We start from the raw sequence: 57,671 nt of genomic DNA on the forward strand, positions 1-57,671 counted from the left end.
AGGAAAAGGATGTAGACATCTTCGTTGGTGGAGTAAAAGAGCGTCCGATCGCATACAAGTTGGGAGTGGGATTCTGCGACCACAATCACGAACGAAAAGAAGCCCTTGAGGGCTTCGTGGGAATGTTGAATTTTGCCAAAGAAGTCTATTCGACGGTAACCAGCCCAGTCTGGCGATTTACCCCAAGACAACAGGCGCTTTCATCAAAACCGCAGGAAATGGATGTGCTCAATGAAAGAAAAGCGATTGAAAACTAAAAAAGAACCTTATGTAGCGACTACGGATAGTTGCAAGCTGTGTGCGCCGCTTGGGGCTTGCCTGGCGTTCAAGGGCGTGGAAGGCTCGGTTCCGTTTCTTCACGGATCACAAGGATGCGCAACTTACATGAGACGCTACGTTATCAGCCATTTTAGGGAACCCGTAGATATCGCTTCATCATCTCTGGGCGAGAAGCACGCAATTTACGGAGGCGGGCCTAATCTTAAGCAGGGTCTCAAAAACGTCATGTCCAAGTATCATTGTGGTCTTATTGGAGTAGCGACAACTTGTCTAACCGAGACAATCGGTGATGATACGTCGAGGCTGGTAAAGGAGTTTCAGGACGAATTCTCGGAAGAAACGCTGAAACATGGACGGCCTTCGATCGTAAACGTTTCCACACCGAGTTACTCAGGTTCCCACATCGACGGGTTCCAGTCAGCGGTGAGAGCCATTGTAGACCAATTGGCGTCTAATCTCCCATCCTGTGGAAACACCGTGAATTTGTTTCCTGGTTTCGTTTCTCCGGCGGACACTCGTTACCTGAAAGAAATTGTTCATGATTTTGGGCTTAATCCGGTCATACTGCCTGATATTTCCGAGACGCTTGACGCCCCGGCAGCGGTGGAATACGAAAAAATCCCGTCTGGCGGAACGCCAATCGCAAGCATTAAAGCGATGGGAACAGCTTCATTTTCCGTCGAATTCGGTCGGTGTTTAACCGATTCGATTTCGGCTGCCAAGGTTTTGGCCGACAGATTCAAGGTTCCTTCCAAGAAATTGGGGACCCCTATCGGGCTTAGAGAAACTGATATTTTCATGAATACTCTGGAAGAAATTTCCTGCAGAAAAACCCCTGTGAAATATGAATTGGAAAGAGGTCGATTGATAGACTCTTATGTGGATGGCCACAAATATATTTCAGGGAAACGGGCCGTTATTTATGGCGATCCCGACATGGTCGTAGGGTTGGCGTCCTTTCTGACGGAGATTGGCATTAAACCTGTGCTTTGCGCTACTGGCGCTAAAAGCCAACATTTTCACACTGCAATTAAGGCCGTAACAGAAGGCATTCTGGATGAAACACCTGAAGTTTCAGACAATATTGATTTTTTCGATATAGAGGAAACAGCCGAAAAATTCAGGCCTGATGTGCTTCTAGGCTCCAGCAAGGGCTATAAGCTTGCCCGAAAATGGAACATACCCCTCGTGCGGCTGGGGTTTCCAATTCATGACCGCTTCGGAGCCCAAAGAATTTGTCAGCTAGGCTATAAAGGGACTCAAGACCTTTTTGATATGATAGTCAATGCAGTGATACAGGCGACGCAGGACCGGTCTCCCATTGGTTATACTTACATCTGACCGGGGTTCAATTATACAAGCGGCGCCGAGTAAGGAGTTACCCATGAACCAGCTAATTAACACGAAATTGCATCCATGTTTCAACGTTGAGGCTAAACATACTTACGCCCGGGTCCACTTACCAATAGCGCCGGACTGCAACATCAAGTGCAATTACTGTAATCGAAAGAATGATTGCATAAATGAAAGCAGGCCCGGAGTGTCCAGCGCAATTTTAACCCCGCAACAGGCGGTTGATTATCTTGAGAAAATTGTGGTTGAGGTCCCAAACATCAGCGTTGTTGGTATAGCCGGCCCGGGAGACCCTTTTGCAAAACCTGAGTTGACAATCAAGACATTGGATCTCGTGCGTGAAAAATTTCCGCATCTACTGCTATGTCTGGCAAGCAATGGTTTAAACGTATTGCCGCATGTCCAGGAACTCAAACGACTGAATTTGTCACATATGAGCATTACAATAAACGCTGTGGATCCCGACATCGGGGCAAAGATTTACAGTTGGATAAGAGACGGTAAAGTTATTTATAGAGGCCGCAAGGCGGCTGAAATCCTCCTGGAACGGCAACTTGCCACAGTTAAGGCGCTCAAGGAAGCGGGCATAATCGTAAAAGTGAATACTGTAACCATTCCTGGTATCAACGACCATCATGTGATCGAGGTTTCAAAGAAGATGGCTGAACTGGGAGTTGATATTCAGAATTGTATGGTAATTTTCCCCAACGAGGGGACACCTTTTGAGAATATTAAAGAACCGTCTCCTGAAGAAATAGGCGCTATACGCAAGCAAGCGGAAGAACATCTTCCACAGATGCGGCATTGCACCAGGTGCAGAGCGGACGCAGTCGGGCTTCTTGGAAAAGACCTGAGCCCCGAGAGAACCAACGAACTCATGAAACAGGCTTCAACCAGTGGCGCTGCGCTTGAAAGACGTCCTTATGTAGCGGTAGCGTCTCTCGAAGGCATGCTGGTCAATCAGCACCTCGGCGAAGCCTATAAGTTTCAGATCTGGGGCAAACAAAATGATGATTTTGTGCTGATTGAGGAAAGAGAAGCTCCCGAACCCGGCGGAGGGACGGAACGATGGAATCAGATGGTCGGAACTTTCAGGGATTGCAGGGCCGTGCTAGTGAGTGGAATTGGAGAAAGCCCGAGGAAGGTTCTTGAAGAAAACGGCATCGTTCCTGTTGAAATGAACGGATTTATAGCCGAAGGGTTGGAAACGATTTTTGAAGGAGGCAATGTATCCAGGCTGAAATCCAGGCAATTGGGCAATAGGCAGGGCTGCGGATGCTCGGGAAACGGAATGGGCTGTGGATGATGAAAATAAGGCTCACATATTTTCCAGTTGGACTTTCTCCACTTCGTTCCAAGAAACGAGGCATTGAGCAAGTCGCTATATTCTTAGTCCAACTGAGACTAGTGGATTTCTCATCCTATATATTGGGACACAAAACGGAGATATCCTTGTGAGCCTCCTCGCCCGTTCCACTTTTCAACCGACGTGCGTATCTTTCGAAGACACCACAGCATGTCATCGAGTTTTGTAAATTGATCGAGTTCCATTATCGGGTCATCAGATAACTTTCTCCGGCCCATCCGCCATTCGCAGAATATCTTTACACGGTCAAGCAATTCTGCTTCATCTTTGTCTAAAGAGATTGCTTTTGGAGTATGGCCGCGTGACTCAGGCCGATATAAACCTATCAGAGCGTCAAGAGACCTCTAAACAGAATAATCAACTAGTGATGGTCGTTCACGGTAAACATAGACGATTGCAAATTCGATATTTTGGAGCAGATCTATATGTGCGTCAAAAAGCCCCATGCGTATAATCTCCTTTTGTTTCCGGCTGTGTGTCTTAATCGAAAAATCTGAACCTGTCTGACTCTGGTTGTCAATCGGTTTTTGCTTGAACTAACAAGTGACTTCGGATGTCTATTATGCTAGGATTTTCTCATGGGAAAGAACAAAACAACGTCACAAGCCATTGAAATTGAAGAGGCCCCGCCGGTGGAATTCGCTACCGAGGAAGCGAGCGAAGACTATCTTGACTACTGCGCTGCATCTGAGTCGATAGCCGAAGCCTTGGTGAGCGGTGAGATACGCCCTTTTGATGAGTTCGCCAAAGAACTCGGAATCTAATTCCTGACTTGTCTTACGCTCTTCATATTTTAGGCCACGCCGAACGCGATATAAAGAGGATATTCAAGGTATCTCCCGCTACTGCCACCCTCATTATTACCGATATTAGAAAGCATTCCATGAACCCTCGTCCCTCGGGACATAAGGTCGTGGTAGGCCAGAAAAATGTCTTTCATATTCATACCGCAAAGAGATATCGGGTCATTTACAGTATATTTGACCAGCTTCCGGCAATAATAGTCATCACGGTAAGATTAAAGGGCAAAGACACGTACAAGCATATCCCAGTACATGACATCGCTACCCAGATCGAAGCGATCGAAAACAAGCTTAAAAGCGCTTCTTGCGAAGTTACACATAAACCGACATCTCAGTAATTCTCTGCCGGAACTTCGCTGTTTCGCGATGTCATAACCGCATTTGGGGCATCTCATGGGATCATCTCCATTACAACCCGCCCTGTCCGTTCATTTTTGCTCCCCGTAAAAACCACGCCAGGGAATTGATTTACTCAGTCTGTAATTCCTGTTGACGCCCGATTAGGCGCTCAATGACTTCCCGTTTGTTCATGGGTTCAGGATCTTGCTTGAGCTTTTCAGTTTTAAGCATACTCACGCCCTAGTTCCGAACTCTTCACAGTCTTGTCAGTTCTTACTGCGCTTTACGCATCCAATAATCCATGTCCATCTCGCGGAACATGGTCTCGGCCTTCTTCAGGGCACTGGGTAAGTACCGTTGAATTTTTGCCAGCTTTTCATCAAAGGACAGATCTTTTTGAGAATGGCTGATTTCCGATGGGACTAAACTGTGGCCGCAGTCTCCGCAAAATTTGAACTGTGGAGGATTGGAAGCGGAGCAGCTCGGGCAGGCCAGTGTCAGTTCGGCGCCACATTCCCCACAGAATTTCATACCCGCAGGATTTTTGAATTGGCATTTCCGACATTTCATGGCTTCCCTCACCAGATTGTCAAGAAAGAGCGCGTGCCGGAATCCTGAATGTGTGAGGATACGCAACGTGAGGGAATGAGAGATGATTATGCGTATACGGAAACCATACTACTCTAACTTTAGGAGGCTATGGAACGTCTGTCAATCGGTTTCTTGCGCAAGTTCGCTTGTAGCTTTGTTACTTTTTGTATATTTGTAGTTCCGTTTAGAGAGTTCTCCGAGGACACGAACTGTCACGGGTTGGATCGCTGTTTATCAGTAACTTTTATTGTCGCTTTACCCTTTTTGGGGTTAACTTCTATGACCATGGCATGGCCGGATTTTATTTTTACATTTGGAATGGCCCTATGGGAATCCGCTATACCCTTAATTTTGGGAAGCACAACTGTATAGATCCCTGGGGCCAAAGCCAAATCAACGTCGGGGGTAACACTCACGATGGCCTTGTCAGTCCTAATTTCTATTTTTTCGAGCGTTGATACTCGGAGGGCCTTTTTATAACGAGCCAAGACGTTTTGCAACTGGGCAGGTGTATCGACTGACATAAAAAACCCGCCTGACTTTTTGGCAAGTAATGCGTAGGTAGGATGTCTCTTAACAGGCGCGCCTATCGCCAGAACATCAATCGTAACTTTGGCTCCTGGACTCTGACGACCCAATACTTTCTTGGATTCTTTCGCAGGGCATTTTGCCTGGCCGCAAGTTATCAGTAACAACCGTGGAACGTGATTACCTACCCCAACAAAGTCTTTTTTCAGTGAGCTTAACACTGCTCCGCAAGGGTTGGTGATCTTCCCGGAGGTGAGGCTGTTAGCTTTTTCTTTTAAGCCCTTGAAAGGATATTCGGACCAGTCATATATTGTTTGAACCGGACAGAGGCCTTTTTGCTTTGCGGAATCTCCTTTACACACGAAATCTTTCATAGCGATTTTCGAACCGGGTGTTATGGCTTCCATGACGGTTTGTATCGATTCCCCGGCCATCTTTACCCTGGCGGGTTTCCAGATTTTTGATTCTTTACTCATGATTTCCGAATTGTCTACGATTATCATGAGGGACCATTTTGTATGAACCCCAGCATAGTCATGAATTTTGACCCGTATGGATCCCGGAAGCTGAAATTCTTCAGAAAGCTTGGGTTTAACCACCTTTTCCTGATTTGACAGATCCGCAACGTTAGCCTTGGATGAAGTTTCCGGCGACATATCTTTTTGGGGAATCCCCTGATCGCCTTCTTTTTTACCAGGCTGAACTGATGGCGTCTCGGAAGATGAACCGGAACTGGGGGATGAAGAGATGTTTCCTTCTGTTGGGGGCGGAGAAACGGAACCGGTTGAGGCAGACTGTTGGCCGGTTGGAGCGATGGAAGTTTCTGATTTAGTCGCGTCGTGTTCCGAAAGAACAGGAGCAGTAGGGTTGATCTTTTGAGTCGGCGAGGCCTCCTGCGAAGTTAGCGCCAATTTGTCAGATTTCTCAGGATTGATTTGAGCTGTCGGTGAAAGAGGAGCCACTGCGGAGACTGCCGGCTCCTTTTGAGAAGTCCCTTCCTGGTTGGCTGCGCCATCGGCGGTCCGCCGGGCTGTCTGATTTGAAACCAGGCCCGTCGATAATTTGCGAACTGTCGAGATTAACTCATTTCGATAAACCGAGACGATAGCTGTAGTAAAAATCACCAAAACCAGAAGTAACGTCAAAGTGAGTCTGGTAATCCCTCGACTAGAATTGTCCGATTTAATCAATTGATCGGAAGCGCCTCTTGAATCCTCTGATCTATTGTCGGTCGCGCCCATTTTCAACTCCTTTGAAGGTAGTCCGGGGTGGACAATAAGCCGAATCCTGTTTCCGGTGACCCGGATGACGATCATTCATCTAGGATGACGGTTACCCGCCACCTCCAGCGACCAACCCGGAAGCTTCGGGCGGGCCACCCTCAATCGCTTCCCTATTTGGTCTTGCTCCGGATGGGGTTTGCCTGGCTTCCTGTGTTACCACAAGAACCGGTAAGCTCTTACCTCACCGTTTCACCCTTACCTTCTTTTCAGAAGGCGGTTTGCTTTCTGTTGCGCTTTCCTCAAGGTTACCCTCACCGGGTGTTACCCGGCATCCTGCCCTGTGGAGTTCGGACTTTCCTCCCGCGCTGTTTGCGCCGGCGATCGTCTTGTTCACCCCGGACCATTTGGTTTATATAGCGGGAGTCTTCAAAAAGCAAGATGTGTTAATTTCAATAAAATCCTTGAAATACTAATGATTATAATATATAATTAAATCGATTTGTTATATATGCGCCGGAGCCCTTTAATGATTCGTTTTTGCGTTATCATTTTAATATGCTTTTTTCTTAACGCGCAGTGGTTATTTGCCTCGATACACGTAGACAATGTCGACTTGTTGAACCATGCTTTGAAAGGGACTAACTTTCACCCTTTGAATTTTCTCGCTCCTGCAAATGATTTGAAATTCACTACAACAACAGGCCAAAAGACTGATTTGAAACAGTTCCGAGGCAAACTGATTATTTTGACATTTTGGACGGTTAATACGGCAAAGTGGCCCGAAGAAGCCCTAGCTCTGGAGAAACTTCATTCAAAGTATTCGGAGCGGGGGATCGAAGTGATAGGGCTGAACTTAGTAGATTCGATCGATGCGATCAGGGCCTTTCTTAGAGCTAACCATCTGGATATCCAGGTCGGATTTAACGAACACTCTACATTGTCCGTTAGCCGAAGAAACTTTGCCGGCAACGAGTCTACAGCTTTTGTGACGGATCGAAACTCTGTGGCTATTTATGAAATTCCAGCCTACCCGACTACCTACATTATCGACAGGAACGGTAGAATCTTGGGGTTTTTCGTTGGCAGAGTGGATTGGGATTCAGTCCAATTGCAAAGAGTTCTTGAGGCTGTACTTGAGCCTACCAGAATTGAACTGGCGCTCCAGGAAGACTCGCCATTTCAATCAGACGCAGGACAGGGGATTACTTTACCGCCCCCATCGGCGGTCATGGGAGGACCAACAAAAAAAGGGCCTACGCAAGCCCCTTTAGGGCCTCAGGCTCCTATACCTGATTCTGAAGAAACCCCCAAAGAGAATATTAAGTCCTTACCTTTTCAACCATCCGTTGAAACGCGTCCAAAGAGGAGCCCCAGTCCCAAGAGAATAACAGATCAGGGGAAAACTCCAGCTCGCAGGAGCCCCAGTTCATCTCCTGCCGCGATATCTCATGAATCATCCGTCCCTCCCTCCGCGCGTCCAGCGCCATCCACGTCCAGTGGAAAACCCGGTCTGAAACACGTTCCCGTGAGTCCCAGAAACGTCCCCAGGAACATCGGCCACTTACCACCTGCAAAGCCTTACTATCCATCGGGTAACTCTGCAATTCCTGTCCAACCGGACAACGCAGGGAGGGTTACGGCAACGATTCCTGGCGTTGGAACTAAGGCGCCTCCTTCAACGGCCGGTTATCCGGTAAAAGGGACTTCTGAGTTGCCTGCTGCTCTGCCTTTGCCCAACCGCAACCAGATTGGGGTATCGATACTCGATTCATTTGGCTCCGCAGAAAAAACGGCTCCTCAATCGCAACAAACAACTTCCGAACGCACAGACTCGGAAACCCCGCCTTCAAATATTCTCCAACAAATAGGTCAGGATGTCATGTCGTTGGGTGAAGGGATTCGCGGGACATTTTCCAAGCTTCTTGGATCACGATAACTTAGCCAAAAATCGGAATCATCACCTCCCACCCCTTTCCACAGACAACAATTATTGTTAAATATAGTAAGTGAGTTTCTTTCAGGAGGAAAAATACAGTGGGAACACGTTTATGATCATTAGGCCGTCAATTTGACCAAGATTTCACGAATAGAGGCTATAGGGCATTGTGGCTCTGTTTTAGCGCGATTTACGCCTTTTTTATTAACTCTGTTGCTTTCATGCTGCGCATCTACAAGCAATCTGATTCCAGAATCTGACCTGCATTCCCTTCTGAAAATTGTTGAAAAGAAAGCATACGTCGTTGGGCAATTCCAGGCGGATTTCCATAAAGTCAGAAAATCCAATTTGTTTGAGCACGAAACTCGAATGAAAGGGCGGTTAATTTTCCAAAAACCTGGACGGTTTCAACTGCGCCTGACTGGTGATGTCAATCTTGACATTCTCTCCGATGGAGATTTTGTAGCCCTGATCCATGACAATAGCGACATTGAATTCTACAAGACCCAAGGAGAGCGAAATTTGTCCCGGTTGGCAGACCCCATGATGTTGATTGTGAATGCCCTTGGAAACGGCGAAACATCGCAATTTGCCGAGATGAAGCAACAAAGACTCAATAACGCCACGCTGCTTGAAATTGATCCAGGCAATCTCAGCGAATTTGAATCTATACAGAAGGTCAACGTGAAGTTTTCAGAACAAGGAACTATTGAGTCGATAGAAATATTCTTTCGAAACGGAAACGTTGAAAAAACTATTTTTGACTCATGGTCACTTCTCACAAAAGATGATCCAGAAATAATCAAGATGAATCAAAGGATAAAAAAGCTCTCAGCACTTAATGAGTCGGTCTCTGATGGAGCCATTTATAAACTGGGAACAGGGGAACCGCTGTTCGCTGACTCGTCGAGTAGAAGCGAAGCGAACGATTACTCGACTTCATCGCTTTCATCCAAACTAGATCCACACAACAACCCTTCGGAATAATTGAATAAGGTTAATTGCGCCTTGGGAGATGAGGTCCGGCGGGCTTCAAATGTTTTTTTGTGACAAAGGCATAAGCAGTCAACGGGGAAACCAGCGCCAAGACCAAAAAACAAAGCGCTGCGCTAACGATCACAAGCGGAATCATCGCGAATAGGAACCATATAGTTCTTATTTGCTCGGCCCTTTCTCTCCATGAACCTGACATGCGCCGCCAGCTTCTCATCGAACGCTGTAAATATCAAGCGGGATGTGGAATCCGTTATTGGTCTCCAGTATTCCTGACATTTTCCCGTCAGAGACAACTTTGCCTACGAATTTGTGACCATCGTGATGCGCCGCCTGAATATTGTTGCCATGAATCGTTCCATTAAAATGCCAAGTGGTCTTATTTCCGAAAGGATCGTAAAGATAAGCCACTCCTGATACGCTCTGCCCTTTTTGTTCAGCCACGGCTTTTACCTGATGGCCCATTATGGAAGCCTCCCACCTGCCGGTTATGTTTGCGGCATTGGCCTCATGCCCCACGAATGAAATCAATAAGAGAAAGAACATAGCTAAGGATTTTCTGTTCATTAAACAAACCTCTAAATGTAAGCGCCTTGTCAAACCTTTTAATCGTTCAAAAAAATTGTCTCACGGCACATCAAGTCTTATTCTGCCTGTTAGAGTCCTGATAGCCTGGCGGGCCAACCTTCGGGCTCCGCCGGGATCCCCTAGAATCAGACACACAAATCCTCCGGTCTCGAACCTTGCAATCATGAGCGCCAAATTCAATTTCTGAAGCCTGCCGGTTTTTTCGATCTCAATATCAGCGTGACTCATAAATTCCAGACTTTGGAGGTCATTCTCCTCTATGGCAAAGAGCGCCATTTCTGCCAGACTGACCAGAAAATGTCTATCCGGTTGAGACATCCCTTCTTGATAGAAGACCTCCACTTGGCCATCTGGTTCCATTCCAATCACAATTTGTGGATTCAGTTCAAACAGGTTATTTTCTGGACGCGGGTCTACAAGCAGTTTCATAGACAAGCCTGTTCAAGGAATTAATGATTCAGGGGGTTTCACTGTGTGATCAAAATTTATTGGTTTGTTTCGACGTCGTCCTGCGGAAAGCTTCGGCCAGGATTATTGAAGTAGCGTTTGACACGTTCAGCGATCCGATTGGTCCAGTCATGGGAATCCTGATCATGATATCGCAATTTTCTTTAACCAGTCTCCTCAGTCCTGAGCCTTCCGCTCCCATCACAAATACCGCCTTATCGGACATTTTCGTTTCAAATAGACTTTCTCCTGACAAGGCGTCCGCTCCGTAAACCCAGCAACCGGATTTCTTAAGGGCTTCAAGACTTCTGTTAAGGTTCGTAACCATACAGATATTCATGTGGGCGGCTGCGCCGGCAGACGCTTTCTCAACCGAAGCAGTTACGGGGACCGCCCTATCCCTCGACAAAACAACAAGGTCAACTTTAAAACAGCAGGCGCTCCTCAAAATATTTCCCAGATTATTGGGATCCTGGACTTGATCCAGGACGAGTACAGCGCAATCCTGATTTTGACTTAAAACAGATAATTGAGTTTCAAAATCAGAGTAAGGAAACGGCTCAACTCGGGCCGCGACACCCTGATTTTTCGACTCAGCGGGGGTGAGCGAATTCAATTCAGCCCCCGACATAACCCTGACATTGACCCTTAGTTTGTCAAGCTCGGATCCGAGACGTTTCTCTCCATCGGACCCCTTTACAAGGAAAACTTCATAAATTTTCCTTCGGCCTGCCCTGATGGTTTCAATCACCGGATGGGTTCCATAAATGAGAGTTCGGCCGGTATTGGTTCGGCGTTGGTTGCTCAATCGTTCTTTATTTCCACTTTGAGTTCACTTTCAGTCTTGACCGCGTGCGCCGGCGGTAGTGATCCGCCTACCTTACCTGCCGCTATTTCACGCAAAGACATGACCACTTCTCGGTTGTCCCTTGTACGAACAAGAAGCGGCGCTCCTCTTTTTAATTCCTTGGTCCTTTTGGACGCCAGGACTACAAGGGCAAACCTGTTTTCAACTCTATCGAGACAATCTTCAACGGTTACTCGAGCCATTACATTGCACCTTCTCTATTGTTTATACGGTCATTCGATATTCTGGGTTTGTTCCCGAATTTTTTCTACTTCCGATTTTATGAGGACTACATACGTGGAGATATCTGTCGACGCAGATTTTGCGCCTAACGTGTTAACTTCTCTGTGAAGCTCCTGTAATAGAAAATCCAGTTTTCTGCCTAGGGGTGACCCTTCTTTTCCAAAGTTGAGGAATTGTTCCACATGGCTTTTCAATCTGGTCAACTCTTCACTAACATCCGACCTCTCCGCTATCAGCGCCAATTCCTGAAGCATCCTGTCATTATCAATTTCTAAGCCGCCTGTCAGCTCTTTAACTTTCTTTTCCAGGCGGTTTCTAGCTTCTGAAGAAACGTGTTCAACCAACGGACTTATATGGTCTATCGTTGCGCTAATAGACATCAATCTTGCTTCTATATCTTTCCAGAGTGTAGCGCCCTCGGTCTTTCTCATTTCGTCCAACTTGATCAGAGCAGACTGAACACTGTTTTCTACGAGACCCCATTCCTGTTCAAAACCTTCAAGGTTGTCTGCGGATGATATGATTTCTTTTAGCGTAAGCATGTCTGAAACTGTAACATCGCCTGCCAGACCAAGACTATCCTTTAATTCAAGCAGGCATTTGTGATAACGATCCGCAAGGTCGTGATCAACCGATAGATCTATAAGTGCGCCCTTTGCTCCGGAACGAGTGACCGTGATCTCAAATTTACCTCTGTTGGTATTGTCTGAAATGATTTTACGAATCTGTGGTTCAAAACAGGTATATGTCTTGGGGAGCCTCACGAACATGTCAAGGAACCTGTGGTTAACGGCCCTAATTTCCGTCACTACTTCTACATCCCCTACCGTGTGAGCGCCACGACCAAAACCTGTCATGCTTTTAATCGGTTTTTTGTTCAACGCTGTTTCTCCAGCTTAATCTTATAATTTTCTCTGATCCGGTTAAGGATATCCAAAAGAACGGAATCGGAGTAATCGGGGTATGTCCACTCCAAGGGGCGATAGCTTGCTCTGCGAAAAATTAGTGTCAAGTCGCCAAATATTCCTTTGTTCAGGTAAATCCTATGAGCATTGTTTTTGCCGGTCGCCAGGACAAAATTGCCGAGAGTAAGTAAACCAGGATCCAAATTGAACTGTCTTCGACCCTCACGGCTATACTTTCTTTCAATCTCGTTCGTCAACAGTTTGATTTCAGACAATCGCTCAGGATCTACGAGCTTTTCTATCGTAATTATCCATCTTCTGATGCCGGAGCCCATCTCTTTATCATAATATTTTGTAAAATCAAATTTGAGAGGACCATAAACATCCCTTATCGGCCCGAAATGTTTTTCAAGATCACCCCGCAACGCATCAACCGGGCTGTCATTGGCGCTCAAAAGGCTTATGACCAGTTGAACGAAATCAGGAACTAATGGGACACTCAAATTTACCGCCTATCGATCTCTCCTGATTAAAAAGTGCGTTGATCAGTCAGACTTTCCTTATCTTCTCTTCTTCTTCCTCCGATGTCTTGCATTCTATGCAATGGGTCGTAACCGGCCTGGCTTCGAGTCTCTTGAAATCGATAGGTTCTCCACAGACTTCGCAAAAGCCAAAGCTTTCATCCTCGATTTTTGTCAAAGCCTTCTTGATTTTATTGATCAGTTTCCTCTCCCGATCCCTTATCCTAAGTTCAAAGTTTCGGTCAGATTCAAGTGACGCCCTATCAGTTGGATCAGGAAAACCAGTTTTCCCGTCTCCTTCAGTCATGTCATCGACTGTACGGCCTGCTCCACGCACCAATTCGTCAAGCTGTCTTTGAAGAATGCCTCCGAAATATTCGAGGTCCTCTTTTTTCAATTTCATCACGGCCTCCATCGGTGTTTCCTGACTTGAGAAATTCAAGAAAACACGCTCTATCTTTTCCGGCGCTGTTCAACAAACCGGAGAAACAATTTTACCCTAGAACTATAACCCCACAGCATTGGCATTTAAAGGGGTCTTATGACGCAAAACGAACCTGTCCCTTCCCAAGCAAGTCATGTAAATGAATTATGCCCAGCCATCTACCTTCAAAATCGGTAACGGTCAGAGCGGTGATCAACTTGCGTTCCATTATTTCCAAAGCTTCGGCTCCTGTTCTGTCGGCCCGAATACTTAGTGGATTTTCGGTCATAATGTGTCGGGCTTCTTTGTCGAACAGGTTGGTTCCGTTGGCTAGGGCCCTTCTCAAATCACCGTCGGTTATTATGCCCAGCGTAGAATCTCCTCGAGTAACCATTGTCAACCCTAGGTTCTTGCTGTTTATTGATTCGACTATTTCACCAATTTTCGCCTCAGGAGAAACTTGAGGCACAGAAGCGCTGTCGAGTTTCAAGTCCTTCACCTTTGAATTCAACCTTTCACCCAGACTTCCGGCTGGATGACTCCTGAGAAAATCCTCTCTGTTAAACCCTCGCCTTACCATCAAAGCGACAGCCAAAGCGTCACCTAGGGCCAAGGAGGCTGTAGTCGACGCTGTGGGAGCCATATTGAGAGGACAAGCTTCACGTTCAACTCTACAATCCAGAGTCGCCTGCGCCATACGAGCCAGCGTGGACGACGTATTACCTGTCATTGCCACTATCCTTGTGCCCCACTTTTTGACAGTAGCGGCTAGTGAGGTAATTTCTGTAGTCTCCCCACTATTGGATATAGCTATCAAAGCGTCGTCACGACCGACTATGCCGACATCTCCATGTAAACCCTCCAGTGGATGTACGAAAATTGCCGGGGAGCCAGTGCTGGTAAATGTTGCAGCTATCTTTCTCCCTATAATGCCGGATTTGCCCACACCAGTAACTATAATGCGTCCTCTCAGAGAATACAAAAGGTCCACAACTGTTTCAAAGCTCTCGTCCAGCCTTGAAATCACGGATTTGATCCCTTCAATTTCAATTTCAAGGGCTTGCCTGGCAATGTCCAAAGTTGACTTGGTCATGTTAAATGTTTCTGACAAGGGCTTCAGACACCTCCTCTACGACCTGCCGAACCAACTCTTGATCCTTTCCTTCTACCATAACCCGGCACAGGGACTGAGTCCCCGAATATCTAACGAGAATCCGACCTGAGTCGCCGAGCCGTTGGCGGCATTTGTTCATAACTTCGCGCACTGCAGGGATTTCTTCGAAATTGACACGACTGGTAACTTGCAAATTCTTCAGGATTTGTGGATATTTTTTGATCCATGCAGTCAATTGCGACAGCGACTTAGAGGATCGTTTCATGATTGAAGCTACCTGCAGCGCCGATAGTATTCCATCTCCCGTAGTTGAATGATCAAAAAAAACCAGATGACCAGACTGTTCACCTCCGAAATTGTACCCTTCTTTGAGCATCCGCTCGACGACGTATCTATCTCCCACAGGAGTCCTTACTAGCTTTATACCGCGCTCTTTCATGGCGATTTCCAACCCGATGTTACTCATCACCGTGGCCACAAGAGTGTTTCCCTTCAAAGAGCCACGTTCGGACATGTCTGCGGCTACCATACCCATAATCTGATCGCCATCTACAACATTTCCTCTTTCGTCTGCAAAAATCGCTCGATCGCCGTCACCGTCAAGCGCCACCCCAATGTTTGCTTTATGCTTTAGTAATTCACGAGTCATTCGTTCCGGGTACAGGGAACCGCAATCAAAGTTAATATTTTTTCCATCAGGCTCAGTTGAAATAGAAACGACTTCAGCTCCTAACTCACCAAGGACTGCCGGAGCAGCGCTGAATGCAGCTCCGTTGGCGCAATCCACAACAATTTTTAGGCCTCTTAGGTCTGATCCTTTGGGAAGGCTACTTTTCAAGAAGACCAAATAGCGTCCTAAAGCATCCTGCAATCTATGAACTTTTCCCAATCGATGAGAGATGTCGGTGTTTGGTTTAATCTCATCTGAGACAAGCAGTTTCTCTATCGCCGATTCCTGGGGGTCATCAAGCTTGAGGCCTCTATTGTTAAAGAATTTGATTCCATTATCCTCAAATGGGTTGTGCGACGCCGAAATAACAGCGCCCGCGTCACACATCATGTCGGTCGTAAGAAACGCCACAGCCGGCGTAGGTATGTCACCAACTAATATCGTGTCCATTCCCATGGAACAAATACCTGCGGCAAGCGCCATTTCAAGCATGGACCCGGACAAACGGGTATCTTTTCCTATCAAAATCCTTTGAGTATTTGCGCTGCTGGTTTCCGAAACGATTTTGGCTAAGGCTTTCCCCAGCTTGAGAACTGTTTCAGCGGTGATAGGCTCTTCGTTGGCCACTCCCCGGACTCCATCGGTTCCAAAAAATTGTCTGTTCATGGCCACTGATCGCTTTCAGGGAATTTGTTCTCGTTGCAAGCGGCGTGATTTGCGAGAGTATTGGTCGAAGCTATTAAAAGCTGCGCAATTAAATTTTTGGACTTATTATTTTTAGTTTGGTTGTGAGAAAAAATCATAACATTTGATTATAAGAATTATCGTGCCTTTTTTCAACATTTTAATCATTTCAACAACACAAATATTGATTAGAATACTACATGTAATAATCTCTGTTATGTTATAAACTTCTCATGGCAAGAAAACTGAAAAAACTAGTGGCGTTAGTGGGACGTCCAAACGTGGGGAAATCAACCCTGTTCAACAGGCTGGTGGGTTCAAAGAAAGCGATTGTCCATGATACTCCCGGGCTCACCCGTGATAGAAACTACTCGGATGTTACTATTGACGGAAAATCTTTCGTCATAGTGGACACGGGAGGGTTTGAACCAAGCACTGATGACGAGGTCTTGGCTCAAATGAGAACCCAAACCATGATAGCCGTAGAACAAGCGGATATTATAGTGTTTTTGGGGGATGGCCAAGCCGGGCTCACTCCTTCGGATAACGAAATTGTTAGGATACTACAAAGGACTGACAAGAAGGTCTTTTACGTAGTAAATAAAATTGATTCTGAAAAATTCGAATCATTTTCGGTGGATTTTTACCGACTTGGGGTAGATCCTTTATATACTTTGAGCGCAACAACAAAGTACGGTCTCGGTGATTTTGTTGAGGCGCTGATGAAGGAAATAGAGTCCGAAACCCCTGATCCTGTGAGAGATACTCTCGAAGAAACGGTTATCCCCAGAGTGGCTGTCGTTGGTAGGCCCAATGTCGGCAAATCCACCCTGATCAATTTACTTCTCGGCGAAGAACGCCTAGTCGCGAACCCTACTCCAGGCACAACCCGTGATTCAATTGACACAACCGTAAGAAGGGAGGGTCGGGAATACCTTTTTATAGACACTGCCGGTATCAGGCGAAAAGCGAGAATTTTTGACAGCGTTGAAACGTTCAGCGTTACAAAAGCCTTCAGAAGTATTGATCGGGCGGACGTCGCTCTGGTTATGTTAGACGCCCATGAACTTGTGACGGATCAGGACGCTCGCATCGCTGGCTACGCTCATGAAAAGGGAAATTGCGTTATACTGGCAATCAACAAGTGGGACACAATTCAGAAAGACTCAAAAACTTTTGACCATTGCGTCAGTGAAGTAAAACGATGTCTCAAATTTCTTGATTTTGCGCCTGTAGTCTCGATTTCCGCTTTGGAAGGAACCCGTTGCGTCAAGATTTTTGATCTTATAGATGATCTATTCAACAAATATCGAAAAAGGGTTTCTACTGGAACATTGAACAAGTTCCTTGAGGCCGTATTGCTTGAGCATCCTCCCGGAATGAGGGCCAAGTATCGCAGAAATAAAATTTATTATGTCACACAGAGTCGTGTAGCTCCTCCTACGTTCACCTTTTTCTGTAATTACCCAGAGGCCATACATTTTTCCTATCGAAGGTATCTGGAAAATCGCCTAAGGGAATATTTCGATTTTGGAGGATCGCCTCTTAAACTGATATTTAAGAAGCGAACGGGAAAGACTCGTGTTTGAATTAAACTGTAACAATGCTTGAATCCAAATACCATCTCAGCAAGTAACATTGAACATGAAGCTTAAAGAAATCCGGATAGTTCGTTTCGGCGAAATAATGGACATGGTCAAGTCCTATTACCCGGACGCGGACCTTGATCTTATACGTGCGGCTTATGTTTATTCGGCTAGAGTGCATCAGGGTCAAACCAGAATGTCCGGCGAACCGTATTTGACCCACCCTGTGGCTGTCGCCGCTATTCTCGCGCAAATGAGGCTTGATGAAGCCTCAGTCGCGACTGGTTTGCTTCATGACACTGTCGAAGACACGTTAAGTACTTTTGAAGATATCGAAAGGTACTTCGGCACGGAAATAGCGACCCTCGTGGATGGGGTCACCAAAATCAGCAAGATTGCCTTCCAGTCCAAAGAGGAACGCCAAGCTGAGAATTTCAGGAAGATGATTCTTGCCATGAGCCGCGATATTCGCGTGCTTTTGGTGAAACTTGCTGATCGCGTGCACAATATGCGCACACTTTCCCATATGCCTCGCGAGGCGCAGACAAGAATTTCGCGTGAGACTATGGAGATTTACGCTCCCCTGGCTGCGCGTCTCGGCATTTACTGGATGAGGACCACGCTTGAGGAGCTTGCGTTTAGATATATCGAGCCTGACAGATATGAATTCATTCAGAGACGGCTGGAAGAATCAGTCAGGGAAAGAGAAGTGTACGTCAATCAGGTTCTACAGGTAATCACAGAAAAGCTGGAAAAGGAAAATATTAAAGCTGTTACCAAAGGTAGAAATAAAGACGTTTACAGCATCCATAAAAAAATGATTTCCCAGAAACTGGAGTTTGACCAGTTGCATGATCTCACGGCGTTCCGAATAATTCTTGATTCGGTTAGTGAGTGTTACACAGTGCTCGGGTTGATACATGCCGTTTGGAGACCGGTTTCCGGTCGTTTCAAGGATTATTTAGCCATGCCCAAAAGCAACGGTTATCAATCGCTTCATACAACCGTCATAGGACCCCATGGACATAGAATTGAGATCCAGATACGAACTCATGAAATGGATCTGATAGCCGAAGAGGGTATAGCAGCGCATTGGTCTTATAAAGAAGGTAAATCTGTCTCACCGGAAGACGCCAGGGTAGTCAACTGGCTCAGACAGATGATGGAGTGGCAACAGGATCTTGATGACCCCAGAGAATTCCTTGAGAATGTTAGAGTCGATTTGTATCCCGATGAAGTCTATGTCTTCACTCCCAAAGGAGATGTTAAGGAATTTCCGCGAGGCTCCACTCCACTGGATTTCGCCTATTCAATACACTCAGAAGTCGGGAACAGTTGCATAGGAGCCAGGGTCAACGGCAAAATGGTGTCTCTGAAATATGAGCTTGTTACCGGAGACACCGTTGAAATAATCACATCAGCCCACCAAAAACCCAGCAAAGATTGGCTCAAGCACGTAAAGACCGGCAGAGCAAGAACCAAGATTCGCCATTACCTTATGACCCAGGAGCGAGAGAAGGATATTGAAAGTGGGAGAGAATCCGTCGAAAAGGAGCTTCGTAGGTGGAAAATCGACCTAAGCCGTGTAGAAAAAGATGGTCAAATCCTTAAAATCGCTCAAGAGTTCAATTTCAAGACAGAACTCGAACTATACGTAGCCATCGGGCATGGACGCCAATCAGCCAAGATTATTGTCACGAGGTTGGTTCCGCTAAGCGAACGAGAACAGCAAAAAGCTGTATCCATCGAGGAAAAGCTCAAGACACCCAAGCGCCCAAAAGGAAAGAGCGGGGTGAAAGTTCAGGGGCTGTCAGATATGCTGGTTCATTTCGCGAAATGCTGCAATCCTCTACCTGGAGATCCGATACAGGGTTTTATTACAAGAGGTCGGGGCGTGACGATTCACAAGATGGACTGCGGCAATCTGCCTGATGACGACCCCCAAAGGATCGTTGAAGCAAATTGGGATGATGAACAATCACTTGAACGAACAGTCAGAATTGGAATAGTTTCGGAAAACAAACCCGGAATGTTGGCTTCTATCAGTGGAGTCTTCACATCCAACGATTCCAATATCATTCAGGCTACCGTTAACACTGTAGATAAAACAGACGCTCGTGGGATTTTTATGGTAGGTATCCGGAACGTCGAACACTTGACTCGCATCATCAACGCGCTAAAGAAAGTCAAGGGTGTTCGTGAAGTAGAACGACTGGGAACCGTCTGAACCTGTAAATTGGCAGATTCTCTCACGCATGACCGGTTCCCATTTTGTCTATCAGTTCAAGGGGCCTTTGAAACCATGTTTGCTCGGATGCATCGGGTGCAAACCTTTGCTCTCCTGACTCTTCCTGATGGTTCAATGATTCGCAATTTCTGAAGGTTGGGCAAAGAGATTTTCTTGTTGCGGTTGTGAGCATGGCTAACATTGTAACCCCGCAATGGTTTCTTACCGCACACTTCACAGACTCTGGACATATCGTTTCTCCTGTAACTGGTTCTTAATTTTCATAAGATCATTTTGAGACTTCTACAAAAGCCATTCTTAACTGGAAAAGAGTATCATCTATAAGTTTCTTTTCTTGTTCCGTCAAATTTCCCTTAGTTTTTTGTTCCAGTATCGCTATTAGATTTATCGTCTGTTTTGCCCCTTCCAGGTCCGGTTCAATCGGCTCATTCATATCCTGAGTACGCATAAGACCTAATTGAAACAAAGCTGATTGGGCTAGACTAGCTATCAATGTTGAGAAATTAACATCGGGTAGCGGCGCTGCCCGTTGCTTCTTTCTTGGTTCTTCCTTGAAAGAATCATCTGGCTTATCAGGTTCTTTAACGCCGGGAATATCACCCGAATCCTGATCTTGATTCTTCTCTCCTTCCGAAGAGAATCGTCTCTTGTCACTAACTTTGAACCCTTGGGTTTCTTCGTCTTCGAAATCCGCCATTAGGCCTCTCCTCCTTACGTGGGTAATTTGGGGAGTTCAAATTTAACCCTGACATGTTACAAAATTAAACTTATCTTTTCAAGAAATTATTGCGAGGACGCAGAGGATTGAGTTTTTCGAACTCTTCTACAAGTTTCCGGGACAGATTGTCAATTTTGTCAGGCAACACAACGTTCACCTTGACAAGAAAATCTCCGCGAACCGGGTCCCTTAATGAAGGAAAACCCTTTCCCCTGAACCGAAATGAAGTTGAGCTTTGGACTCCAGGGGGTATCTTTAGAGCTACTTTCCCATCTGGAGATGGAATTTCAATCCTGGCTCCAAGAAGGGCCTCTCCGAGAGTTACGGGAACGTCAAGAAAGATGTCCTTATCGTGACGCCTGAAAAACCTATGGTTTCTTACGGAAAGATTCAAAAAAAGATCTCCGGCTCTGCCTCCCATCCGATGCGGGTAACCTTGGCCCCCTACTCTGATCCTGGAGCCGTTGTCTACTCCTGCCGGTACATACACCTCAAGCGTCTTATAAGGCGTAGTTACTGCCTTCTTCACTCCCGAATAAGCTTCCAGAAACGAAACTTCGAGATTTTGTTCGAGCCCGGACTCTTTCGCGTTGTGATTTTGGGTAGGCTTTCTTCTGTGGGAGGGGCCAAAAAGCTCCGAGAACCATTCCTCCGCAGGTGACGGACCTTTAGAGCCGTAAAATCCTCCTTGACCAAAGCCTCTTCTTTGATAGGGACCAGCGCCAAAGCTGGTACCGTTGGTGAAGAACTGTTCAAATCCCGCTTGAGAGAAACCGCCCTGCCCAGATCCAGCCATATCATATTGGCGTCGTCTCTCCTTGTCACTGAGAATCTCGTAAGCTACTGAAATCTCTTTGAACCTGGATTCAGCCGTCTGGCTGCTTCCATTGAGATCGGGGTGAAAACGTCGAGCCAGTTTTCTATACGCCGATTTTATCTCGGCGTCAGTCGCATCACGCGAAACCCCTAATGCTCTGTATGGATCGACAGTTTCCATAACATACCAGTATGAAAGAAGTTAGACGATTAGTCTTTGCACTCAATTTTAAAGCAACGGTCGGGTTCTTCTTCTGATTTGGGCAGGTAAAGATCGAGGATTCCATCCACGTACCTGGCTTTCGCTTGTTCCACATCAACTGGTCCCGGAATATTGAAACTACGTTCAAAATAACCCTCAACGCGCTCAACTGTATGATAGGCCGCATAGTGAATTTCATTTTCCTCAACGCGTCGGCCTGAGATGACCAGTCGCCTCCCCGAAAGTTCTATATTTATATTCTCTCTGCCTACTCCGGGCAATTCAGCCCGAACGATGTACGCGTCACCAGTTTCAAGAACATCTACGGCCGGCAGCCAGCAAGTTCGACGTTTCGACTGAGGTTCATCAGAAGGCAAAGCGCCAAAACGACTGACCCGCTCCTGAAGATTTAACAGGTCTTTCAGTGGATCCCATCTAACCAGAGTCATTCCCAAACCTCCGACGAAAAGCTGTAACGTATTGATGTTGTTAAGTCAATTCTCTAGTCTGAACAGTAAGTCGTTTTTTTAACATAGTCAAGAACAAACCATTCAGGGTGTCCGCATGGTATCATTAATAAGGATAAAGCCAAATTTTTTACTTCCTGTTTCCCGACGCCAAGAAACCTGTTTCCTGCAACTTTTTCAACAATACATGTCCGGACCCGGAAGGGACCGCTATTGAATGGCTCAGTTGACGTCCATTGTCTCTAGCTGGGAAAACACCGCTGTTAGGCTTTATCTTGGGATTCAGCTCAAGGATAAGGCGGGGCGACGCCTTTACGAATTTTGCGATATCCCCGATTGAAAGATCCTTAGTCAATTCTATTGATGTGAGATTGTCGTAAGTTAAAGGAGCGGGATCTCCTGACTTCAAACCGTAAAACGATCTATGGGTTCCTATTATCTTGAATGCGGCCCACCTCGACAGCATATCGTCCGCATTGTCAGGCAACGGGATGTCCCAAACATTTGATGAGTTCCATTTTTCGATCAAATCCTTTACCTTTTTTGGCGACAGGGCATAGGCTACTGAAGCCATTAACCAGCCCGCTCCGACCTCGGTGTTGACGCTCTTAATTCGCCCGGCAAAACAACGTGTCGCCAGGTGAATATCCAGACGGTCATCCCGCCATGAATCGGCGGTCATCTCCACCGCTTCAGATGAACCACACGGTTTGTCCAACGCCCAGACTCCGACCGGAGCAAGACGTGAATTTGACTTGCTCATCCCAGCCAATATGGGCGACAACCACGCAAAATCCTTTGGGACCCCTTCCTTTGAAAAGATCTCTTCAAATATCCAAGAGTATTTTCGCCTCTCGTTTAGCCATTCAGCAAGCACGCTACGAGCGTCGAGCAGCAAAAAATTAATCTGGAATTCTATACGCTCTTTCACGTCAGACCTGCTGATTGGCACTTTCTCACCCCCAAGATCGAACCCTCGATTCAGCTCTGAAGTGGGAATTGAAAAATGAGGACAAGGGGTCACTCCAACATTGGGCGCCTGAGCTTGAACCAATTCAGTCGCTTCATTGGTTAAAAGGACAAATAGAACGACAAAGTATCTTAAGAATACGCTCCTAAGATTGAAGCGTTCTCGGACGATGTTCAAATCGTTTCGTTCCAAATCAGAAAGCCCTTCCGACCTTCAGTCCATTCTATTTTTTTTGTTCAGGTGCCTCAAGCGCCTTCAACCTGCCGAGTTTTTGTTGAACCACTACATTGTAAGGATTGATGGCCAGGGATCTTTCATAAGCTTCCCGAGCTTCTGGAAGTCGGCTCTTGGCCGAGAGCGCGTCACCAAGATGTTCAGCGATAATTGGGTCACTTTTTACTTTCTGGTTCGCTTTTTCAAGGTATTTGAGAGCCTCGTCTATTTTACCGGCTTTGAATAAAACCCAAGCCAGGGAATCGGCTATATATCCGTCATCGGGCTTGATTTCCAATGCCTTTCTGACAAGCTTCTCAGCCCGATCCATATCTTTTCCCATGATTGCGAGGGTGTAACCTATGAAATTCATAGCGCTCGCATCATCAGGCTTATCTTGGAGAATTTTTTCCATTGTAGCCATACTCAATGTGCGCATGCCACACTTTTCATAACTGTTTCCCAACGAATACAAGAGCTTGGCATTCTCTGGGGCAAAATTTAGACCTGACTTGTATTCCTTTATCGCTTCGTTGTAACGATACAGTTCCTCAAGGATAGAACCCTTGATGTGATGGATCTCAGGATCTTTAGGATCCTCTGCAATTGCCTCGTTAACGTATTTTAGAGACTTTGTGAAATCTTTCAGGTTCAAAAACATGAGAGTCAGAAGGATTCTTGAATTTACGTAAGAGGGTTGACCCTTTTGAATCTGAACAAATTCCTTTTCCGCCTCTTCGGGCTTGCCTTGTTCCCTCAATACACGCCCGAGGTGGAATCGAACCTGGTCCCAGCCGGGTTTACTCTGGAGAATTTTGTCAAACAGTTCCCTAGCCTTGTCAAATTGCTTCTGTTCGGCCAGGAGTAAGGCCATTTTGATCTGGATTCCCAGATTGGACGGCGCTAATTTGGACAACTCTTCAAGAGTTTCATAAGATTCGCTATACTTTTTTTGACTCGCCAACACCTGGGCAAGATTTAGCCTTGCAGTAAGGTTAAAAGGATCGAGGGTCAACGCCTGTCTGTAATGATCTTCCGCGGTTGAAAACTGCTTCTGAACAGCGTAAATACCTCCAAGCTCCACATGAACCTGGGCGGCGCTTTCCCCTTTTCTATCGAGAAGGCTTTTGAAGATCTCGATGGCCTTATCGTATTGCTCATCTTCGATGTAGACCTTACCAAGATAGAAATAGCCCTCCTTCTCATCCGGAAAACGCTCTATCATGAGGTTAAAAGTCTTTTCCGATTCCTTGAGCATTCTGTGGGACGCTTGCAAAGATCCTAGAAACACATATAGATCCCTATCGTCCGGCTTCAGATCCAAGGCTCGATGATAGGCTTCAATTGCTTTATTAGAGTCACCTGTCACAGTGTAAATCTTCCCCAATATGGTATATGCCTCCGAAGATTTGGGGTTGAGCGTGACAGCGTTCTTGGCCATGACTATCGCGTCCGCAATTTTGCGGTTTCTTGCTAAAATGGCGGCGATTCTTGTGTGCAAGTAGTCTGACGCAGGGTCCAGGTCGAGAGCGCGTTTGAAGTAATTCAACATGCTTTCGCTGTCCCCTTGTGATTCAGATTCTTCCCCCAACAAGAAAAAAAGACCTGGATCCTTTTCCATGTCCGGCGCAAGAACATTTTTCTTATGCCCGGTGTCATCCACTCCAATGAGGGCCATAGTAGTAGACGCCATTATAAGCGCACAGAACACACTCAAAAGAGCGCAATAGACAAAGGGAATTTTTCTTTTCATTTTCGCCTCTACTGTAGGTAACAGCTAAAACCTGACTTAATAACAACCATTCCTAATGTTTCGTATTGAAGAACTGTAAGGAGGTCGGCCAAAAACAGCGCTCCCAGCTACAAGAACATTTACACCCGCCCCAATGAGTTCAGTCGAATTCTCTGGAACTACCCCTCCGTCGACTTCGAGCAGGATATTATAACCTGATTCATCGATCAGTTTTCTGATTTTCTTGATTTTAGGAATCATGGTAGGAATAAAAGCCTGGCCTCCAAAACCTGGGTTTACAGTCATCACCATGATTACGTCCAGCTCCGCAAGTACGTTTTCTATTGAACAGACGCAAGTAGATGGGTTTAGGGCTACTCCAGCTTTCATGCCCAACTCACGAATCTCAACCAGCGTTCGGTGTAAATGTACGCATGCTTCAGGATGCACGCTCAGAATGTTGGCGCCGGCCTTTTGAAAATCCTTAACATATCGATCGGGATTAGCGATCATGAGATGAACGTCAAGAGGAACGCTCGCATAACGCGTCAACGAACTCACCACAAGTGGACCAATGGTAATGTTAGGAACAAAATTACCATCCATTACGTCAATATGAAGCCAATCAGCGCCCGCGTCCTGAACTGATTTGATTTCTTCCCCGAGACGTGAAAAATCCGCGGACAATATGGACGGTGCTATTAAAACATTTGATTTACTTTTCATTAAGCGCCTCCAAAAAAAATAAGGGCGGATTCAGATTAGACCCCAAGTCCTTCAACCTGATATCCACATTTGGGACACCGACCTTCCTTGATAGCGTATTTTTCTATGGTGTACCCTACCCTATCAATCAACGCATAGGAACAGCCTGGACAATAGGTTTTCTCTCCAGACTCCCAGGGCAAATTCCCAGTATATACATAGTAGAGACCTTCATCGATCCCCATTTGACGCACCCGCCTGAGAACCGACGCGTCTGTAGGGGGAAGTCCGAGTTCCTTGTAACGAGGAAAGAATCTACTTACGTGCCAGGGGGTTTCGCGGCCTAACTCACTTTTGATAAAGCGAGCTAAATTTCTGACTTGAGAGTCATCGTCATTTAACCCTGGGATCAGTAAAGTGGTTACCTCAAGCCAAACACCCATTTGTTTTATATACTTCAGAGAATCCAGAACTCCCTTGAGTCGCGCCTGACAGTACTGCGTGTAGAACTTGTCGTCAAAGGCCTTCAGATCAACATTTGCAGCGTCAATAAGGCCTCGAGCGTCATCCAACATCTTCCGACTCATATACCCATTCGTTACAAACACATTCAAAAGACCGGCTTTCTTTGCCAGGGTCATCGTATCACGCGCCAATTCATAGTAGACTGTCGGTTCCGTGTAAGTGTACGCAATACTCTCGCAACCTGAGTCGACCGCCATGGATACCAGTTCGCTCGGGAGGTAACTCGCTCCGGAAATGGTTCCATTCTCGTGAGGAGGTTGGGATATGGAAAAATTCTGACAAAAAGTACATCTGAAGTTGCAGCCCATGGTAGCTATCGAAAAAGACTTGGTCCCAGGGACAACATGAAAAAGAGGCTTCTTCTCGATAGGATCAACATTCGTTGAGACTATTTTGTCATATACCAGCGTATAGAGGATTCCCTCCTTATTTTCACGAACTCCGCAAAAACCTCTGCAACCATCTTCGATTTTACAGTTTTGCCGGCACAGTCTGCACCGTACAGCGTTCAAGTCGATCTTTTCGTAAAAAGCAGCTTCTTTCATCGGCCCAGATCCTCCATTTTTTTGGACAACCTCGGAATCAGGTTTTCAAAACTGCCGTTGGACATAACCACTACAACGTCTCTTGGTCTGAGTTCACTTGTTAGAAAATCGATGATCGAGTCAGTCTCCAAAAAGGCTCTGGCCCGTTTTCCCCTAATTTCAAGTTCATTGCTTAGCAAACTCGAACTGAACAAATCACCGTCAGGGGCTTTCCATGGATCCGGAGGTTCCCTCAAGACTGATAGATCCGCCAGAAGAAAAGCCTCAAGGTAATTATCCTGAAATATAGATCTGCGACTTGTGTTTGTTCTAGGTTCAAAAACGGCCACTATCCTTCTGTCTGGAAACCTGAGACGAAAACCTGCGAGAGTCTCTCGCACTTCCGATGGATGATGCGCAAAATCATCAACCAGAAGTATCCCTGAACAAACAGGGGTAATTTGCTGACGCCGCAGCACTCCTTTAAAATGTGTCAATGATTCAAATGCCTTACTAGGCTCAACTCCAACTTTTTCGGTACAGGCTACTGCCGCCAGCGCATTCAGGGCGTTGTGCCGGCCTACGACAGGCAATATACCGGACGCTACGCTAGCGCCATAGCGTAGAAATTCGACGCTGATGCCTTCCCCCGTGTCTTTAACTTCCGACAGATTCCAGGATGAATCGGAACGGAATCCGTATGTTTCAGCTCTGAAATGGTTTCCCATAATGATTTCACGGACTACTGGATCATCGTTGCAGGCTATTATGGCCCCTTCTTCAGGAACCAGGTTTAAGAAGCTTTCAAACGCCTGTCGAATTTGTCCCAAATCACGATAAATGTCCGCGTGGTCGAATTCACAGGATGTGAAAATTCCTACAAACGGCCGGTAGTGAAGAAATTTGGGGCGCTTGTCAAAAAACGCGGAATCGTATTCATCCCCTTCAAGCACAAACATTTTGCCGTACCCGAAACGGGAACTTTCATTGAAGTTCGAGGGTAAACCTCCTATCATGAAGCCAGGATCAACTCCCTGATCATATAATATCCACGCGATCATGGAACTCAACGTGGTTTTTCCATGTGAACCAGCTACCACCAACGAAAGTTTGCCACGAAGGAAATATTCCTCTATGGCCCCTGGCATCGACGTAAATGGAATGCCCTCACTGACAACTGCTCTGGCTTCAGGGTTCTCTTTACGTATCACATTGCCTATTACCACTAGATCAGGGTGGGGACTCAAGTTCAATGGCGAATATCCTTCTTGAGTTTTAACTCCCAACCTGGCCAAATATTCGCTCACAGGAGCATATACAGACTGATCTGAGCCAGTGACTGTGGCTCCTGTGGACAAAAAAAGACCAGCGACACCGGCCATACCGACTCCGCAAGCCCCCATAAGATGAATCCGCCTGGGATTCGAGGGCAAGGTAAATTTCGAGTCAACTATTTCAGACAATCGATCCACCCCCAATCACCATTCACACCGGTAATTGCACGCACAAGCTCCTGATCGAAATCTCTCCACATTTGACAACATTCCGTAATTGGCCAACTAAACTTCGGCCGGAGAGTAATAGCACCGCTTCGGCGAAATCACCAGTCCCTTCTTTTTCAATGAATCAATCATCTTTGATACATCTTTGGAATCCATACCGGCGGCTTCGGCTAAGTCACCGGGGCGGACTGGTTTACCAGCGTTCTTCATAGCGTCTAAAATTATCTTTTCCTTTTCGTCCATCGTGTAACCTCCAAGGTTCTATTATTCTTAGATATATTCTCTATATGTCAATTTCTAATAACCAATTATCAGACGTAATGACAGATGTCACCCTGTTTTCTATACATCGTTGCGATTGAACCCGGCCTCTGATAAGTATTTTAAATAATCGACAGATCTGTCTTCAAGGAGAACGGAAATGCTCGAAGAATACGCAGAACGTATGGAAACAAAGGATGGCGCCTCAATCATGTTGCGCTGCCTCAAGTCTTCTGACGAACAACTTCTAAAGGATTTTCTTGCTCGTATACCGGACCAGGAGAGATGGTTCTTACACGACGACACGGCTGAAACCAACGCGACAGCCGAATGGATTCGCAATCTTGATTATGGCAAGGTTGTGCCTCTAGTGGCGGTTAACACCGAGAGCGGGGCAATAATAGCAAATATTCAGTTGCATAGACCCATCGCTGAATGTTTGCGACATATCGCTCATGTCAGAGTGATGGTAGATCCGTTTTATCGCCGTCAGGCCTTGGGTCCCAAGCTGTTACAGAATGCCGTGAAACTCGCGATGGACATGGGCATAGAGAAATTGGCGGCTGAATTCGTCGCGGGAGTGCAGGAACCCGCAATCAAAGCTGCTCTCAAATTGGACTTCTTTGAACAGGCCAGATTAAAAGACTATGTCAAAGACCGTGATGGCGCTTATCATGACCTAATAATCATGGTTAAGACTTTGCAAGCGGATTGGGATGAGTTCTAACGTGACGTTGTCATCGGGTATCGCCCAGTGGGACATTGATAAATTGCTAGACGTTGCGAAACTGGTCCGAGATCATGCTTCCGTTCCCTTGAGTCGGTTCAGGGTCGGAGCTGCTGTCCTCACCAGGGGAGGGGCAATATTCGAGGGTTGTAATACGGAATGCCTCATACCAGTGTTGGGTGTGTGCGCTGAACGGAACGCAATTAATCACGCTCTTATTCACGGTCACAAAGAGTTTCTAGCTGTGGCGGTCGTTTCAGATCTATATGCTCCCCTGCTCCCCTGTGGAACATGCTTGCAGTACATACAGGAATTTGCGCGACAACAATCACGCGACGTTCTCATAATCTCCGAGGGTCGGTCAGGGGAACGGGTTGTTACCAGTGTGGACCAACTTTTTCGGGGCGGTTTTCCTCCTGAGACATCGGTAAAGGAAATCCAGGAATCATTCCGATGGTCATCAGAATAAATTAATCAAGCTTTACAATATGTTATATTGCCAAAGCTAATTAAATGACTTATAATTGGTAGTGTGGTTTTTACTAATTGTGGAGACAAAATGACTGATCAGGCCTCCTCATCAAAAATTTCCAGTAGTGACAACCTGTTCACTGTTGCAGGGCTATCGTCACAAGGTCTCATGTTTGAACGAGTTTATTCGTCAGAAGACAGAGAGCCGTTTGACCTTGTTGATTGGAAGAAAAGATCCGTCGTTATTCAAAACGACAAAGGGGATACCATTTTTGAGCAGAATGATGTTGAAGCTCCATCATTCTGGTCCGACATGGCTGTCATCGTAGTAGCTTCCAAGTATTTCAGGGGACAGCTAGGAACTCAGGAAAGAGAGAAAAGTGTCAAGGAGCTTGTTTTCAGGGTAGCAAACACAATTGCTAATTGGGGCGCGGATCAGGGTTATTTCGCATCGGAACGTGACGCCCGGGTGTTTCGAGACGAGTTGATAATGATACTAATCAGCCAGCGTGCTGCTTTTAATAGCCCGGTATGGTTCAACGTAGGCATCGAAGTTGCGCCACAGTGTTCCGCCTGTTTTATTCTGGGAGTTGAAGATACTATGGAATCCATCCTCCATTGGTATACTCAGGAAGGTGTCATATTTAAGGGGGGCTCAGGTTCGGGGGTAAACATTTCGAAACTCCGGTCAGCGAGAGAACCACTTAAGGGGGGCGGTACTGCTTCCGGTCCGGTATCTTTCATGAAGGCGGCCGACGCTTCCGCTGGAGTCATAAAATCCGGCGGTAAAACTCGTCGCGCCGCTAAGATGGTCATCCTCAGCGCTGATCATCCGGATATTCTTCAATTCATTCGTTCAAAAGCCCTAGAAGAAAAGAAGGCCCAAGCTCTCATTGATTGTGGCTATGACAGTTCTTTTGAAGGGGAAGCGTATTCTAGCGTAGCGTTTCAAAATTCAAATCACTCGGTCAGAGTCACCGATGAATTCATGGAAGCAGACGCCAGAGATGCCGAATGGAGCACAAAATTTGTGCTAAGCGGAAAAACCGCCAATACCTATCGGGCCCGTGATCTGATGAGGGAAATAGCCGCAGCGGCTCATGCATGTGGGGACCCAGGATTGCAGTTTCATACAACTATCAACAATTTCAACACCTGCCCTGAAACAGGACCAATTTCTGCGTCAAATCCATGTTCGGAATATATGGGCGTTGACGATTCCGCATGCAATCTGGCCTCTATAAAACTCACTTCATTCATGGACGCTTCGGGCTCTTTTGACGCGGACGCTTTCCGCCACACCATAGATATAATGATCACAGCTCAGGACATTGTCATTGACAGATCGTCCTACCCAACACCAGCAATAGCCAGAAATGCTCGAAATTTGCGGGCCATTGGGCTTGGATTCGCCGATCTGGGAGCTTTGGTTATGGGGTTGGCTTTACCATATGACTCTGAAGAGGCCCGCGCTTGGGCTGGCTCAATTGCAGCGCTTATGACTGCCGAAGCTTTCATGCAATCATCCAGGATCGCAGGGATCCGAAGACCCTTTAGAGAATTTGAACGAAATCGCTCGGCTATGGTACAGACACTGAAAAAGTACAAGAAAAGCTCACAGGAGATCGATAACAATCTAGCGCCTAAGGAGGTCATGGAACTGGCGCGTGAGACTTGGGATCTAGTTGTTGAAAAATCAAAAAAGGGCGGATTCGCCAACTCCCAGGTTACGGCTATCGCTCCCACCGGTACTGTTGCGTTCATGATGGACTGCGACACCACCGGTATCGAACCTGAACTCGCTCTGATCAAACGAAAATCGCTTTCTGGTGGCGGAAGCCTAACAATAGTCAATAAGAAGGCGCAGAGAGCCTTACAACGTTTGGGATATGAGCCTTTGCAAATTCAGGAAATGATGGAGACCATTCAGGAAACAGGATCAATCGAACGCTGTGAAGAAATAGCCCCAGAACATCTACAGATCTTTGATTGCGCTTTCAAATCTCCTGATGGAGAACGCGTTATTTCCGCAGAGGGACATATCCGGATGATGGCAGCGGTTCAGCCGTTCATTTCAGGCGCCATTTCTAAAACTGTTAACCTGCCCAATGAATGTACAATAGAGGAAATTGAAGAAATATTCAGGTTTTCGTGGAAAATAGGGCTCAAATCAATAACGGTTTATCGTGACGGGTGCAAGTCCGCACAGCCTTTGCAAGCTGGATCGAGTCACGCCATTCGAACCCATTCTCGACCGGTGAGACGCCGATTGCCTGTGGATTGTGAGAGTGTAAGGCACAAATTCGAGATAGCTGGACACAAGGGTTACATTCACACAGGTTTTTATAATGACGGAAAGGTAGGCGAAATATTCATACGAATGTCCAAAGAAGGAAGCACTATCTCCGGTCTTATGGATACAGTCGCTACTCTAACGTCAATAGCCTTACAATATGGCGTGCCCTTAGAAGACTTAGTAAATAAATTCAGTCATGTGAGATTTGAGCCGTCAGGTTTCACCAGTAACCCCAACGTCCCAATTGCTAAATCGCTTACAGACTACATCTTCAGATATCTGGGAACAAGTTTCCTGGATGAGCAATCCCAACAGGCTGCCGGTCTCATAGCCACCAATTCCGAAATTTCACCAAATCTCGCGAATCTTGAAGACAATTTGGAACAGGATCGTTTGATAAACGACGCAAAAAGGATGAAACTACCCTTTACCACGCAATCCGACGCTCCGGCTTGTCCTGATTGCGGAGCTATAATGGTTCGCAACGGATCTTGTTACAAATGCTTGAATTGCGGGTCTACGTCAGGGTGTTCCTGAACCGTGGCCTTGATTCTCAGTCATCACATGCCAGGCAGTCAACGACTACCTCACCGCGCTGTCTTAAACAATCGGACCTGTTCGTTTGAATACATTGCGGCTTTTTCTTGACTCAAGAACACGATTTTATGCAGCAGTCAACTTCATCGTCCAACGAAACAACGTGCGCTGGAGGGATAAAAATTGAAAGCGTCAGGGCTAGGGTGACAAGTGTCTTTTTCATGCTGAATCAGTTTCCAGTGTTCGTTTACGTAATACTATTCACGAGTTTCAGGCTACATTATAGCATAATTTCAGCAGAACATTAAACGGATCAAATGATGAGGGGGCTTTTTTAATTTTCGACCTTTGAATCTATTGACGAGTTCGCCTATTTCATATTAAAATTAATTTTTTAAGAGAGGCGGCTTAGCCAAGTGGTAAGGCGACGGTCTGCAAAACCGTTATTCGGCGGTTCAAATCCGCCAGCCGCCTCCAGTGTAGCTTCAAACCTATCTTGCCTCTCTTTTTCTTCCTCAAAATCAAAATCCGCATGTTTCAATCTTCGAATCATTGTTATTGCGTGGTTGTTTCTAGGCTCACAATTCACTGATACAATCTAACCTCTAATTTTAATCCTCTGGAGCCGCGCCCAGGTTTCCTCAGAATACCAGATGTCGATCATTTCGGACCGATATTTGTAATCCTTTTCCCTCATCAAGTCGGCCGTGTCAGACCTGAGCAGCTTCTTGATACTCTCAAAAGCTGGGCCGTAACGGGACACATAGCCAACCGCAGCCTTCATGACGTGGTCATTGAGAGAATCTTCCGTAGCCACTTCGTCGATAAGACCGATTTCTCTGGCCTGTTCAGCGGAGTACATGTCACCAGTAGTAGCTATTATTTCTGCTTTTCGATCTCCCACCAGATATCTGAGCATTTCGGCGCTCCCTGGGAACAATGACGATCCAAATGTTATCTCATTCAAACTCATTCTGGCTTTCCCGGTAACCATTACTCTGTAATCACAAGCCGTTGCCAACATAAAGCCTCCCGCTATCGTGTGCCCGTTCAACGCGCCTATAACTGGTTTGGGAAACGTGAAAATATAGGTGTACAACTCGGCGAATTTTTCCACAAAACGGGTGAAGTCTTCCTTTGAATAGTTGAGGAACTCCGGGATATCCAACCCGAACGAGAAGAACCCACTACCCCCTGTTATCAAAACGGCTTTGATAGCATGGTCGTTGAGAATATCCTTAAAATTGTCGCGTAGCTCTTCAGCGACGAGTTCGTTTATAGCGTTTACTTTACCTCGAGTCAGGGTTAATTTCGCTACAGAACCTTCCAGCGATTTATTCACAAAACCCATATGTGTCATCCTCCCTACAGATTGAAGCTAAACATTAACAGAATATTCCGAAGATAATCCAGAATCTCCAAGATCATTTCTCTGTTCATTGTGCAATGATATTTTTGCGGAAGAAACTAAAATCTCTTTTCAGAGATAGGGCGCCGTCTTTAGATATGATTTTGAAACCAGAACCCTACAATTCAACGGTGGGGCCCACGTGATGTTGGGTCGCGAGGATTATTGACCCCCTTTGAGCTATGAAGGCCCGCAAACTTTCCCGGGCGCATTCTTTAGCGAGTTCTTCCGTGTTGTTGGTCTCTGACATATGGGCGAGGATTACAATTCTAAGTTCATCGCTCACGATTCGTTCCAAAAGGGTTGCGCTCTGTTCATTTGAAAGATGACCCAACCTGCTTCTAACCCGCTGTTTGAGTTCCCACGGATAAGGGCCGTCTCTTAGCATTGCGGGGTCATGATTGCTCTCTAGGATTACGGCCGTCAAACCTGTCAACAGGGTCCTGACAAGGCCCGTGACTACCCCTAAATCCGTAGCTATTCCGACACTTGCGGTCCCGTTTGAAATTCTAAAACCTACGGGGTCAGCGCAATCGTGTGGCACAGAGAAAGGATGAATCTTGAAGCCGCCAAATTCAAAGGCCCGACCCGTTTGAAACGATTCTCTCCTGCATAATTTACCGAGGGTTTTCTCTGCGGCGTTAAATGTCTTTTCATTAATGAAGACAGGAAGTTTAAATTTACGAGATAGGACTCCGACACCTTTGATATGATCCATATGAGCGTGAGAGACCAGTATTCCTTTCAAAGAGCACGGATCAACTCCGGCGTCGTTCAGTCGCTCAACAAGTTGTTTTCCGGATAGACCCGCGTCAATCAGCATTGATCCTTGACCGTTGCGAATCAAAAATGAATTCCCGGAACTCCCGCTTGCCAAAGGCGTAATCTTTATCAATTACTCCGAACCTCGTTTTTACTGCCACCTAGAAAATTTGAAGCGGAAAATATCCCTTGAACCCAATCGTGTCAAGATTTTTCAAGACACCCAAGATATGTCAAATCAACTTGCAGGATTTATGGGCTGTGAGATTTCCTTTTTCAACGATCCGTGACGCAGCGCGTAGACTCTAGTCATTTCCGCTCCAAAGAAAAAAACTTGAGCGGAGTAGTATACCCATACAAGGAGCATAACAAGTGATCCTGCGGCGCCGTACAGGGAGCTGATCCTGGTCAAATTCAGGTAAACGGTGATGACGGTCTTGCCCAGAGACAGTAACAGGGAAGCCACTATACACCCTAGCCAGATATCCCCCCACGCCACTTTTGTCGCGGGAATAAATTTGTATGCCGAGGCAATAAGGATAGGGATTAATGCAAGAGATATGAGGGAATTTATTTTGTATAGATGGTTCGCAAGAATAGGAAAAGTTTCTGAAATTATTGTCTCCACAGCAGACAGGAGTGTTGTCGAAGCAAGGGAGACCAGGAGCAGGATACCTATTCCAAGCACTATTAGAAACGATATTGCCCTCGTTTCTATGTATCTGAGAATACTTGATCCTCTCTGAGATCTGACATTCCAGATAGTGTTCAAGCCGCTTTGAAGCTCTGTAAACACACCGGTAGCAGCAAACATTGCGGTGATTACACTTAAAGCCGGAAAACCTGTCCCGGATATCTTTCCTTTAGCCGATTCGAGCAGAGAAAACACATAGGCGGTATCCACGGGGGTAATGAATCGTTCGATAATGTTGGTAAGTTCAAGCCGCGCCGCGGCGGCGTCAACAATTGTTTCGGCTACCGACAAGGCTATCAGGAGAGCCGGTCCGAGGGAAAATATTGTGTAAAACGCCAAGGCGGCGGCCATTCGAATTGCGTTATCGTGGATCCACGCTTCGATGGTTTCTTTCAACAAAAGCCACATCTCTTGGACAGCGCTAACTGGGATTCTCAGGAGATGAGAAATTCTGAGACTTTTCATGCTATTAGAGATTGATCTAAATACATTTGACAAAGTTTGAGCCTTGAAACAACATTAAGGTCACTATTCGAGAAATTTCCCGACCATTACGACGAGAAAGATGAGACACACCAACCAAGCCTGAACTATCGGCCAAAGTTTTTTCTGAGTTGATCCGGAAATTTCCCGTGCTGCTTCCGACACCTTGCCAGCGGGAATCCTTTCAATTATGCTGTTGACCAGATCAGGGAAACCGGAAATTGTATTTGTGATCAGAACAGGTCGAGAACTTTCTGTTTGAATGATCAAAAATGTTTTTCCTCCTGATCTTACGGCGTCGACGTTTTGAATATCTTTCCAGTCCAGTTTTTTCGACCTTAGAAATTTGTTAATCGTAATTCCACTTGAATCGAGGACTACTCTTCGGGCCAGTATCTCTAAACCTAAATACATAAATGGCGTGAGTACGATTAGAAAAAGAAAGCTGTAAGTCTTGACGACACTCAGAATGATCAACGCCGTTGCGAATAGCATCGCCAAGATTATCGGCGGCGTCATCCTTGAATCAACCTTGTACAACCGGTTCTCCATACTTGGGTTCCTTAAGTCTCATTATAAAGTCTTTATGATCTGTTAGGATTATGGTATCATTTTAGGATTATAAGATGGAGTCGTTTTTTAGAAATTTTTCAGATTTACTCCGTGAGGTCTTCCAATGTTGATACGGAAACCGTTTAGATTCAGTTTTAGTTTACTTCTTTGCCTGGTGTTCATCTCGATTGGACATCAAGGTCTTTGCGCCGACTCAAGCTCCAAGTCTTCTCCGGATTACAAAGAGCTTAAATTATTCAGGCAGGTAATGGAGATAGTTCGCAAGAACTATGTCAAGGAAGTCACGGACAAAGAGCTTATCCAGGGAGCAATTAGTGGAATGCTTCAATCCCTGGATCCTCATTCCTCGTATTTAACCGAGGATATGTTCAAAGAACTTCAAGTCGAAACCAAGGGGGAGTTCGGTGGTCTTGGAATCGAGATTACTCTTGATGGTGGGATTTTAACGGTCGTTTCCCCGATCGAGGACACTCCAGCCTTTAAAGCGGGCATTAAACCTGGCGACAAGATCATCAAAATAAATGGTGAACCTACTAAAAGCATCACGCTCCACAGCGCGGTTCAGCAAATGCGCGGTCCCAAGGGTACCAAAGTGACCTTGACAATAATGCGTGAAGGATTCAAGAAACTTAAGGATTTCACCATTACGCGTGACATCATCCACGTCCACTCGGTAAAAAAGGAAGCGCTTGAACCCGGTTACGGTTATGTGAAGATCGTCAGTTTTCAGGAAACCACGGATACGGATCTAATGGCCGCTATCAAGGACCTCGAAAATAATGACACTAGCAAATCAGCGGACAAAAAAGGCAAGAAAGATGACCCCCCCATGAAGGGTATGATCCTTGACCTTAGGAATGATCCAGGGGGTCTTCTGGACCAAGCGGTTAAAGTGGCCAATTTGTTCATTGACAAAGGCTTGATTGTTTATACTGATGGTCGTGTCAAAGATCAGAGAATGGAGTTCAGGGCCTCACCAGCGGGGACTCATTACAAATTCAAGCTGGCCGTCCTTATCAATGAAGGAAGCGCAAGCGCTTCGGAGATCGTCGCTGGTTGTCTGCAAGACCATGATCGCGCTCTAATTTTTGGGACAAAGTCATTTGGAAAGGCGTCCGTGCAGACGATTATCCCTCTGGACAACGGTTCGGGCCTCCGACTCACCACTGCCTATTATTACACTCCCAAAGGTCGCCATATACAAAAGACAGGGATCCTGCCGGATGTCGATTTGAAGGCTGAGATTCAAAAACGAGAAGAGGAAGAAATAGCGGCGGAAGAATGTAAGGACGGAAAGAAAGTTGAGAAAAAGCAGCCTCCAGGAGCGGGAAGATTCGGCAAAGAGACGAAGGCTGACCTGGAAAAGGATCTTGTAGTTAAGAAAGCTTTAGAATGGTTAAAATCAGACGTGTCGGTCAAGAAATTTAAACAGGAACATGAAAAACCGGCAGCAAACACTACAGCTTCGAAATAGGCCTAATTCTTGTCTGCCCTGATAGAAACTAAACAACCGGATTGGTGTTAAAATCAATCCGGTTGTTCTTTAATTCTCTCCAAAACGCATTCGTCGCTACTTAGTAGTACATCAACATATGTAGACAGTAACGGGACTTGTGTTGATTTGCGGCCGAGTTAACTGCCCTTTAATATTCAGAAACTCACACGAAGCGTCTTTTAATGGCCTGTATGTACTCCGGTATCCCACCTGGTAGTTCATTTTCGATTTGAAGTTTTGCCGCTTCCAGGCGAGATCTGACACCAGGCTCATAAAGATCATCAATAGTCCTGAAAGCCCCGCCTCTACGGCCTAACTGGAACATCAGACGATCTTTATCCGAAAGATTGAGATACCTGTCAATTGCAGCGAGGATCTTAGGTTTGTCTTCGGGCAGTTTGCCCTCGACTTCCTCCAGTAAATTCAGAACATGATCGCTGACAATGGTGGTCGTAACATTCTCCAACCTGTCTATTATATCTCTAATTTCCATGACTATGTGATCTTCATCCGGTGGGACAAATTTCCCCTGATCTACCATTTCTGCAAGAGGAGTATTGTAACGAACATACAGGGATCTAAATCTCACATAAGCTGGGTTGACCCCGTTTATTACACGAGCCGTTTCTCGGGTATGGTCTTCTGAAAATTCAATCCCTCCGATCCCAGGTATCACGTACAAACTAAGAGATATTCCTGCCTGAACTGCTCTTTTTCCACCTTCCAGTAACTGTTCCGATTTGCATCCCTTTTCTATTAAATTAAGAACTTTGTCCGAACCAGACTCCATACCTACATGAAGTCTGGATAGGCCACATTCTCTGAGTCTGATGTATTCATCGACCGTTTTTGACTTTAGAGTGGATGCGCGTGCATAGGAAGTAACTCTTAAAACATGGGGAAAACGACTACGGATATGATTGAGAATCTCAATCAGGGAATCTGTGGACAGCATCAAGGAATTCGCGTCCTGAAGAAAAATCGTTTCACCTCCTGAAGCGATCCAGTAGGCTACGGATCGAAATGAATCGGGAAGCCTTGAGTCCTTGAATACCGAAGAAATCACTTTGTTGGTGAATTCACCGGATTCCCCCATTTTCCACGAAACTTCCTTGATATCACGGCATATTTCGGCTACCGCATCGATGTCCTTCAACACGTCAGCTACGGGTCTGCGGGAAAATTTCTTCCCTTTGTATGTGGAGCAAAAGGCGCATCTATTCCAGGGGCAATTTCTGGTTACCCGCAAAAGCAAACTTCCTGCTTCACTCGGTGGTCTGATAGGACCTTGTTCAAAATCCAGTTCTTCTTTTTTCATATTTGAACGCCATAATCTTTGGAAATAAGAAAATTCGCTTTCGCGATTTTCCTGCGTTATCCCCCCGTATTCAATCTCTCTATTTGTTATTGATTATTAGATTACAGGTTGTCAATTGAGACAACCTAACTGAAATTGGCGGATCGACTCATTTCGTAAAATGGGGTTCCAACAAGCCCTATCCGCATGCGGCCCATGTCTGGTTTTCACCTGATTCGCTCGCAACCAATTCAGGAGTGTCGCCTCTTAACGTCAACGCCTTCAATGTTCGGGCAAATGAGCGACAATGCTCACAGGGATTATATGCGGATTCATAATGCTGCGCCCCGCCTCTAGCCCTCTGTGCCATCTCAATCTTAAGGTCCTTGATCTCGGAATAAATCCTTATACAGTGACGGATCGACCAACGGCCCTTAAAAACTCGACACGTGACGGCGTATTTGTCCAGCCAATTATCTTTATTTCTTTCCACGGTCGCGCCTCCCCTCGAACCAGCTATGAAGCCGGGTTCCTGAATATGGAACCATTGACCCGTTTACAATCCAACACCCTTTTTGCAATTTTGGACACTGATCCCCTTTATATGTTCCATGAAACAGGATCTCGATCTCTCAGTTTTTTTAGATTTCAAATTCCAATTGACTAAAGCTGCTTTTCATGCTAGTTTCACAGCAATTGGAGGTATGGACAAAAGCTATGGTTGACAACCGGGCTGGTTCCATAAAATTCCGTAAGCCGCGAAACCGACTACCGATCAGACTTCTGGCGTTAGTGGCGTGTGTATCTGTGGTCTGTGTAGCAGTTTTCCTCGGCCCAAGTATCGGACTCAGCATCCCTCTTTATTCTGATATCAAAAAGACATCCCCCAATTATGAATCCCCCTCGTCAGAGCCAATTTGCGCGGTAAGCAACGAAAAGTCGACCCCGGAAGAAGTAGATCCCTCTCTTAACGGATCGCAGGAGGCCACAGATGTTACGGCCCCTGGGGATACGTTAATTTCCGTGCTTACAGATAACCTGTCCGACGAACGCTCCATCAGAGAAATAGCGCAGAGTCTAGCTGCTGCAATTCAGACTTCCATCAGTGCGCCATTCACGTCTGAAACTGTTTTGCCGGCTGGAAGACGCTACAGCATAACTATAGACAGCGAAGGGCGCTTCCTTCAGGCTGTTTTAGAACTGGAGCCCGCTCATGTTTTCCATGTGGCTCGGGACGATGCCGGTTTTCGGTCATGGAAAGAAGAAGTTGTGCTCGACTTCAAAACGGAAGTGGTCTGTTTTAAAATGAAGGGAAGCTTGACCGAATCTTTACTGAGCGCTGGAGAAAACCTGGAATTGGCTTTAAAATTGGCCAATGTCTTCCGATGGGATATAGATTTCCACTCAGAGTCCGTTAAAGGAGACTCTTGCCGGGTCTTATTTGAACGACGGTACGCAGATGACAGGCCATCGGGCTATGGCCGTATTCTAGGGGCAGTTTACGACGGTAAGAAGACTGGCATGAAATACGCCGTGTTATTCAACAACGAGTATTACGATGAAAAAGGCGTAGAACTCAAAAAGAATTTCCTTAGATCTCCCCTCAGTGTCATCAGAGTTACATCAAGATATGGTTATCGATTGCACCCGGTTCTCAAAGTTTGGCGCAAACACAACGGCGTTGATTATGGGGCTAGCCAGGGTACTCCCGTATGGGCCGTCGCTGGCGGTGTCGTCACTTTCGCCGGCTGGAGCAACGGCTACGGAAATTATGTTTGTATCAAGCATGACAGCGGTTTTGAAAGTCGATACGGACACCTTCAGAGATTCTTCGTCGCTAAGGGGCAGCGGGTTAAACAGCGTCAGAGGATCGGTTTAGTGGGCATGACAGGAATTGCCACAGCGCCTCATCTTGATTTTCAACTTCTCGTTCATAATAAACACGTTGACCCCTTAAGAGTCACTATGGTCAAGAGCCTTAAGACCGTCCCTGGTCCTCTGGCTTTACGGTTCTCCTCTCTCACGAATGAGAGATTGAACGTCTTGAAGGGCATTATGCTCACAAGAGGCTCAGATCAATTGACAAAGCTCATCTTGGAATAAGCTAGCTCATACAAATATCCACCCTTTCAATCCACACAAACATATAGTTCAATTCAACTCATGCTACGGGTTTGATAGCGCGACACTGTAAGAATTAGACATATCATCTCCGAATTCTTGACCCATTCAACACGACCTAGTATAATAGGATTGATGAAAGGTATTCTGAACGGAGATCGTCATAAATGAAGAAGATTTTTGTCATTATCGTGGTTATCGTTTCTCTTAGTCCGGTTACATCCAGCTTTGCTTTCCTGGACTATTTGTTTTCCGGCTCGTCGAGCAGAGACGCGATAGACAATTCCGCGGTGGGCGATCTGCGCCAATGGTGGACAGGAAACCCGGCCTATACCTTCAATCCCTATTACTCCGGCTCCGGAATGCCTCAGGGTCAACAGCAGCCCGGTCAGGCTCCCCAGGTAGCTCAACCTCAGCAACCCATAATCAATTATTACCCACCCTCTCAGGGAGCAGCGTCTTATCCATACACTCAACAACAGGCTCCAACCCAACAGGTTCCCCAGCAGCAAATGCAATATGGGTATGGGCAGCCTCAACAATCTTACCAGCCCCAGGGCATGCAGCCCCCAGCTCAATATCAGACAGCCCCTCAAGCATATCAGCATCAACAAGGCAATCCACAACAGTGATATTTGCTTGAAAGCTTATCGCCCGCCTATTATGATGATCGGAGTTGTCTATTTGGGGCTATTCTGAGGACGCCGTAATGGATTTTAATCTCGCGGCGGCTAGTCTGCCGTGAACTGTATGTGGGAAATTTTTAACTATTTTCTGAAAGATGATTTTTGCAGATTTAGTATCACCCATTTTCTCAAATGCCTGCCCTTGTTTGAATTGGGCGCTAAGCTCTTTTTTGGAACCGGGATATTCCTTAATCACACGATCAAACAGGAGCACCGCCTCTTCAAAACGACCCTGTTCCAGTCTCGCTTCGCCTATCCAGTAGATTGCGTTAGGCGCAAACTGGCTCTTTGGATACTTTTTTAAAAAATCCTCAAACTGTGTTATCGCATTCTCCAAGGCCCCACTTTTGAATGTGGAGTATGCTGCTCGGTAGACCTTCTCATCAGCCGTTAAGGGCATGTTCCGCACTTCGGTCACCTCGTCTGACTGACCTAGCGCAGCAGCATCCGCCGAAGACTTTCGAGCGCCCCCGCTACCCGCCTTAGCATTGTAATCAGACGGCTGAGTTGAGGCGATTTTCTGGTTTCCATCTACACCGGTGGTCTGATTCTTTTGAGTGTCAATGCCTAGCTGTCGCTCGACTTGACTTAACCGGTCCTGAAGGGCTCTCACTGATTTGTCTCCACCGGAAGCTTCGAGCCTTTCGAGCGTGTCTCTGATTTTCTGGAGTTCCACCTCAAGATCCTGAATTTTCGTAGCGGTTGCAGCCACATTGGTGTCTTGGGGATTTGACGAATTCGCTGGCTTTATATAGGGCAGAGAAGGATTAACCGTCCTGGTTAAACAGCCACCACTTAATAGGACAAGGAAAATTGGTATGATATAAATGAGGCGCGTCATCTTGCTTTTAGCCTCATCTTTAGAGTTTTTTTACACATGGGTCATGTTCTTTACATTATTTCGCAACACGTAGATAAACCCTTCGATTCTTCGCCCAGGCTTCTTCGTTGTGATTCGGATCAACCGGCAATTCTGAACCGAAGGAGACAGTACTCAAGCGATTACTTGGAATTCCCAGCGCCGTCAGTCTTGCAACCACGGAACCGGCCCTTCTTTCACCAAGGGCCAGGTTGTATTCCGCCGTTCCCCGCTCATCACAATTACCTTCAGCCACAACATTCAAATTCGGATAACGTTTCAGGACCTCAGCGTCGTAATCTATCGCAGCTTGGGCTTCCGGGCTTAGAGTGTAATTGTCGAAGTCAAAATATACCGTTTTCAGAGTTGTTTGCACACCCTGAAGTTCACCTTCCGCAATGGCTCCTGGTCCCGCCAGGCCAAATCCAGGGACAGGTCCTTCGTTCTGCTTCACTATCTTCCTGGCGCATCCACTGGTGAGAGCGGCTATTACCGAGAAGGCCACTACATAGATTATAAGGCGCCGAATGTCCATCGCTCTTCTTCTCCTTTTTCCCGAGCCCACGTCATTTGAGTCTCGGAGACCACGCCGGACTACGACCGGGAATTCCAGAAACCGGAGCTTGAACCGTACCTTTGGCATCCATTACGCTGATGCGCTTTGCTCCGTCCAAATTCGACTGATAAGTGATCATTCGCCCGTCCGGTGACCACGAGGGATCCTGATTGGAACCCTTGTTCGTAAGAACCTTAAAGTCGCTTCCGTCAGGCTTGATAACACAGATTTGAAACCGACCGTCTACCTTGGCTGTAAATGCCAGTTGGTCACCCCGTGGGGACCAATCCGGATCAGTATTGTAGGAGGAAGATAAAGTAACTCGTTTAGGTTCTCCTCCATTGACCGGAACAGTATAAATTTGGGGGGTTCCTGCCTGGTCCGAAACATATGCTATGTTAGCGCCGTCCGGCGACCATGTGGGTGAAATATCATTTCCCAAACCGTTAGTCAATTGTTTTATTATGTTTCCTTGGGTATTTATAATAAATAGCTTAGGTATTGATTTAACACTTAAGGATAGAGCGATCATGGATCCATCAGGAGAAAAACGTCCCGACGCATTAAGTCCTCTCCTTTGGGATACGGGGATCACCCTTTGTCCATCCGACGTTACGTACCAGAGATCGGGATTTCTGTTGATATATGAAGTAAAAATAAGGCCTTTTCCGTCTGGAGCCCACGCCGGAGAAAGATTTATCGTTCGTGTATTAGTCAGTTGACGGAGATTGGCGCCATCATAATCCATAGTAAAAATTTCTCGCGTTCTTGAGTCATCTGTGAATGCGATCTTTGCTGTAAAACAACCGGCAATGTTGGTTATTTTCTCCATCACCCGATCATCAAACATATGAATCATGTAACGATAATCCGTGATTGCGCCGGTGTATCTTTTGCCCAAGTCTAGCTTTTGCAGAGCGATATCATAAAGTTTGGCTTCGATGGTCAACTGATTCCCATTAACTTGAAATGAGCCCATGATGAGAGCCTGCGCTCCAGTCTTGGAAAGAGCGTTAATGTCGGGCTCACCATTTTGATTCATCGGCAGGGGTTGAGGAGCTGGAATGATTTCGAATAGGCCACTGAATGTAAGGTCATTCTTAACGATTGAAGCCATGTCCGCCCCATTTGGAGAACCCGGTTGACCACTATGAAAGTCCGCTACCATAATCGGCATTTTACCTAAGTTTGGGTTGTCCAAATCCAGTAGAAGTTTTGCGGCGGCGGAAGAGCAAAATAGACAGAACAGGGTAAACACGCTTAGCAGAATTATTCTCGAGGGACGATTACCGGTAGGAATATTCGTAATACGGTTCACTTGTTCAAATATCATTGTAGCCCACCGGGCGTAAATCTAAGGGCTAGGCCTCCGGCGGATCGAATCTTGTCAGAGACTTCAGCCGGCATTGGAGGAAACGGAGAAGCCTGGTAGATTGCTCTCATTGCTGAACTGTCAAAAAACCTGTCGCCTGAACTGGAGTCTATTGTCGCTTCGAGCAGTCGACCATCATCCGTTAGCTGAACAGAAATTATGGTAACTTGAGACGCTCTCTGCTCATCCCCGAATACCGACCATCTGGAGTTAATCCTGTTTCGCACAGCCTCAAACCAACGCGATATTTCTACATCGCCGGACGAACTATTTCCCGTCATTTTTCCACCAGAGCCCGCGGGTGTATCGAGTCCCCTGGGACTTTTGTTAGTGGGCTTGTCCGATTTCTTAGAATCCAGATCCTTTTTTATCGCTGCCAAACGCTTTTCCAGGAAATCGTTTTGGCCATTTGTTTTCTCAGGATCGGGCTTTGGCTTCTCATTTTTCGGTTTTGTCTCCGCAACTTTTTTCTTGGGCTCGATCTTTTCTGGCTTTTGTTTCCTCTTTTTCATCTGAATGGGAGCAGGCGCTTCGGCTTTAGCAAAAACAGTTTTTAGCCTCTCTATTTCCAAACTAGGCCTGCGAGGAGGTTCTGCTGATTCGAATGAGGGCTGGGGCGGAGCGCTTGAAGTAAGTAGTTCTGGTGTCTGTGCGGAGGCAGCGTTCGAGGACGGTTTTGACTCGACTAACCTCACACTGGTTACGCTAAAATCAGGAATTTTAGCTCTGACGGTGAAGTACTTCGCTCCAACAATGAGCAAGAGAATAGCAATCAGGTGAACACTGGCCGATACCGCCAGCATTCTGGGCGAGGCTCCACTATCAAGTTTCAGAAGTTCCGTGGTCATTTAGGGGATTTACCAGAATCCTCCTGAGGGGTGGTAATCATTCCCAGGTTAGCAATTCCTGCGGTTTTCAGGCTTCCCATGATTCTAACTACATTGCCATAGGGAACGCTCTTATCGGCTCGCAAAAAAACTTCCCGGTTGGGTTTATCTTTGGTAGCCTCCTGGATACTTGAGGCCAGTTGATCTTCTGTGACTGCCCTATCGTTAACGAAAATCGACCCGTCCCCAGAAACTGATATAATAATTTCATCATGTTGCTGAGCTTTTTCGATCGGTTCTCCTTTGGCTGACGGTAGTTCTACGGATACCCCTTCCTGGAGCATGGGAGCCGTTACCATAAAAATGATAAGCAACACCAGCATCACATCGACAAGCGGCGTGACGTTTATATCCGCCATAGGGGCCCGGTTACTTCGATTTAGGCTGAACGCCATTCTGAAGCCTCCTGAAATTCAATTATGTGAAGCCCCAAGGTTATTTGCGCTTCCAGTAGATTCGTTCAATTATGTTAATAAGTTCTGACGAAAAGTTATCCATTTCGGTAGAAATTACATTTATTCGGCCTAGAAAGTAGTTGAAGAAAATGACTGCCGGGATAGCAGCGGCCAGACCGGCTGCAGTCGCAATCAGAGCCTCTGCGATTCCAGGCGCGACAACAGCTAGAGAAGCGCTTTTCATCGCGCCTATATTACGAAATGACTCCATGATTCCCCAAACAGTCCCAAACAGACCTATGAAAGGAGCTGAAGATCCCGTAGTAGCCAGAAAGTTTACTCCTCTCTCTAACCTGGCTCTTTCCGCTGTGACCGCCTGTTGCAAGGAACGTATGATGTTGTCCATTCCGGTCCGTTCATATTCCGGCTCTCCGTTCGCGTCTGTCGAACCCTTTTGTCCGCCGGCTTGCAGGCGTGAAAGACGGCTTAGTTCCGCGTAACCGGCTTTGAAAACGTGCGCCAAAGGACTATGCGTAAATTGTTTTGCTTCAGTATAAAGCGTGGAAAATTTCCGGGATTCCCGGAAAGCGTCAAAAAACAGCTGAGTGTGTTTTCTCGCTCTTGAAAGAGTGATTGCTTTTGTGAGTATTATTCCCCAACAAATAACCGAGAATATCAACAATATCAGCATAACGCATTTAACGACAATTCCGGCCCCCATTATGATTGCCCACATGCTTTGATCGTTCAAATTCTGGACCGGAAGCGCCGTCAGATAAGCGTTGAGCATAGGTAATTCCCCTTTCAGTCAGTCCATGACTAATTAATCTATTAGACAATGTATGTCAAGTTTTACATGTATTTAGTATATGTTATACCATTTTATTAAATCTTTTTATAATTTAAGACAGCTCAGTGAGTCGAGAGTTCCATAATCCCATCGATCTTTCATCCGATATTCCCTTGTAATGATTCATAGGAACCGGAGATGGTTCGGGAAAAGAAAAATGTTCCTCACCCGAATCCACCTGCAGATTGGATCGACGGTTAGTTGACCCCGAGGTTGAATAGCGGTTCGATCAGGCTGGATTTGTGGCGGTATTTACGAAACAATCAACCCAAGACGTTTATATCCTGGAGCATCCTGCGCACCGCAAGATATGCTATGGAATCAGATGGAATGTCAACCAGCGGCTTGCCTTCCAGGTCCAGAGCTACCAGTTGCTCGTCGTAAGGGATCAGGGCCAAAGGCGCCGAAGGCAGAGCCTCTATTTCCCCAAGGGTAGTTTTAGGTAGATCGGCCAAAGTGCCCTGAACACGGCTCAACACTATGTGCTGATTGTGGATTCTGCCTTCCATTTCGTCGATCAACTGATAAATTCGTCCTATTGTCCTAACGCTTCTTGGGGATGGATCGGATATTATGAACAAATGGTCGACTTCCTCCTCGGTTCGCCTCGAGAGGTGCTCCATACCGGCTTCATTGTCGATAATTACGAACTTGTAGTTGGTGGTTAATCTGGATATGACATCTCGAAGTATATTGTTGGCCATGCAATAGCAGCCTGGACCCTCAGGACGTCCCATTGACAGAAAGTCCAAATCTTTAGTTTCCTCAAGGTTGGCCTGGATCTGGTAATCCATGAAACGGTCCCTGGTCATGCCCCCTGGGATGTCCTCACCCATCTTCCTCGCGTCTTCCCTTATACACCCTACGCTTTTGGGTTCCCGTATCCCAAGGACTTCATGAAGGTTTGAGTTTGAATCCGCGTCTATCGCTAATAAAGGCCTCTGACCATTATCTATAAGGTTTTTGATTATCAGTGATGTAATAGACGTTTTCCCGACGCCGCCCTTTCCTGCAACCGCAAGGGTTATTCCCATGTTGTTTCCTTTCCAAGAAAATTATTGCGCTAGTTGTTAAAGATGTTTTCAAATTTCGTTTCGTCAATTTTAGATAGTATAGAATAGACTTTTTCGGTTTCCTCGATAGTCAGGCTAGAGCAACCACAGGCCGGCGTAATTATAATATTGTTCAGTAGCAGTTCCCTGTTTATGCCTTTTTCCTCTAAAAGAAGCAAGCCTTTACGAAGTCTTTCAAATGTCAAATCTGTGGATTCCTGATTTATTCTGGAATCATTTGGGACTGCGCCCCACGCCAGGACACCGCCACGCTCCAAAAAATTCGACAATTGCTTGGGATAGATCGCCAAAGAATCCAGATAGTCTACAGCGTCAAAATTTATAATATCCACTGTTGTTTGCATCAGCAACGACCAGTCGGTGTTTCCACAACAGTGGACCCCTGTGATTGCGCCAACGGAAGAGGCCATCGAAAAAACTTCGTTGAGAGAATCAATGACATCCGAGCTAGAAACTCCCAGGAACGCTGAAGAACCATAAGCGCTGAGACTCGGCTCATCAAAAAATAAAATTACGTTATCCGAAAATGGCTTCATTTTTTCAACCAGCCACATTGCCTTTAATCCCATTCCCTTCACCGCAATGTCCCGGAATACAGGATGGTAAAATATCGGCTTGCCATGTTCATCGGTAACGGACAGGGCAAAACTTAACGGGCCGGTAACCTGGGCTTTTAGGAACGAAGATTTGGAACGCTCCTCGATCAGCCGCTCTATAAACAGTTCGATGCCGAGTCCATAGTCCCTGGTGATTTCAAAGGCTTCGCTGGGCGATCCTTCCAGAATTTTAAGATATTCTTCGTAAAATTTCTCGACGGAAACGGATGACTCGTCAGAAGTGTCAAAGAAATATTTGAGATTTTCTAAATCAACCTGGAAACCAGGGAGCTTTTCAGAAAATTGAATCCACATCTGTTCACGAGGGTCGCGTCTTGAGAGTTGAGGCAAATGGGGAGCTGTTTTCAATGAATTCAATATTAGATCAACGGCTGCGGTTGCGTCCGTATGCGGCATGCTGCCAATAGCGCTGGTAAGAAGTCTCGGAAGCGCCCCTGTCATACAATTTCCTGCCATTTTTCCACCTCAATTACTCTTTCAATTCTTGTCAGGTTGTTTCTCAGCAATATTCCTGTGGTCCTTGATTTGATCGCTACCATCGCTTTTGATGGGAAGCACACTCAAATAGTCTGCAATCGGTTTATCTATGAAGCTCAAGTCTTCATGAGATATCTCTATATCCACCGCCTGTTGTTTCTCAGCTTCAGAAAGCTCGAGTTCACCGCTTTCAGAGGGTAAAATTATTCGGAAATTTACATCAATGCGACTTTTCACCCTTTCAGGAATTCCAAACCCATAGTTTAGATGTCCACTACCTGCTATTACTACCAACAGCCTGTTCTTTGTGGTGGGGTCTTCGAGATATCGAGTTATATTCGAGGCCATTACAGTATCTCTCAACGCCTGAGCAAAAATAATCCTCTTAAGGGATTTCTCTTGAAATGCGCGATGAACCTGTAGCTTAAGTGACAGAATTCTGGCATAGAGCGGATTAATGGGTTCTACGTCGCGAGGCGCCAGAGCTTTTTCGTCTTGGGATAAAGATTCCAATCCTCCTCGTGCCACTTTGCGAACAATTCCATTCGAAATATTCAAACCAACTACCGGAATTTTTAGATCTCTAGCTGCAACAAGAACAGGCGCATAGTCCATCAGGTTCGTCCACCGATCTTCACCCAGGTTATTGACTAAAACCGATACCGGTTCTCCAGAAGACAACCAGCGATCAATAACTGGCTGTTGTCCCGCCGTAAACATTTCCATGGCAAGTGAGACATTAGGGTTACGTTGGGCGAGACCCCGTAAAATATCGACTTCTAGTTCATGGTGACGCTTTATGGTATGAAACTCACCTACATAGACTATCCGGGTTCCGGACATGTCATCGAGCGCTGTTTCGATAGGGACAGGTTCACCAAGCAGCAAATCAATTATTATTGAGGGGCATAACATCGAAGCGCTACTTACTTTTGATCCATATAAACAAAACGTCAGAGACCAAATTAAGAGAAAAATTAAATTCAGGATTTTAGCGGACACGCCACGATTCCCACGTGTCAAAAACAATGTCAAAATCTACAAAGCTTCCTGATGGCTTTTCTTCGATGATCACGACATCATCCACCCGCCCGTGAGGGCTCCCCTTTTTCAACCACGCAAGCATCAGACTCACACGCTCAGGATCACCTTCAAGAACAGTTTCTACAGAGCCATCCGGTAGATTCCTGACCCAGCCCAATACTCCTATTTCCCTCGCTGCGGACCTGGCATAGGCTCGAAAAGCCACTCCCTGTACTCTGCCCTTGACTACGACCCGGCGTCTGATCTTGGATGTCATTTTTTAAACCGCCCGTCAAATAAATTGGCGCCATCACAGAACACTTCATCCAGATGATGGTTTCCAAACCCAATCCCCTATGTCTGTTTATCCGAAACTCCTGTCAAGGCTATAAACTCATTTTCGGATAGAATTCGGATGCCAAACTCTCGGGCTTTTTCAAGCTTGGAGCCCGGATCCTCTCCCACAACTACAAAGTCAGTTTTTTTGGACACTGATGATCCTACTATTCCGCCTGCATCTTCAACCATTTTTTTCGCAGCGCTCCGGGGAATGGATATTGATCCCGTAAAAACTACCGTTTTCCCTTCAAAAAAACCAGCTTCAACATTAGCCGGTTTATTCTCCCTTTTCAGAGAAACACCCGCGGAAAGTAGTCTTTCTATCATTCTCCTGTTTCGCTGTTCAGTGAAAAAAGACACAACAGATTGCGCCACCTCCGGACCAATTCCGGGAATTTTCCTCAATTCGATAGAGTCCTTTTCCGCTAATGATTCAAGATCCCCAAAAGATTGGCTGAGCAATCTCGCTGCACTGGCCCCAACTAGAGGGATTCCAAGACTGAAGATGAAACGGTCCAAAGAGACCTGTTTGGCCCTGTCTATAGCATTGATCAAGTTGCCGGCGGACTTCTTTCCCATTCGTTCCATCACGGTCAGAGTGTCTACATCAAGGTAAAATATGTCTGCGGGGTCCTTGACAAGACGCTCATCAACCAAGCGCTCGACGAGTTTTTCTCCAAGCCCCTCAATGTCCATGGCGTCCCTTGAAGCGAAGTGCTTTATAGTTTCTTTCAATCGAGCCGGACATGAAGAGTTGACACATCTTTTCGCAGCCTGCCCTTCCAGTCTCACTGCATCTGAACCACAGACCGGACATTGGTCGGGAATAGTATAGGGGAGGCTGTGCGTGTCTCTGAATTCGGATTTTACTCTCACAACTTCCGGTATGACATCACCGGCTCGTTGAATCACTACGATGTCGCCTTCTCTTATGTCCTTCCTGTCTATCTCGTCTTGATTGTGAAGTGTAGCTCTACTCACCCTCACTCCTCCAACGTTTACCGGTTCCATGATGGCGACGGGAGTTAGAACTCCTGTTCTGCCCACTCCAACTTCAATACGAACGACTTTTGTCTCCGCCTGCATGGGTTCGAATTTGTAGGCGACGGCCCATCTTGGCGATCTGCTCTTTGTCCCAAGTTCAGATTGCCAATCCAGTGGATTAACTTTTATCACAGCTCCATCAATTTCGAACTGCAGTTTATCTCGAACTTCATTTAACGTCTTATAATGATTCAGAACGGCTTGGACCCCGTGACAGAGCATCGTATGTTCCAGGTTAGCCGGGACTCCAAGATCAAACAAAGCATGGAGCAACTCAATCTGGGTTTTTACTGACGCGCCTTCTATCCTTCCAATTCCATGGGCGAGAAATCTAAGCCTTCTTTGAGCGGTTATTGAAGGGTCAAGTTGACGCAATGACCCAGCGGCAGCGTTTCTGGGATTTGCGAACGAGGCTTGTCCCATTTCATCTCTTTCCCTATTTAGAGAATCAAAATCAGATCTTCTCATGAAGACTTCGCCTCTAATGTCCAAAAGAGACGCTCCAGAGAGAGGTCCCAAAGCTCTGAGGCCCAATGGAATCGACTTTATCGTTTTGACATTGGCTGTGACATCCTCGCCTGTCGTGCCATCCCCGCGAGTCCCTGCCGACACAAGCAGCGCATTCTGATAAACCAACTCTATTGCTACTCCATCCAGCTTGGGCTCAACGAGATAAGGGACAACCCCTATCGTGCCAAGGAGTTTGCGCGTCTTTGCGTCAAAATCAATCAGTTCCTCTTCGTCAAAGATATTTGATAGAGAAAGCATGGGGATAGCATGAGACGTCTGATCGAATTTGTCTAAAGCCTTCCCCCCTACCCGCACAGTAGGTGAATCAGGTGTCACAAATTCGGGATACTTGTTTTCTAACTGTGCAAGTTTTCTGAAAAGGATATCATATTCCCTGTCCGAGATTTCTGGAGAATCCATGACATAATAAAGGTGATCATGTTTCCTGATCAGGTCCTTTAAGCCTTCAATTTCGGCTTGTACATCGTTGGACCGGTCCGACTGGAAATTTATTTCACTACCCATCTTTTGGCTCTTCAAAAATGGAAGATCAGTTTATGAAACGGTTCGCAGATAATTCGAAAGAATTAATTTGCCATAAACCCCTGAAAACGGCAATCGTGAAAAAAAAAGGCCCAACAAGGGCCACATAATCTAAATCAACAATGGAACTTTTATGTTAAATAGCCGAGCCGTAGATGATACGGCTCGCAAAAAATCCGACCTCGGTATTACTTCTTGGGAAACTTGCCCGAGAAGGTCACTCTCATCTCTTTTCCCTTGTCATCTTTGAACAGGGCTGTCCCTGCAGTAACCTCTATTGGAAATGAAAAATCGCCAACATTTTCCCACCATTTTTTCACAAGCGCTCCCGCTGAGGTCTTCTGTTGCTGGATTTTCTGGGAATTTTCAGCTCCAACCATCAGACTTGTAATCGTAGGGAGCGTTTCATTGGTGGTAACAACCTTAAGTTGATTGGTTTTTCCCCCAGGAATCCAGCTATCTTCATAGGAAAAAGCAGTATTGATCTCATAGCCCTCAAATGCGGTGCTAAATGTCAGTTCATCCAGCATGACTGGGGTTTTGTTGGGGTTCTTGATGTTGAAGATGTATGCCATGTTCAGGATACCGCCTGCAGGCAACTCTTTTCCAGGTTCTTTTTCATTCTTGTATTCAACTCGCGGTTTAACGAAAAAAGGTTGAATACTTGCGACTTCAACTCTGTCCAGTGTAACTACCGGGGCTTCAAAAGCCAAACATAGGGATGCAAGAGCGAATGAAACCAACAAAGCCGTAGCGCCTAAAAATGCGCCTTTTTTCATGTTCCCTCCTCATGATGCCTTAATGGCGAGGTTAAGAGAGCCACCGTTTTCTACGTTTATAGTGTTTAACATCACGAAAACTCTTTCGACCACCAACATCGGTTAAACCTAAATAGAAATCTCGAATGTCGGGGTTTTCTTTGAGTTTTTCCGAGGTGTCATCCATTACTATACGTCCATTTTCCATCACATATGCGTATGGAGCGACGGTCAGGGCGAGTTTAACATTTTGCTCGACCAACAGAATCGGAATCTTCTCTTCTCTGTTGAGACGCTGAATAATCTCGAAGATTTCTTTTATGAGAAGCGGAGCTAGCCCCATGGACGGTTCATCCAAGAGCATGAGCTTTGGCTGGGCCATCATGGCCCTTCCAATAACGCACATCTGCTGCTCTCCACCGCTAATAAATCCCGCCATTAAGTTTCTGCGATCCTTAAGTCGCGGAAAATAATGATAAACCATATCGAGCCTGTCTTTTAAACCCGATGGCCGCAAATGACCTCCAACCACAAGATTCTCCTCAACAGTCAGATGCTCGAATACTCGTCTTCCTTCGATAATCTGAAAAATACCCCTTTTGGCTATCTCTTCAGCCGGCAGCTTATGAATCCGGTCGCCCAGGAATTCTATAGCTCCATCTGTAACTTCGCCGTCTTCGTGATTGAGCAGCCCTGAAATCGCTTTTAGAGTTGTGCTCTTTCCGGCTCCGTTAGCCCCCAAAAGAGCGACTATCCCACCATGCGGGACCTGTATCGACACTCCCTTGAGGACAAGAATTACCTCATGGTACCTGACCTCGATATTGTTAATCTTCAAGATGCTGTTGTTCTCGGCCACAACCGTCTCCCTTTTTCGCCATGCTGACCCGCTTCTTTCCCTGCGGGTCGCAAACAGAGGAGCGCAAAGCGCTCCTCAATGACCATTTTACCAGCCAAGCCATTTGGCCCATTGTTCTGGGAATTTCTCTTTCATGTTGATCTTTTCAAAGAGAACGATCTTACCGTCTTTGATCCTGTACAGACTGACCACAGGTGTTGGGCGATGGTCCTTGTCGGTTATTGTGAATGGTCCTACACCGAGCGCGTTTTTGGTGTCAAAAGGATACCAGTCCTTAAGGCTTTCTAGAGCAGCCTTCACAGAAGGACCATCGAGATTACCCTTCTTGTCCGCAATTTTCAGCCCTGCTGCAGCTAGAGATACCTTCAGCCAACCCTGCGAAGTATGTACGTCACGTTTGTCCATAGGCACACCAGGGTTTATCTTCTTGCAGTATTCCCGAACCTTATCCATGTATGGAACTTCATCTTCCACGAAAGCGCAAGGCGCTGGGAATATTGCCCCCTCTCCAGCCTTGCCCGTCAGTCTGACGAGGTTTTTGTCAAGACCCCAAAGGTTAGTTAAGTTATCGGCGTCAAATTTCAGGGCGTAAGAATCCTTAATAGCCGTTGCCACCGACATGGCGGTGTTTCCGTGCCAAACCACGTTAGCCTCGTCTTCCTTAGCGGCGAGGACCTGGCTCTTCGCGTCAAGAGCTGTCAAAGAAACGTCCTGATCTCTGGCGACTTCTATGCCTAACAACGCCGCCTGATCTTTGATCGCCTTTATTGGGGCACTGGCATAAGGAGAGGCGAACATGTAAAAACAGACAAGTTTAGGCTTCTTGCCGGCTTCACGAGCGGATTTCCATTTATCACTCTTCTTCCATACATTTTCATACCAGCCAGTGAGACAGCCCCTGGCACCGGTTGAATAGTCTGTGCTGTAGACAAAATTATATGGGGTTTTTGCCGGATCGCACAAATGGCCCGACATAGAGTCGGAGATCGTTACCATCTTGTCCTTATTAACAGTTGGAGAAAGAGCTTCAGTGTCTCCAGTTCCCCATTGCATCAACAACTTGATCTTGTCTTGATCTCTGAACCGCTTGTAGATCGTTATAGCTTCCGGAACCCTGTAGCCATAATCAAAAAGACGCAGCTTGATTTTCTTTCCATTAATTCCACCACTGTCATTAATGTAGGCCACACATTCTCTAACCCCGAGGGCAGCGTCCTTGCCAACGTCCGACGTCGCTCCGGTCAGGTCGTTGATCGAACCAACCGAGATTTCTTCTGCCGCATAGGCCATTGAACAAGCCAGCGCCAGAACCAAACTGAAAAGAAAAATCCTCTTACTCATTCTAAACCTCCGTTTTGTTTTTCATCAGTTGTGAATGAAGTGTTTGCCTGCGACCCGGTCTATCTCAGTTTTACGCACCTCCTCTCAGATAAACAGGTAGCAAGAGTCTACTTACCGGTGTACGAGAATGGCCAAAGATTAAAATAGTTTTTTATTTGCCAGTATCTGTACGAAAGTCCATTGGGTTCATAGATGAGGAAGAAGATTATTGCCAATCCAAAGGCGGATTCCTTGAAAAATATTATTTTCGTTGTGACCCAGCCCCACTCCGGGTACGAAACCATCAGGACATCACTGAGACTAAGGACCGACATTTCCAACAACTTGAATACCATAACTACAAAAGCTGACCCAAACACAATCCCCTGTATGCTCCCTACACCACCGATCAGAATGATCCCTACCCATAGGAGAGAATAGAACCATTCGTAATTTTCAGGGCTTACAAAGAACAAAGCGCTAATCCAGAAGGCCCCTGCTATACCCGCGAAAAAGCCTGCCACAAAGAATGCCAGTAGCTTATACACGACTATATTGACCCCCATGGTCTCAGCGGCGATATCGTTGTCTCGTATGGCTATCCAGGCCCTACCCATTTTGGAGCGAAGCAGATTACCCATCGCAATGAGGCATATTAGAACAAGTATGACCGAGAAATAATAGATTTTGTCATCGCTATCTATTACCCACGGGCCGATCTTAATGACACCTGGAGGCAGAGGGAAGGACTGCTCCCGACCCCCTATTTTACTCAACTGGGTAATCACCAGGCGCAATGTTATCCACTGGGCGGCCATCGTGGTCATAATCAGGTAAAAACCTTTGACCCTTGCGGAAGGTAAACCGAATAAAACCGACCAGAGTCCGGCGGTAAAACCTGCGCAAACAATGCTGATCGGATAGACGAGGCCGGCGTCCACCATAAACTGAGGCCACGGGAGGAACAGTACCATCATAGCGCTGGTATACCCTCCAACGGCGACAAACGCAGCGTGCCCCAGCGTGATCTGCCCACAATAGCCAATAAGAAGCTGTACTCCGAGCGCTGCCAGGATGTAATAGTTGATTGTGTAAAAAACGCTGAGCCACTGGGAACCGACAATGTATGGGGCCGCCACAAGCAATAGGACCATGAAGATCATCTTGCCTTTAATAAAATTTGTACGCCACCACTTCTGATCATCCGCGTAGGACTCAAAATAAGTTCCACAAGGTAGATAGCTCATCGGTTAAACCCTTTCTATACGTTCCCAGCCCCACAGGCCGTATGGTTTGAATAGGAGAAAAATTACCATGAAAACAAACGGCGCAACCTCTTTGGACCCTGGGACAAAAGCCTCCCCATACCCGCCTGCGAGATTTTGTAAAATACCTATCGTTATCCCGCCTACGATGGCGCCGGGCACAGAGTTCAATCCACCCAGGACTACCGCCGGTAAAACCAATAACCCAAGACTGCTCACTGAATAGTTCAGACCGTTAATGTTTCCAAGAAGTGTCCCACCAACACCTGCGGCCATGAATGCTATCGCCCACGCGAGAGCGTAAACGAATTTTGCGCTTACACCAAGTGATAGAGCCGCCATTTCATCATCTGCGCAGGCCTGCATGGATAGGCCCCAACGAGTGTATTTAAAGAAACATATAAAAACCACCATGAGAATCATTGCAGCGATAAAACTCCACAGGTAAACCGCTCCTACGGTAATACCTCCGACTACAATGGGTTCTATGGAAAAAATTCTGGGCAGAAAGACCTGGGTATCAGTGTCCCAAATCATGAAAACCAATCCCTTGAAAAAGAAAGAAAGCCCAACTGTTACCATAATTACGGCCAGCACCGGCTCGCCTATCATTTTCCTGAGAAAAACCCGCTCAGTTAATAACCCTAGAATCAGCCCGATGATGATAGTGCCGAACAAGGCCAGCACGAATGCGTAATTTACCGGCATTATGGTTACCAACTTCTGATAAAAGGACAGACAAACATAGCCCCCGATCATGGTCAACTCACCCATGGCAAGGTTTAAGACTCCGGAACATTTGTAAATGAGCACCCAGCCTAGTGAGACTAGTGCAAAGATCGATCCGAGCATCACTCCGGTAACTATTAGTTGAAGAAAGAGTTCCATTTATTTGCCGCCTCCTTCCTTAACACTCTGAACTCGAATGTCGGCTTTGATCTTAGCGACCCTGCCATCCTCATAATTTATGGTAGTATCCATGTGCATCATTTCATTGTCAGTGTACATGGTGTCTATAATTTCTTTGTACCGGTTCTCGACAAAAGCTCGA

Annotated in this window: 59 protein-coding genes, 1 tRNA gene and 1 other RNA gene (2 of these 61 only partly in view); 16 read left to right on the forward strand and 45 right to left on the reverse strand. The window is 46.3% G+C overall.

Going from position 1 to position 57,671, the window contains the following annotated elements; all coding sequences use genetic code 11:
- From nifE to WC647_06840, 5 genes are all read left to right on the forward strand, one after another.
- A protein-coding gene (gene nifE / locus WC647_06820; GenBank protein ID MFA6222011.1) for a nitrogenase iron-molybdenum cofactor biosynthesis protein NifE crosses the window boundary here: on the forward strand, nucleotides 1-257 show its 3' portion. The gene continues 1,150 nt to the left of window position 1, outside the view; only the last 257 of its 1,407 coding nucleotides appear in the window; its start codon lies beyond the left edge, outside the window; the stop codon is at nucleotides 255-257.
- The gene (locus tag WC647_06825) at nucleotides 232-1,620 is read left to right on the forward strand and encodes a nitrogenase component 1 (protein ID MFA6222012.1); all 1,389 of its coding nucleotides are present in this window, start codon (nucleotides 232-234) and stop codon (nucleotides 1,618-1,620) included. Before nifE ends, WC647_06825 begins: the two co-directional genes overlap by 26 nt.
- Nucleotides 1,621-1,663: 43 nt before the next feature.
- Complete coding sequence (nifB, locus tag WC647_06830; protein ID MFA6222013.1) at nucleotides 1,664-2,938, forward strand: nitrogenase cofactor biosynthesis protein NifB; 1,275 nt, start codon at nucleotides 1,664-1,666, stop codon at nucleotides 2,936-2,938.
- A 638-nt stretch (nucleotides 2,939-3,576) separates the two neighbouring features.
- Nucleotides 3,577-3,762 (forward strand): hypothetical protein, encoded by a 186-nt coding sequence (locus WC647_06835; GenBank protein ID MFA6222014.1) that lies wholly within the window; start codon nucleotides 3,577-3,579, stop codon nucleotides 3,760-3,762.
- Between the two features lie 8 nt (nucleotides 3,763-3,770).
- Nucleotides 3,771-4,139 (forward strand): hypothetical protein, encoded by a 369-nt coding sequence (locus tag WC647_06840; protein MFA6222015.1) that lies wholly within the window; start codon nucleotides 3,771-3,773, stop codon nucleotides 4,137-4,139.
- Between the two features lie 274 nt (nucleotides 4,140-4,413).
- Here WC647_06840 and WC647_06845 read toward each other — a convergent pair whose 3' ends face one another.
- The 3 genes from WC647_06845 to rnpB all read right to left on the reverse strand — a co-directional run bounded on the left by WC647_06845 (nucleotide 4,414) and on the right by rnpB (nucleotide 6,880).
- Nucleotides 4,414-4,710 (reverse strand): zinc ribbon domain-containing protein, encoded by a 297-nt coding sequence (locus WC647_06845; GenBank protein ID MFA6222016.1) that lies wholly within the window; start codon nucleotides 4,708-4,710, stop codon nucleotides 4,414-4,416.
- A gap of 233 nt (nucleotides 4,711-4,943) precedes the next feature.
- Nucleotides 4,944-6,500 carry a hypothetical protein gene (locus WC647_06850; GenBank protein MFA6222017.1) on the reverse strand — a complete coding sequence of 519 codons (1,557 nt, stop codon included), beginning with the start codon at nucleotides 6,498-6,500 and terminating at the stop codon, nucleotides 4,944-4,946.
- Nucleotides 6,501-6,519: 19 nt separating this feature from the next.
- Nucleotides 6,520-6,880, reverse strand: an RNA gene (rnpB, locus tag WC647_06855) — RNase P RNA component class A.
- Between the two features lie 128 nt (nucleotides 6,881-7,008).
- Here rnpB and WC647_06860 point away from each other — a divergent pair.
- Complete coding sequence (locus WC647_06860) at nucleotides 7,009-8,418, forward strand: redoxin domain-containing protein (protein MFA6222018.1); 1,410 nt, start codon at nucleotides 7,009-7,011, stop codon at nucleotides 8,416-8,418.
- Nucleotides 8,419-8,550: 132 nt separating this feature from the next.
- A complete protein-coding gene (locus tag WC647_06865; GenBank protein ID MFA6222019.1) occupies nucleotides 8,551-9,405 on the forward strand; it encodes an outer membrane lipoprotein carrier protein LolA in 855 nt (284 codons plus the stop codon).
- A 219-nt stretch (nucleotides 9,406-9,624) separates the two neighbouring features.
- Here the strand turns inward: WC647_06865 and WC647_06870 are convergent, their stop codons facing one another.
- From WC647_06870 to glmM, 9 genes are all read right to left on the reverse strand, one after another.
- Nucleotides 9,625-9,978: a hypothetical protein gene (locus tag WC647_06870; GenBank protein MFA6222020.1), complete on the reverse strand. Its 354-nt coding sequence runs from the start codon at nucleotides 9,976-9,978 to the stop codon at nucleotides 9,625-9,627.
- A 60-nt stretch (nucleotides 9,979-10,038) separates the two neighbouring features.
- Entirely contained in the window at nucleotides 10,039-10,428 is a 390-nt protein-coding gene (locus tag WC647_06875) for a hypothetical protein (protein ID MFA6222021.1), read from the reverse strand.
- A gap of 49 nt (nucleotides 10,429-10,477) precedes the next feature.
- A complete protein-coding gene (rlmB, locus tag WC647_06880; protein MFA6222022.1) occupies nucleotides 10,478-11,254 on the reverse strand; it encodes a 23S rRNA (guanosine(2251)-2'-O)-methyltransferase RlmB in 777 nt (258 codons plus the stop codon).
- On the reverse strand, nucleotides 11,251-11,496 hold the full coding sequence (gene rpoZ, locus WC647_06885; GenBank protein MFA6222023.1) for a DNA-directed RNA polymerase subunit omega: 246 nt from the start codon (nucleotides 11,494-11,496) through the stop codon (nucleotides 11,251-11,253). Before rpoZ ends, rlmB begins: the two co-directional genes overlap by 4 nt.
- 30 nt (nucleotides 11,497-11,526) lie before the next feature.
- On the reverse strand, nucleotides 11,527-12,417 hold the full coding sequence (locus tag WC647_06890; GenBank protein ID MFA6222024.1) for a YicC/YloC family endoribonuclease: 891 nt from the start codon (nucleotides 12,415-12,417) through the stop codon (nucleotides 11,527-11,529).
- A complete protein-coding gene (locus WC647_06895) occupies nucleotides 12,414-12,944 on the reverse strand; it encodes a DUF4416 family protein (GenBank protein ID MFA6222025.1) in 531 nt (176 codons plus the stop codon). Before WC647_06895 ends, WC647_06890 begins: the two co-directional genes overlap by 4 nt.
- A gap of 46 nt (nucleotides 12,945-12,990) precedes the next feature.
- Nucleotides 12,991-13,365: an RNA polymerase-binding protein DksA gene (gene dksA, locus WC647_06900; protein ID MFA6222026.1), complete on the reverse strand. Its 375-nt coding sequence runs from the start codon at nucleotides 13,363-13,365 to the stop codon at nucleotides 12,991-12,993.
- Nucleotides 13,366-13,501: 136 nt separating this feature from the next.
- Nucleotides 13,502-14,497: a KpsF/GutQ family sugar-phosphate isomerase gene (locus WC647_06905; GenBank protein ID MFA6222027.1), complete on the reverse strand. Its 996-nt coding sequence runs from the start codon at nucleotides 14,495-14,497 to the stop codon at nucleotides 13,502-13,504.
- Nucleotides 14,481-15,836 carry a phosphoglucosamine mutase gene (glmM, locus tag WC647_06910; GenBank protein MFA6222028.1) on the reverse strand — a complete coding sequence of 452 codons (1,356 nt, stop codon included), beginning with the start codon at nucleotides 15,834-15,836 and terminating at the stop codon, nucleotides 14,481-14,483. Before glmM ends, WC647_06905 begins: the two co-directional genes overlap by 17 nt.
- 251 nt (nucleotides 15,837-16,087) lie before the next feature.
- On the opposite strand from glmM, the gene der reads away from it, so the two are divergent.
- A complete protein-coding gene (gene der / locus WC647_06915) occupies nucleotides 16,088-17,443 on the forward strand; it encodes a ribosome biogenesis GTPase Der (protein ID MFA6222029.1) in 1,356 nt (451 codons plus the stop codon).
- 55 nt (nucleotides 17,444-17,498) lie between these two features.
- Nucleotides 17,499-19,667, forward strand: a complete 2,169-nt coding sequence (locus tag WC647_06920; GenBank protein MFA6222030.1) for a bifunctional (p)ppGpp synthetase/guanosine-3',5'-bis(diphosphate) 3'-pyrophosphohydrolase — start codon at nucleotides 17,499-17,501, stop codon at nucleotides 19,665-19,667.
- A 56-nt stretch (nucleotides 19,668-19,723) separates the two neighbouring features.
- On the opposite strand, the gene rpmB is transcribed toward WC647_06920, so the two are convergent.
- From rpmB to WC647_06970, 10 genes are all read right to left on the reverse strand, one after another.
- Complete coding sequence (gene rpmB / locus WC647_06925) at nucleotides 19,724-19,918, reverse strand: 50S ribosomal protein L28 (GenBank protein MFA6222031.1); 195 nt, start codon at nucleotides 19,916-19,918, stop codon at nucleotides 19,724-19,726.
- A gap of 38 nt (nucleotides 19,919-19,956) precedes the next feature.
- A complete protein-coding gene (locus tag WC647_06930) occupies nucleotides 19,957-20,385 on the reverse strand; it encodes a DUF1844 domain-containing protein (GenBank protein MFA6222032.1) in 429 nt (142 codons plus the stop codon).
- 70 nt (nucleotides 20,386-20,455) lie between these two features.
- The gene (locus WC647_06935) at nucleotides 20,456-21,403 is read right to left on the reverse strand and encodes a DnaJ C-terminal domain-containing protein (GenBank protein ID MFA6222033.1); all 948 of its coding nucleotides are present in this window, start codon (nucleotides 21,401-21,403) and stop codon (nucleotides 20,456-20,458) included.
- A 29-nt stretch (nucleotides 21,404-21,432) separates the two neighbouring features.
- Nucleotides 21,433-21,873, reverse strand: a complete 441-nt coding sequence (locus WC647_06940) for an Hsp20/alpha crystallin family protein (protein MFA6222034.1) — start codon at nucleotides 21,871-21,873, stop codon at nucleotides 21,433-21,435.
- 148 nt (nucleotides 21,874-22,021) lie between these two features.
- Entirely contained in the window at nucleotides 22,022-23,053 is a 1,032-nt protein-coding gene (locus tag WC647_06945; GenBank protein MFA6222035.1) for a hypothetical protein, read from the reverse strand.
- Between the two features lie 31 nt (nucleotides 23,054-23,084).
- Entirely contained in the window at nucleotides 23,085-24,827 is a 1,743-nt protein-coding gene (locus WC647_06950; protein MFA6222036.1) for a tetratricopeptide repeat protein, read from the reverse strand.
- Nucleotides 24,828-24,863: 36 nt separating this feature from the next.
- Nucleotides 24,864-25,532, reverse strand: coding sequence for a ribulose-phosphate 3-epimerase (rpe, locus tag WC647_06955; GenBank protein MFA6222037.1), 669 nt, complete (start codon nucleotides 25,530-25,532; stop codon nucleotides 24,864-24,866).
- Between the two features lie 35 nt (nucleotides 25,533-25,567).
- Complete coding sequence (amrS, locus tag WC647_06960) at nucleotides 25,568-26,581, reverse strand: AmmeMemoRadiSam system radical SAM enzyme (GenBank protein MFA6222038.1); 1,014 nt, start codon at nucleotides 26,579-26,581, stop codon at nucleotides 25,568-25,570.
- On the reverse strand, nucleotides 26,578-28,023 hold the full coding sequence (locus tag WC647_06965; GenBank protein MFA6222039.1) for a Mur ligase family protein: 1,446 nt from the start codon (nucleotides 28,021-28,023) through the stop codon (nucleotides 26,578-26,580). The genes amrS and WC647_06965 overlap by 4 nt, the downstream gene beginning before the upstream one ends.
- Nucleotides 28,024-28,119: 96 nt before the next feature.
- A complete protein-coding gene (locus WC647_06970) occupies nucleotides 28,120-28,305 on the reverse strand; it encodes a MarR family transcriptional regulator (protein ID MFA6222040.1) in 186 nt (61 codons plus the stop codon).
- A gap of 178 nt (nucleotides 28,306-28,483) precedes the next feature.
- Between WC647_06970 and WC647_06975 the strand changes: the two genes are divergently transcribed.
- The 4 genes from WC647_06975 to WC647_06990 all read left to right on the forward strand — a co-directional run bounded on the left by WC647_06975 (nucleotide 28,484) and on the right by WC647_06990 (nucleotide 32,831).
- A complete protein-coding gene (locus WC647_06975; protein ID MFA6222041.1) occupies nucleotides 28,484-29,050 on the forward strand; it encodes a GNAT family protein in 567 nt (188 codons plus the stop codon).
- Entirely contained in the window at nucleotides 29,040-29,519 is a 480-nt protein-coding gene (locus WC647_06980; GenBank protein ID MFA6222042.1) for a cytidine deaminase, read from the forward strand. The genes WC647_06975 and WC647_06980 overlap by 11 nt, the downstream gene beginning before the upstream one ends.
- A 90-nt stretch (nucleotides 29,520-29,609) precedes the next feature.
- Nucleotides 29,610-32,354 carry a vitamin B12-dependent ribonucleotide reductase gene (locus WC647_06985; GenBank protein MFA6222043.1) on the forward strand — a complete coding sequence of 915 codons (2,745 nt, stop codon included), beginning with the start codon at nucleotides 29,610-29,612 and terminating at the stop codon, nucleotides 32,352-32,354.
- A 402-nt stretch (nucleotides 32,355-32,756) separates the two neighbouring features.
- A tRNA-Cys gene (locus WC647_06990) sits at nucleotides 32,757-32,831 on the forward strand.
- A gap of 121 nt (nucleotides 32,832-32,952) precedes the next feature.
- On the opposite strand, the gene WC647_06995 is transcribed toward WC647_06990, so the two are convergent.
- The 4 genes from WC647_06995 to WC647_07010 form a co-directional block, all read right to left on the reverse strand.
- Nucleotides 32,953-33,705, reverse strand: a complete 753-nt coding sequence (locus WC647_06995) for an enoyl-CoA hydratase/isomerase family protein (GenBank protein MFA6222044.1) — start codon at nucleotides 33,703-33,705, stop codon at nucleotides 32,953-32,955.
- 175 nt (nucleotides 33,706-33,880) lie between these two features.
- Nucleotides 33,881-34,657 (reverse strand): MBL fold metallo-hydrolase, encoded by a 777-nt coding sequence (locus tag WC647_07000; protein MFA6222045.1) that lies wholly within the window; start codon nucleotides 34,655-34,657, stop codon nucleotides 33,881-33,883.
- A gap of 105 nt (nucleotides 34,658-34,762) precedes the next feature.
- Entirely contained in the window at nucleotides 34,763-35,617 is an 855-nt protein-coding gene (locus WC647_07005) for a YihY/virulence factor BrkB family protein (GenBank protein MFA6222046.1), read from the reverse strand.
- A 129-nt stretch (nucleotides 35,618-35,746) separates the two neighbouring features.
- Entirely contained in the window at nucleotides 35,747-36,253 is a 507-nt protein-coding gene (locus WC647_07010) for a hypothetical protein (protein ID MFA6222047.1), read from the reverse strand.
- A 124-nt stretch (nucleotides 36,254-36,377) separates the two neighbouring features.
- Here WC647_07010 and WC647_07015 point away from each other — a divergent pair, with 124 nt between their 5' ends.
- The gene (locus WC647_07015; protein ID MFA6222048.1) at nucleotides 36,378-37,748 is read left to right on the forward strand and encodes a S41 family peptidase; all 1,371 of its coding nucleotides are present in this window, start codon (nucleotides 36,378-36,380) and stop codon (nucleotides 37,746-37,748) included.
- Nucleotides 37,749-37,932: 184 nt separating this feature from the next.
- Here the strand turns inward: WC647_07015 and WC647_07020 are convergent, their stop codons facing one another.
- Nucleotides 37,933-39,087 (reverse strand): radical SAM protein, encoded by a 1,155-nt coding sequence (locus WC647_07020; GenBank protein MFA6222049.1) that lies wholly within the window; start codon nucleotides 39,085-39,087, stop codon nucleotides 37,933-37,935.
- Between the two features lie 178 nt (nucleotides 39,088-39,265).
- Nucleotides 39,266-39,559, reverse strand: a complete 294-nt coding sequence (locus WC647_07025) for a hypothetical protein (protein MFA6222050.1) — start codon at nucleotides 39,557-39,559, stop codon at nucleotides 39,266-39,268.
- Between the two features lie 224 nt (nucleotides 39,560-39,783).
- Between WC647_07025 and WC647_07030 the strand changes: the two genes are divergently transcribed.
- Nucleotides 39,784-41,169: a M23 family metallopeptidase gene (locus WC647_07030; GenBank protein MFA6222051.1), complete on the forward strand. Its 1,386-nt coding sequence runs from the start codon at nucleotides 39,784-39,786 to the stop codon at nucleotides 41,167-41,169.
- Between the two features lie 185 nt (nucleotides 41,170-41,354).
- Nucleotides 41,355-41,819, forward strand: coding sequence for a hypothetical protein (locus WC647_07035; GenBank protein MFA6222052.1), 465 nt, complete (start codon nucleotides 41,355-41,357; stop codon nucleotides 41,817-41,819).
- A 58-nt stretch (nucleotides 41,820-41,877) separates the two neighbouring features.
- Here the strand turns inward: WC647_07035 and ybgF are convergent, their stop codons facing one another.
- The 17 genes from ybgF to WC647_07120 all read right to left on the reverse strand — a co-directional run.
- A complete protein-coding gene (gene ybgF / locus WC647_07040; GenBank protein MFA6222053.1) occupies nucleotides 41,878-42,585 on the reverse strand; it encodes a tol-pal system protein YbgF in 708 nt (235 codons plus the stop codon).
- A 184-nt stretch (nucleotides 42,586-42,769) separates the two neighbouring features.
- Entirely contained in the window at nucleotides 42,770-43,267 is a 498-nt protein-coding gene (pal, locus tag WC647_07045; protein MFA6222054.1) for a peptidoglycan-associated lipoprotein Pal, read from the reverse strand.
- A 31-nt stretch (nucleotides 43,268-43,298) separates the two neighbouring features.
- Nucleotides 43,299-44,621, reverse strand: coding sequence for a Tol-Pal system beta propeller repeat protein TolB (tolB, locus tag WC647_07050; GenBank protein ID MFA6222055.1), 1,323 nt, complete (start codon nucleotides 44,619-44,621; stop codon nucleotides 43,299-43,301).
- Complete coding sequence (locus WC647_07055; protein ID MFA6222056.1) at nucleotides 44,618-45,508, reverse strand: cell envelope integrity protein TolA; 891 nt, start codon at nucleotides 45,506-45,508, stop codon at nucleotides 44,618-44,620. The genes tolB and WC647_07055 overlap by 4 nt, the downstream gene beginning before the upstream one ends.
- A complete protein-coding gene (gene tolR, locus WC647_07060) occupies nucleotides 45,505-45,942 on the reverse strand; it encodes a protein TolR (protein ID MFA6222057.1) in 438 nt (145 codons plus the stop codon). The genes WC647_07055 and tolR overlap by 4 nt, the downstream gene beginning before the upstream one ends.
- Nucleotides 45,943-45,982: 40 nt before the next feature.
- Nucleotides 45,983-46,732, reverse strand: a complete 750-nt coding sequence (tolQ, locus tag WC647_07065) for a protein TolQ (GenBank protein MFA6222058.1) — start codon at nucleotides 46,730-46,732, stop codon at nucleotides 45,983-45,985.
- Nucleotides 46,733-47,055: 323 nt separating this feature from the next.
- On the reverse strand, nucleotides 47,056-47,826 hold the full coding sequence (locus WC647_07070; protein ID MFA6222059.1) for an AAA family ATPase: 771 nt from the start codon (nucleotides 47,824-47,826) through the stop codon (nucleotides 47,056-47,058).
- 29 nt (nucleotides 47,827-47,855) lie between these two features.
- Nucleotides 47,856-48,938: a methionine synthase gene (locus tag WC647_07075; GenBank protein ID MFA6222060.1), complete on the reverse strand. Its 1,083-nt coding sequence runs from the start codon at nucleotides 48,936-48,938 to the stop codon at nucleotides 47,856-47,858.
- A gap of 21 nt (nucleotides 48,939-48,959) precedes the next feature.
- Nucleotides 48,960-49,874: a ChaN family lipoprotein gene (locus tag WC647_07080; GenBank protein ID MFA6222061.1), complete on the reverse strand. Its 915-nt coding sequence runs from the start codon at nucleotides 49,872-49,874 to the stop codon at nucleotides 48,960-48,962.
- Between the two features lie 76 nt (nucleotides 49,875-49,950).
- Entirely contained in the window at nucleotides 49,951-50,259 is a 309-nt protein-coding gene (locus tag WC647_07085; protein MFA6222062.1) for an acylphosphatase, read from the reverse strand.
- A 77-nt stretch (nucleotides 50,260-50,336) separates the two neighbouring features.
- Nucleotides 50,337-52,400: an NAD-dependent DNA ligase LigA gene (gene ligA / locus WC647_07090; GenBank protein MFA6222063.1), complete on the reverse strand. Its 2,064-nt coding sequence runs from the start codon at nucleotides 52,398-52,400 to the stop codon at nucleotides 50,337-50,339.
- A 206-nt stretch (nucleotides 52,401-52,606) separates the two neighbouring features.
- Complete coding sequence (locus WC647_07095; protein ID MFA6222064.1) at nucleotides 52,607-53,197, reverse strand: hypothetical protein; 591 nt, start codon at nucleotides 53,195-53,197, stop codon at nucleotides 52,607-52,609.
- A 31-nt stretch (nucleotides 53,198-53,228) separates the two neighbouring features.
- Nucleotides 53,229-54,035 carry an ABC transporter ATP-binding protein gene (locus tag WC647_07100; protein MFA6222065.1) on the reverse strand — a complete coding sequence of 269 codons (807 nt, stop codon included), beginning with the start codon at nucleotides 54,033-54,035 and terminating at the stop codon, nucleotides 53,229-53,231.
- A gap of 87 nt (nucleotides 54,036-54,122) precedes the next feature.
- Nucleotides 54,123-55,376: an ABC transporter substrate-binding protein gene (locus WC647_07105; protein ID MFA6222066.1), complete on the reverse strand. Its 1,254-nt coding sequence runs from the start codon at nucleotides 55,374-55,376 to the stop codon at nucleotides 54,123-54,125.
- A gap of 107 nt (nucleotides 55,377-55,483) precedes the next feature.
- Nucleotides 55,484-56,602, reverse strand: coding sequence for a branched-chain amino acid ABC transporter permease (locus WC647_07110; GenBank protein MFA6222067.1), 1,119 nt, complete (start codon nucleotides 56,600-56,602; stop codon nucleotides 55,484-55,486).
- Nucleotides 56,603-56,605: 3 nt separating this feature from the next.
- Complete coding sequence (locus tag WC647_07115) at nucleotides 56,606-57,508, reverse strand: branched-chain amino acid ABC transporter permease (GenBank protein MFA6222068.1); 903 nt, start codon at nucleotides 57,506-57,508, stop codon at nucleotides 56,606-56,608.
- On the reverse strand, nucleotides 57,509-57,671 hold the 3' end of the coding sequence (locus WC647_07120) for an AMP-binding protein (GenBank protein MFA6222069.1). 1,793 nt of this gene lie beyond the right edge of the window; 163 of the gene's 1,956 nt are visible here — the last part of the coding sequence; its start codon lies off the right edge, out of view — the gene reads right to left on this strand; it ends in the stop codon at nucleotides 57,509-57,511. It lies immediately after the preceding gene.

The organism is Desulfomonilaceae bacterium, from assembly GCA_041662605.1.
GTDB lineage: Bacteria > Desulfobacterota > Desulfomonilia > Desulfomonilales > Desulfomonilaceae > CAJBEZ01.

Bases quoted from the DNA above. Each gene is read 5' to 3' on its own strand.
- WC647_07080 (MFA6222061.1), bottom strand. From the start codon at position 49,874: ATGTTATGCCCCTCAATAATAATTGATTTGCTGCTTGGTGAACCTGTC.
- WC647_06975 (MFA6222041.1), top strand. From the start codon at position 28,484: ATGCTCGAAGAATACGCAGAACGTATGGAAACAAAGGATGGCGCCTCA.
- WC647_06850 (MFA6222017.1), bottom strand. From the start codon at position 6,500: ATGGGCGCGACCGACAATAGATCAGAGGATTCAAGAGGCGCTTCCGAT.
- WC647_06920 (MFA6222030.1), top strand. From the start codon at position 17,499: ATGAAGCTTAAAGAAATCCGGATAGTTCGTTTCGGCGAAATAATGGAC.
- WC647_06860 (MFA6222018.1), top strand. From the start codon at position 7,009: ATGATTCGTTTTTGCGTTATCATTTTAATATGCTTTTTTCTTAACGCG.
- WC647_06835 (MFA6222014.1), top strand. From the start codon at position 3,577: ATGGGAAAGAACAAAACAACGTCACAAGCCATTGAAATTGAAGAGGCC.
- WC647_07110 (MFA6222067.1), bottom strand. From the start codon at position 56,602: ATGAGCTATCTACCTTGTGGAACTTATTTTGAGTCCTACGCGGATGAT.
- der (MFA6222029.1), top strand. From the start codon at position 16,088: ATGGCAAGAAAACTGAAAAAACTAGTGGCGTTAGTGGGACGTCCAAAC.
- WC647_07075 (MFA6222060.1), bottom strand. From the start codon at position 48,938: ATGGCAGGAAATTGTATGACAGGGGCGCTTCCGAGACTTCTTACCAGC.
- WC647_07010 (MFA6222047.1), bottom strand. From the start codon at position 36,253: ATGGAGAACCGGTTGTACAAGGTTGATTCAAGGATGACGCCGCCGATA.
- WC647_06930 (MFA6222032.1), bottom strand. From the start codon at position 20,385: ATGGCGGATTTCGAAGACGAAGAAACCCAAGGGTTCAAAGTTAGTGAC.
- WC647_06970 (MFA6222040.1), bottom strand. From the start codon at position 28,305: ATGGACGAAAAGGAAAAGATAATTTTAGACGCTATGAAGAACGCTGGT.
- WC647_06875 (MFA6222021.1), bottom strand. From the start codon at position 10,428: ATGAAACTGCTTGTAGACCCGCGTCCAGAAAATAACCTGTTTGAACTG.
- WC647_06940 (MFA6222034.1), bottom strand. From the start codon at position 21,873: ATGACTCTGGTTAGATGGGATCCACTGAAAGACCTGTTAAATCTTCAG.
- nifB (MFA6222013.1), top strand. From the start codon at position 1,664: ATGAACCAGCTAATTAACACGAAATTGCATCCATGTTTCAACGTTGAG.
- tolB (MFA6222055.1), bottom strand. From the start codon at position 44,621: ATGATATTTGAACAAGTGAACCGTATTACGAATATTCCTACCGGTAAT.
- rpmB (MFA6222031.1), bottom strand. From the start codon at position 19,918: ATGTCCAGAGTCTGTGAAGTGTGCGGTAAGAAACCATTGCGGGGTTAC.
- WC647_07020 (MFA6222049.1), bottom strand. From the start codon at position 39,087: ATGAAAAAAGAAGAACTGGATTTTGAACAAGGTCCTATCAGACCACCG.
- WC647_06950 (MFA6222036.1), bottom strand. From the start codon at position 24,827: ATGAAAAGAAAAATTCCCTTTGTCTATTGCGCTCTTTTGAGTGTGTTC.
- pal (MFA6222054.1), bottom strand. From the start codon at position 43,267: ATGGACATTCGGCGCCTTATAATCTATGTAGTGGCCTTCTCGGTAATA.
- WC647_07070 (MFA6222059.1), bottom strand. From the start codon at position 47,826: ATGGGAATAACCCTTGCGGTTGCAGGAAAGGGCGGCGTCGGGAAAACG.
- rpoZ (MFA6222023.1), bottom strand. From the start codon at position 11,496: ATGGCTCGAGTAACCGTTGAAGATTGTCTCGATAGAGTTGAAAACAGG.
- WC647_07035 (MFA6222052.1), top strand. From the start codon at position 41,355: ATGAAGAAGATTTTTGTCATTATCGTGGTTATCGTTTCTCTTAGTCCG.
- WC647_06870 (MFA6222020.1), bottom strand. From the start codon at position 9,978: ATGAACAGAAAATCCTTAGCTATGTTCTTTCTCTTATTGATTTCATTC.
- WC647_07015 (MFA6222048.1), top strand. From the start codon at position 36,378: ATGTTGATACGGAAACCGTTTAGATTCAGTTTTAGTTTACTTCTTTGC.
- rpe (MFA6222037.1), bottom strand. From the start codon at position 25,532: ATGAAAAGTAAATCAAATGTTTTAATAGCACCGTCCATATTGTCCGCG.
- WC647_07085 (MFA6222062.1), bottom strand. From the start codon at position 50,259: ATGACATCCAAGATCAGACGCCGGGTCGTAGTCAAGGGCAGAGTACAG.
- WC647_07115 (MFA6222068.1), bottom strand. From the start codon at position 57,508: ATGGAACTCTTTCTTCAACTAATAGTTACCGGAGTGATGCTCGGATCG.
- tolQ (MFA6222058.1), bottom strand. From the start codon at position 46,732: ATGCTCAACGCTTATCTGACGGCGCTTCCGGTCCAGAATTTGAACGAT.
- WC647_07055 (MFA6222056.1), bottom strand. From the start codon at position 45,508: ATGACCACGGAACTTCTGAAACTTGATAGTGGAGCCTCGCCCAGAATG.
- WC647_07095 (MFA6222064.1), bottom strand. From the start codon at position 53,197: ATGAAAAAAGGCGCATTTTTAGGCGCTACGGCTTTGTTGGTTTCATTC.
- WC647_06825 (MFA6222012.1), top strand. From the start codon at position 232: ATGAAAGAAAAGCGATTGAAAACTAAAAAAGAACCTTATGTAGCGACT.
- WC647_06985 (MFA6222043.1), top strand. From the start codon at position 29,610: ATGACTGATCAGGCCTCCTCATCAAAAATTTCCAGTAGTGACAACCTG.
- WC647_06995 (MFA6222044.1), bottom strand. From the start codon at position 33,705: ATGGGTTTTGTGAATAAATCGCTGGAAGGTTCTGTAGCGAAATTAACC.
- WC647_06845 (MFA6222016.1), bottom strand. From the start codon at position 4,710: ATGAAATGTCGGAAATGCCAATTCAAAAATCCTGCGGGTATGAAATTC.
- glmM (MFA6222028.1), bottom strand. From the start codon at position 15,836: ATGAACAGACAATTTTTTGGAACCGATGGAGTCCGGGGAGTGGCCAAC.
- WC647_07030 (MFA6222051.1), top strand. From the start codon at position 39,784: ATGGTTGACAACCGGGCTGGTTCCATAAAATTCCGTAAGCCGCGAAAC.
- dksA (MFA6222026.1), bottom strand. From the start codon at position 13,365: ATGAAATTGAAAAAAGAGGACCTCGAATATTTCGGAGGCATTCTTCAA.
- WC647_06935 (MFA6222033.1), bottom strand. From the start codon at position 21,403: ATGGAAACTGTCGATCCATACAGAGCATTAGGGGTTTCGCGTGATGCG.
- WC647_06980 (MFA6222042.1), top strand. From the start codon at position 29,040: ATGAGTTCTAACGTGACGTTGTCATCGGGTATCGCCCAGTGGGACATT.
- amrS (MFA6222038.1), bottom strand. From the start codon at position 26,581: ATGAAAGAAGCTGCTTTTTACGAAAAGATCGACTTGAACGCTGTACGG.
- tolR (MFA6222057.1), bottom strand. From the start codon at position 45,942: ATGGCGTTCAGCCTAAATCGAAGTAACCGGGCCCCTATGGCGGATATA.
- WC647_07105 (MFA6222066.1), bottom strand. From the start codon at position 55,376: ATGAGTAAGAGGATTTTTCTTTTCAGTTTGGTTCTGGCGCTGGCTTGT.
- ligA (MFA6222063.1), bottom strand. From the start codon at position 52,400: ATGGGTAGTGAAATAAATTTCCAGTCGGACCGGTCCAACGATGTACAA.